This is a genomic window from Flavobacterium sp. JAS, assembly GCF_020991455.1.
Taxonomy (GTDB): Bacteria; Bacteroidota; Bacteroidia; order Flavobacteriales; family Flavobacteriaceae; genus Flavobacterium.
Genome location: NZ_JAJMOX010000010.1, coordinates 1 through 57,671 on the forward strand (window position 1 = coordinate 1; position 57,671 = coordinate 57,671).

Sequence of the window (57,671 nt, forward strand, 5' to 3'; positions counted from 1 at the left end):
GCGACCCGAAGAGAAATGCCATAAGTATCATTTGTATGATTAATTAAATCCCGTTTCTGTTAAATAAAAGTCAATTTTGTGTTTTAAATTATCTTGTGTTAGCCTTTTAAAATGTGAATCTGTATTTTTGTTTTAAATATTATAATCTAAGTATGAAAAAAAGTATTGTATTGTTGACATTGTTTGTTATCTCAAATTTAAATGCTCAACAGCGCCCTAAGTTGGTTGTAGGTATTGTAGTTGATCAGATGAAAATGGAATATTTATATCGGTTTTCGGATGATTTTTCTCCAAACGGATTTAAGAGATTGATGAATAATGGGTATACTTTTCAAAATATGCATTATAATTATATGCCAACTTATACGGCACCAGGACATGCTTCTATTTATACAGGTACAACTCCATCTACTCACGGAATTGTTGGTAATGAATGGTTTAGCAGAACTCTTGGTAAAGAAATGTATTGTACTGATGATGCATCTGTAAAAACAATTGGTGATGGAACAGTCGAAGAAGGTGCAATGTCTCCAAAAAATCTTCAAAGTACTACTATTACTGACGAAGTAAGAATGGCTACAAATTTTCAAGGAAAAGTTATTGGTATGAGCCTTAAAGACCGTGGGGCTATTTTGCCAGCAGGTCATTTTGCAAATTGGGCTTTTTGGTATAGTAAAACAGGTTCTTTTATTTCGAGTACTTTTTATGGTGAAAAATTACCAGAATGGGTTACTGAGTTTAATAATGAGAAACATTACATGTCTTATATTAATAAAGGGTGGGATTTATTTAAACCAGCTTCAACTTATAACGAAAGTTTACCGGATAATAATCCGTATGAAGGAAAGTTATACGGAAGTGCTGCTCCAGTCTTTCCATACGATTTAAAAACGATGTATGAGAAGAATGATGCCGGAGTTTTGAGAGCTACTCCTTATGGGAATGATTTATTGGCTGAATTTGCTAAAAAAGCGATTGAAAAGGAAGAATTAGGAAAAGATAATATTACTGATTTCTTGACGGTTAGTTTTTCGTCTACAGATTATGTTGGACATTTACTTGGTCCACGTTCTATGGAGCTTCAGGACACATATTTAAGATTGGATCAAACTATTGCTGATTTCTTGGCTTATCTTGACAAAACAGTTGGTAAAGGAAATTATCTTTTATTTTTGACTGCTGATCACGCTGGTGCTGAAAATGTTATTTATCTGAAAGATCGAAAATATAATGTTGACAATTATCCATCGAAAGATGTTAAAAAGAGTTTGCAAGATTTCTCTACTAAGACATTTGGTGTTGATTTAATTTTGAATTATTCGAACTTTAATGTTTTCTTTAATAAGCAAATTATTAAAGATAAAAAGTTAGATTTAGTAAAAGTTAAACAAGCTTTTAAAGAATTTTTAATTACACAACCACAGGTTAAAAAAGTATATACTGAAGAAGAAATTTTGGCTAACTCAGGAAATGATTATTATTTAAATTTTGTTGCAAAAGGATATGATGTAACTCAAGATGGAGATATGATTATTATTGATAAGCCTGGAGATATTGAATACTCAACTACAGGAACTTCACACGGAACGCCTTATAGTTATGATACACACGTACCAGCTATTTTTTACGGGTGGCATATTAAAAAGGGAGAATCATACGATAAAAAAGCTATTACCGAGATTGCTCCGACAATTGCTCAAAAAATCAAAGTTACTTTCCCTAATGGAACTGAAGCAAAAGTGCTACAAGAAGTTTTAGATGATAAAAAATAGTTTATCTATTATATAAAGTAAAAACCTATCATAATTTATGACAGGTTTTTTTATGCATAAAAAAAAGGCTTTTCAATTAAGAAAAGCCTTTTTAAGTAGTGTTTTAGTAAGCACTTATTTTAATGTTAGCACTATGCGTTTGCTAACACTAATTCTTCGTTAAAAGGAAGATTCCAAGCTTCAGCAACTCCCTTGTAAAGAATTTTTCCGTTTGCAATATTTAATCCTTTTTTCAATTCTTCATTTTCGTTACAAGCTTTTTCCCATCCTTTATTAGCTAATTGTACTGCATAAGGCAAAGTAGCATTTGTTAAAGCTAATGTAGATGTATAAGGAACAGCCCCTGGCATGTTAGCCACACAGTAGTGAACGATATCGTCAATGATAAAAGTTGGGTTTTCGTGAGTTGTAGGAGTACAAGTTTCAATACAACCACCTTGATCAACAGCTACGTCAACAACAACAGTTCCTGGGCGCATTAATTTAAGCATATCACGAGTGATTAAGTGAGGTGCTTTTGCTCCTGGAATCAAAACTGCTCCAACGATTAAATCAGCATCTTTAATTGCTCTTGTGATATTATAATGGTTGGACATCTCTGTGTTTACGTTTGCAGGCATGATATCATCTAAATGACGTAAACGTGGCAAACTCAAATCCATAATAGTAACTTGAGCACCTAAACCAGCAGCCATTTTTGCAGCTTGAGTTCCTACGATTCCTCCACCAAGTACTAATACTTTTGCTGGTGGAACACCTGGTACACCTCCTAAAAGGATTCCTCTTCCTTTTAATGGTTTTTCAAGATATTTTGCTCCTTGTTGAATAGCCATACGACCAGCAACTTCAGACATTGGAACCAATAAAGGTAAACTACGATCTGATTTTTCAACAGTTTCATAAGCCAAACATACAGCACCTTTTTCAAGCATAGCATGAGTTAATGGTTCAGATGAAGCAAAGTGAAAATAAGTAAACAATAATTGATCTTTTTTGATTAATGGGTATTCAGAAGCGATTGGCTCTTTTACTTTAATAATCATTTCAGCGATCGCATAAACTTCCTCAATAGTTGCTAAAACTGTTGCACCAGCAGTTGCATATTCGTCATCACTAAAACCACTTCCTAAACCAGCAGTAGCTTGTACATAAACTGTATGTCCGTGTTTTTTCATTTCTGAAACACCAGCTGGTGTTAATGCTACACGATTCTCGTTATTCTTAATTTCTTTTGGAACACCTATTATCATTTTGTTATATTTTTTTGTTGTTTTTTGAAATTGTTTTACAAATCTACTGATAGAGAATATATTATTGATAATTGAGTATTAAATAAGAAAATATTATTTTATTTTATATTTTTACAGAAAAATATTCTTTTTGAGGGTAATATTATTTCCTTAAAAAGAAAAAATGACTAAATCTTAGTACTCACTGAAAACGTTTTCGTTATGGCTTTAGATGAAATAGACAAAAAAATCTTACGACTTTTACAAGAAAATGCGCACTACACTTTAAAAGACATCGCAAACAAGATTAATTTATCGTTAACACCGGTTCATGACCGTGTTAAACGCCTTGAAAAAGAGGGTGTTATAGAAAAGTACGTTTCGATTCTCAATAAGAAAAAACTGGGTAATAATCTAACTGTTTATTGTCAGGTTACCTTAACCAAGCAAACTTATGATACTTCTGAAGGATTCAATCAATCGATATTGAATTTACCTGAGGTGGTGGAGTGTAATTATGTTTCAGGGAATTTTGATTACATGCTTAAAATTATCATTCCGGACATGGAAAGTTACCATCACTTTCATCAAAAGAAATTATCGATTTTGCCTGAAGTCTCTCTTATCAATACAGTTTTTGTTATTTCGGAAGTAAAAAGCACAACTGTTCTGCCTATTTAGATAAAACAAAAAACCACCAAGAAAACTTGATGGTTTTAAGAATAGTGGTTTTGGTCTTATATTAATAGTAAGTATAACGTCTTACTTTTGCAATATACTTCGCTAAACGAATTACTTGATGGCTGTAGCCAAATTCGTTGTCATACCAGATATAAAGTACAATGTTTTTTCCGTCTTTAGAAACAATTGTAGCATTACTATCATAAATTGAAGGCGCTGAAGTTCCAACGATATCAGAAGAAACTAATTCATTATTCAAAGAATATTTAATTTGTTCTACTAGTTCACCTTCAAGTGCATATTTTTTCATGATTTTATTGATAGCAGGAATTGAAGTTGCTTTTTTAACTTCTAAATTCAAAACTACTAAAGATCCGTTTGGAACTGGAACGCGAATAGCATTTGAAGTTAATTTTCCTTCTAAAGTAGGTAATGCTTTTGCAACCGCACTTCCGGCACCAGTTTCGGTAATTACCATATTTAAAGCTGCAGCTCTGCCACGACGGTATTTTTTATGCATATTATCAACCAAATTTTGGTCATTTGTATAAGCATGAATAGTTTCTAAATGCCCTTTTACAACACCTAAAGTATCTTCAATTGCTTTTAGAACTGGTGTAATGGCGTTTGTAGTGCATGAAGCCGCAGAGAAAATATCAATTTCGTCCGGGTTATATTCGTTATGATTTACACCATGTACAATATTTGGAATTCCTTTTCCAGGTGCAGTCAATAAAACTTTACTAGCACCTTTTGAAGTTAAATGTCTTTTTAAAGCTTCTTCGGTAGTAAAAGCTCCCGTATTATCAATTACTAGAGCGTCATTGATTCCGTATTGTGTATAGTCAATTTCTTCTGGAGTGTTTGCATTGATAATATGAACTGTAGTTCCGTTAATAATCAAAGCATTATTTTTAGGATCGGCAGTTACAGATCCTTGAAAATCACCGTGAATTGAGTCGTATCTTAATAGAGAAGCTCGTTTCTCTAAACTGGATGCATCATTTTTATCACGTAAAACAATTGCTCTCAAACGCAATTGATTTCCTTTTCCGGTTTTAGACATTAGCTCTCTTGCTAATATGCGTCCAATTCGGCCAAAGCCATATAAAACAACATCTTTTGGTTGAATTTCTTCAGATGATTTTGCCTTTTTCAGTTTATCCAGAACAAAATATCTTGCGTCCGGATATTTTTCGTCTTCTAAACGATATTCATAAGTAAGTTTTCCAAGGTCTAATTTTGCTGGCGGAAGATCTAATGAAAGAACAACTCTTGCAATTTCTACCGAGTCAAAAATAGTAATTGGTTTACCTACAAATTCGCCTGCGTATTGATGTAAATTAATAATATCGCTGACATTTTTATCCAATAATTGATTTTTGAATAAAACCATTTCTATGGATTTATCATACCATAAATCGCTTATGATTTTAATTAATTCGACACCAGCTCTTCTTCGGTCGACTTGTAATGATACCTCTTTTTGGTACAACGTTTTTTTGCTCATAATTGATTAAATTGAAAAAAGAAAAACACAAATATTTTTAAATTTTGCGCAAAAGTACCTATTTCAATCGATTTCGTAAACAGTTTTATGATTTATTTTTGAAAGTGACTCAAAAAATATTTTCTTCCAGCAATATAAAAAGTCAATTTATAATAGCGAAAAAATAAAATCTTTTTGGGGAGAAAATAAAAAAGCCACCTTATTTCTAAGATGGCTTTTAAAGTCATGTTTACTTGGAAAAATTTTTAGTTTTTAATCGAAGTAATTATAAACTGCGAATGAAAACATATAATTGTTATTAAATAATGATTCGAAGAACTTCTCCATTTTTATTTATCATTTCAAGACGTACACTTTGTCCTTCGTCTTTTTTACTTAAAAGTTTAGAAACGCTTTCGATATTTGTTGCTTTAACATTATCGATACTCAAAATAATATTGCCTTGCAGTTCATTTTGATATTGCATCAGGTTTTCATTATTGATGTTTTTGATTTTTACACCATAATCAATTCTGAATTTCTTTTTGTCAGTAGCATCAATATTTTCTAATTCGATTCCTTTAAATTCAGTACTATAAAACTCGTTTTTGCTTAAAGTTACCGGAACTGTTTTAGTTTTTCCGTCTTTAACATAAGTAACTTTAATAACATCATTTGGACGTTTTGTATTGATATATCCAGAAAGATCAGCATAAGTTGCGATATTTTGTTCATCAAGTTTTACAATAATATCTCCTTTGGCAAGACCTGCTTTTTCGGCTCCTGAATTTTTAGAAACTTTACTGATATAAAAACCTTGTGTCTCAGTAATTCCTAATTCTTTTGAAGCAGTACTATTTAATTCACCACCTTCAACACCCAGAATTCCTCTCTGAACATTACCAAATTCCATAATATCTTCGATTATTTTTCGAGCAATATTAGAAGGAACAGCAAATGAATATCCAACATAAGAACCTGTCATTGACGAAATCATAGTATTAATACCAATCAATTCACCTCTTGCATTTACCAGAGCTCCGCCACTGTTTCCTGGATTTACCGCAGCATCAGTTTGAATAAAAGACTGAATTCCCTTTGTGTCTAAATTTCTGGCTTTCGCCGAAACAATTCCCGCAGTTACAGTCGAAGTCAAATTGTACGGATTACCAACAGCCAAAACCCATTCGCCCACTTTTACGTTATCAGAATTTGCAAAAGCAGTGTAAGGAAGTTTTTCGTCGGCATTAATTTTTAGTAATGCGATATCCATTTTAGAATCTGTACCAATAAGTTTTGCGGGATATGATTTTTTATTGTTTAATGTAATTTCAATTTCGGTCGCATCCTTAATTACGTGATTATTGGTTACGATATATCCATCTTCAGAAATGATGACTCCAGATCCGGTACCAACCTGCTCTTGTTGTTGTGCACCTCCATAACCATAGAAAAATTCCATCATAGGATTACTAACTGTTCTTCGCGAAACATTTTTTACGTGAACAACCGTATGAATTGTTTTGTCTGCGGCAGCTGTAAAATCAACAGTTTCGGTAGCTAAACCAACATTTTTACCGAATGAATTGGGGGCAAGAGTAACAACAGAATTTCCTCTTCCAAAAAAAGAATTGTTGCTGTCAAATAATAACTTGTAAGCACCAAGGGTAGTCGCACCACTAAGGAGTGAAACTAAAAATAAGGTTGAAAATCTTTTCATGATTATAATTTATGTTTAAGTTATTTAACGTAAAAATAATTCAAAAATTTAACAGGTAAAATGGTTTAACTCTCTTTAACATTGATTAACATTTCATTAATTATTTGTTCGTACTTTTGTGTTTCTTAATGTAAAAAAAATGCAAATAGAATTTTATAAATATCAAGGTACCGGAAACGATTTTGTAATGATTGATAACCGTTCAAATTTCTTTCCAAAAGAAGACATTAAATTAATTGAACGTCTATGTGACAGACGTTTCGGCATTGGAGCAGACGGACTTATTTTGCTGGAAAATGATACTGAAACAGACTTCAAAATGGTCTATTATAATTCAGATGGAAATCAGAGTTCGATGTGCGGAAATGGCGGTCGTTGTCTGGTTGCTTTTGCCAATCAATTAGGAGTAATTGAGAACAAAACTACTTTTATTGCAACAGATGGTTTGCATCATGCCTCAGTAGGAGATGATGCTATTATTTCGTTGCAGATGATCGATGTTGATGAAGTGCAAAAGAAAGATTCGTATACATTTTTAAATACCGGTTCACCACATCATGTTCAGATTGTTGAAGATTTAGAACATTATAATGTAAAAGATAATGGCGCTGCAATTCGTTATGGCGAATTATATGGTGAAAAAGGAAGCAACATTAACTTTGTAAAAAAAGTTGATGATAGTACTTTTTCGCTTCGTACTTATGAAAGAGGTGTTGAAGATGAAACTCTGGCTTGCGGAACTGGCGCAACGGCGGTTGCAATCGCCATGAATGCAATTGGTGAAACGGATAAAACTTCGATTAATCTAAATGTTGAAGGCGGAAAACTTGTAGTTTCTTTTGATAAAATGGGAGATCATTTTACTAATGTTTTCCTGACTGGTCCTGCTAAATTTGTTTTTAAAGGAACAATAGAAATTTAATTAATAATGTCAGTCTGAGCGGAGTCGAAGACAAATTCCAAAATCTAAAATTAAAAATGATAACACTCAAAGGTGATTCTGTTTATTTGCGTGCTTTAGAGCCCAATGATTTAGAGTTTGTCTATGCGATGGAAAATGACGAAAGTATTTGGGAGGTTAGTAACACTCAAACACCTTATAGTCGTTTTCTGGTTCGTCAATATCTCGAAAATGCGCAGCAGGATATTTATGAGGCCAAGCAATTACGTTTAGCGATTTGTCAGGATCAGGATTTTCCTGCCATTGGATTGATTGATTTATTCGAATTTGATCCTAAAAATAATAGGGCAGGTATTGGAATTGTTATTCAAAAAGAAGAGAATAAAAGACAAAATGTAGGTTCTGAGGCATTAGAACTCTTAATTAAGTATTCTTTTCATAATTTAAATTTACATCAATTATATGCAAATATTGCTGTAGGAAACGTAGCAAGTATAGCTCTTTTTACTAAATTTGGCTTTGAGAAAATAGGAATTAAAAAAGATTGGATTTTGCTAAATAACCACTATCAAGACGAAGCAATATTTCAATTAATTAACAAACAAATTTAAACTTTATACTTTGAGCCTAAAAAAAATAATTACAATAACAGCTGTTGCCATAATTTCAGCTTTAATGGTTTACGGATTTGTTTTAATTAGCAAAATCTTCAGCGCCAATACTAAATTCGAAGAAAAAGAATTGTACGTATATGTTCCAACCGGAGCCGATTATACCGATGTTAAAAAGATATTAGAACCTTACATCAAGAATTTCGACAATTTTGAGATGGTTGCCAACAAAAGAAGCTATCCTGAAAATGTAAAATCTGGTCGTTTCTTGCTTAAAAAAGATATGAATAATATCGATTTGGTACGTGCAATGCGTTCAAATGTTCCAGTAAAATTAGCTTTTAACAATCAGGAGCGTTTAGAGAACTTTGCCGGAAGAGTTGGTTCAGAGATCGAAGCAGATAGTTTATCATTGATGAAAGCCATTAAAGATTCAACTTTCTTAAAAGAAAATGGTTTCAATGAAGACAATGTTTTTGCGATGTTTATCCCAAATACTTATGAGATTTATTGGAATACTTCTGCAGAGAAATTCCGTGATAAAATGATCAAAGAATATCATAATTTCTGGACTCCGGAAAGAATTGAAAAAGCTAAAAAGCAAGGTTTAACACCAGTTCAGGTTACAATTTTGGCTTCTATTGTTCATAAAGAATCTGTAAAGAAAGACGAAAGACCTCGTATCGCAGGAGTTTATTTAAATCGTTTACGTTTAGAAATGCCATTACAAGCAGATCCAACGGTTATCTATGCTTTAAAATTAAAAGACAACAATTTTGATCAGGTTATTAAAAGAGTTTTTTATAACGATTTGATTATGAAATCTCCATATAACACTTACGTGAATGTTGGACTTCCTCCGGGACCAATTGCAATGCCGGATATTACAGCTCTGGAAGCAGTTTTAAATCCTGAAAAAAACGATTATATTTATTTCTGTGCTAGCGTTGAGCGTTTCGGTTATCATGAATTCGCTTCTACTTTAGCAGAACATAATGTAAATGCAAAGAAATATTCGGACTGGATTGCTAGTCAAGGTGTAACGAGATAGTTTTAATTGTCTTAAATATATATAAACCGAAGTTTAAAAGCTTCGGTTTTTTTATGGATTTTAATTAGTAATCTTCATTTGAAAATATAATGTCTCAGAAGATTAAAATGTGATAATGAATTTGTAAACTTTTTATCTTTAGGACTGTTTTTTGGAATTATATTTAAAAACATGATGAAGCTATATTCTCTTTTTAATTTATTCGTAAAAGCTTAAAATTTGAATGACGTAAATTTTACTTTTCTATAAATCGTTAAAATTTTGCATTAAAATAATATTTGTTATTCCTAAAAAAACACCAAAAACGTGTAGGTTTTATCTTTCTATTTTAACAAATTTGATAAAAAAATGATAAAAATGACATTTTTAGAACTTATTTTTTGGCTCTTTTGAAGCAAAATACAAGTCTGGTCTGAACGCTTGAAAACTGCATCAATAAAGGGATTGGAGCATATATTTGTAATTGCTAAATTATGTAAGTAGTTGATTATTAGTATTGTTTTGTATTTCTTATCTTTGCACCGTAGAAATTTCAAGAGGGTGACAGCGTTTTGAAGAAAAACAATTTATGATAAAGAAATGGTATTTTTATGCGAGTTTGATCGTTATTATTACATTTTTAAGTTTGGGTTTTAAACCCTTTAATCTAGAAACCAAACCTTGGTTTTTAATAGAAAAAACAGATGGATCTGAATACTTATTTCCATCGCTCGAAGAGGATGATTATCCTACTTTACACAAGTTAAATGCCCCATTTACAGGAAAACGTCTTATAGGTTTTAAAGAAGCAGTTGCCTTTAAAGAATCACAAGGAAAATACCGATTGGTAAATTCACTTGGTTATATGGGAAAATATCAATTTGGGACTCAAGCCCTAAGATCGATTGGAGTTCAAAATAAGAAAGCCTTTTTAAAAGATCCTGCCTTACAAGAAAAAGCATTTATTGCGTTGTTATCCAAAAACAAATGGATTTTGCGTAATGAAATTGAAAGGTATGAAGGAAAAGTTATCAGTGGTATCGCAATTACCGAATCAGGAATTTTAGCCGCCGCACATCTTGGAGGCGCTGGTTCAGTTAAGAACTTTTTCAAAAACAAAGGAAACAGACATTTTAGAGATGCTTACGGAACTTCATTGAAGAGTTACCTAAGAGCCTTTGGAGGTTATGATCTTTCTTATATTGTAGCAGATAGTAATGCTACGATACACGATTAAGTTTCGAAAGAAAACAAAAAATCCCGATAATTCGGGATTTTTTTATGCTCTTTTTTAATCGATTAGAATTTCAAGGATTTTAATAGCTGCTTCGCTAATTTTAGTTCCGGGACCAAAAACGGCTACTGCTCCGGCATCAAATAGAAATTGATAGTCTTGCGCCGGAATAACACCCCCCACAATAACCATAATATCTTCGCGACCGTGTTTTTTAAGTTCTTCAATAACTTGAGGGACCAATGTTTTATGTCCTGCGGCCAATGATGAAACACCTAATATATGTACATCATTTTCAACAGCTTGTTTGGCTGCTTCTGCCGGAGTTTGAAAAAGTGGGCCTATATCTACATCAAAACCTACATCAGCATAACCGGTTGCAACTACTTTTGCGCCACGATCGTGTCCGTCTTGTCCCATTTTTGCAATCATGATTCTAGGACGTCTTCCTTCTTGTTTTGCAAAGGCATCTGCTAATTGTTTTGCCTTCTCAAAGTTCTCGTCATTTTTTATTGCTGCACTATACACACCGCTAAAGGATTTAATTTGCGCTTTAAATCGGCCAAAAATACTTTCCAGAGCATCGCTAATTTCACCTAATGTTGCTCTGTTTCGAGCAGCTTCAACTGCAATTTCAAGTAAGTTTCCTTGTCCGGTTTTTGCGCAAAGTATTAATTTTTCCAGTGATTGATTTACTTTTTCAGTATCTCTTTTTGCTTTTATCTGTTCAAGTTGCTCTAATTGTTGCTTACGAACCATTTGATTGTCAACATCCAAAATATGCAACGGATCTTCTTTTTCTAATCTAAATTGGTTTACACCCACAATAATGTCCTGTCCGCTATCAATTCGGGCTTGTTTTCTTGCGGCAGCTTCTTCAATTCTTAATTTAGGAATTCCGGCTTCAATAGCTTTGGTCATTCCGCCTAGCTCTTCTACTTCTTCGATCAGTTTCCAGGTACTTTTTAGAATTTCATTCGTCAGACTTTCAACATAATAACTTCCTCCCCAAGGATCAACGGTTTTGGTGATTTTAGTTTCTTCTTGTAGAAAGATTTGTGTATTACGTGCAATTCTTGCCGAAAAATCTGTTGGTAGCGCAATAGCTTCGTCAAGTGCGTTGGTATGTAAAGATTGAGTTCCTCCAAAAGCTGCGGCAGTTGCTTCAATACAAGTTCTTGCCACATTATTGAACGGATCCTGTTCTGTTAAACTCCAGCCACTAGTTTGGCAATGTGTTCTTAAAGCTAACGATTTGTCACTTTTAGGATTGAATTGTTGTACTAATTTTGCCCAAATCATTCGACCGGCACGCATTTTAGCGATTTCCATAAAATGATTCATTCCAATTGCCCAAAAGAAAGAGAGGCGAGGAGCAAACTCATCAATTGTCATTCCCGTAGAAAGTCCGGTTCTGATATATTCTAAACCATCTGCCAAAGTATAAGCTAATTCAATATCGGCGGTTGCTCCGGCTTCCTGCATGTGATATCCTGAAATCGAGATAGAATTGAATTTTGGCATTTTCTTGCTCGTAAATTCAAAAATATCTGCAATGATTTTCATCGAAGGAGTTGGCGGATAGATATACGTATTACGAACCATAAACTCTTTTAGAATGTCATTTTGGATTGTTCCTGAGAGTTTTCCAATCGCAACACCTTGTTCTTCGGCTGCAACAATATAAAACGCCATAATAGGTAAAACTGCACCGTTCATGGTCATTGAAACTGACATTTCATCCAAAGGAATCTGATCAAACAATACTTTCATGTCTTCAACAGAATCTATTGCTACTCCGGCTTTACCAACATCTCCAACAACTCTTTCATGATCCGAGTCGTAACCGCGATGCGTTGGCAAATCAAAAGCAATGGAAAGTCCTTTTTGTCCGGCAGCTAAATTTCTTCTGTAAAATGCATTACTTTCTTCTGCGGTCGAAAATCCTGCATATTGGCGAATTGTCCACGGACGCCTTACGTACATTGTGGCATAAGGTCCGCGTAAGTTTGGTGCAAATCCGGCTCCAAACTCAAGAAACTCCAAATCCTCAATATCTTTTTCAGAATAAGTTTCTTTTAATTCAATTCCTTCTGCTGTGAAAAAGTTTTGAGTCGAACGTTCAGAGTTATTCATCAGCTCTTCTGACGTTTCACTTTTTACTTCTAACTTTATATGTTTAAGGTCTTTTCTTATCATGGAAATACTCTTTTTGAGTAGGTTTATTAATTACTTTAAAAAAGGGCTATTCAAGTTCTAAACGCTCTTGTTCCAGTTTTTCGGCTAATCTTTTCTCGATTATTGGTGTAATTAATGTTTTTCTTGGTTTGATTTTTACAAAAGGAAACAATTCTAAATCGTGTTTCATTTTGTCATCTTTGTTCGGATATTTATTCGTTCCCAATAAAACTTCTTTTTTGGAATCGAATAGTTCCTGTTCTTTTGTGGCACTTTCCTGAATTTTCTTTTTGATGGTTCCATCATTCAAAAGTTTCAGAAATCCGCCATTGGCTTCAATATCTTTAAAAAGAGTTAAACTTTTTTCGGCCAATTGCATGGTCAGACTTTCAATATAATAACTTCCGTCAGCCGGATTGTTTACTTTATCAAAATAGCTTTCGTGTTTTAAAACCAATAATTGATTTCGCGCAATTCGATCACCAAATTCATTGTCTTTATGGTATAAAGCATCATAAGGTAAATTGGCAACTGCATCTGCACCACCTAAAATAGCCGACATACATTCGGTTGTGGTACGAAGCATATTTACATTGTAATCGTAAATTGTTTTATTGCGTTTAGTTGGCGTTACCAAAAAGTGACATTCTAAATCGGGATTATATTCCGAAGCTATTAATTTAAAAAGCATTCGTAACGCACGAAGTTTTGCAATTTCAAAGAAATAATTAGTTCCAACTGAAATTTGAAAAACAATTGGTTTTGTAATAATTGGTAAACGATTCAAATATTCGTTTGCATGCGCTAAACTATAGGCAATTTGTTGTGTAATATTGGCACCTGAATTTTGGTACAAACCTAAATCTATACTTAAAAGAGAAAGATTTGTAGTTGCTTTTGAAATGTTTTCAATCGTTTCAAAATTATTTTTGTCTGATGTTGGAAACCAATTTCCTTCTCTGGCAAAATGGCCAATTGGATCAATATTACAATAAAAAACAGCCTTTTTCTGAATCGAAATGGTGTCTAATATTTTTACGAAATCGATTGAAATAAAATTCAAATTAAAGTAAACGATTCTGTTTTCTAAAGGAAGAGTTTCTAATAATTTTTGAATATCTATTTTTTCGTTTTCAATAGTAAAACGTAAACTTTCTGCACCTCTTTCAATAGTGTTTATAGCTCTTTGAACCGACTTTTCGATATCGTATACAAAGATGTTTTGACAAATTTTGAAATTTGAAGCGTTGGTTTTTACTGGTGCCGATTTTGAAAATTCGTCTGTATGATAAAAAGGTTTTACCTGAATATCTTCTGGAGAGTTCCAGATTACGGTTTCGTTATAATCAGCGCCATCTAATTCAAACTGAATTTTTTGTTTCCATTGTTTGGATGAAATCGGATTAAAATCGTCGAATAGGGTAGTGGCCATTGGGTGCTTTTTTCTGATTATTCTTTAGTATCTTGAATGGTGTCTCCTTCAAATTGGATAATGTAAATATCTTCGCTATCTTTTTTCATAAAGTACTTTTCGCGAGCATATTTTTCTATTTGTTCAGGATTTTTAAGTTGTTTGATCTGTTCCTGATCTTTTTTTATTTCGTCCTGATAATATTTTTTATTGTCTTGTAATTCCTCGATTTGATTGTCTAAAAAACGATGATCAAAATACGAGTAATTGTCTAAAAATAACATCCATACTACGAAAAAGAGCAGTACCCAAACATATTTGTTGCTTAGGAGTTTAAACCATCTTTTGTCTTTATATGGATTTTTCATTTTCATTTTTTATTTAACCGATTACTTCTTATAATTTCGATTGGTGTTCTAGCCCCGATGGAGCCGTTATCCTTTTTATGGCTTTTTTCGGCCATAAAAAGATAAAGGCGAGAGCGGGAAATAGCTCCTAATTTCTATGCAATAAATTTACAATAAAAATTATGAAATTCGTTGATTAATTACGGCGCGAACTACATCAATTGCTACGGTATTATATTTGTCGTTAGGGATGATAATGTCTGCAAAAGCTTTTGATGGCTCGATAAATTGCTCGTGCATAGGTTTTAAAGTGTTTTGATAACGTGTTAAAACCTCGTCGATATCACGTCCGCGTTCTGAAATATCTCTTTTTAAACGGCGAATTAATCTTTCGTCAGAATCTGCGTGAACGTAAATTTTGATGTCACAAAGATCACGTAGCTCTGGATTTGTCAAAATTAAGATTCCTTCAACAATCATAACTTTCCTTGGGTGTGTTGCCACTGTATCGTCTGTTCTGTTGTGTTTTATGAAAGAATATACGGGCTGATCGATGGTTTCGCCCTCTTTTAATGCTTTTAGGTGTTTTACCAATAGTTCAAAATCGATTGCACGCGGGTGATCAAAATTGATTAATGCTCTTTCGTCAAATGACAAATTGGTCGTTTCTTTATAGTACGAATCCTGAGAAATTACACCCACTTCAGTGTCTGGTAATTCGTTCATGATTTGGTGTACTACTGTCGTTTTTCCACTTCCTGTTCCTCCTGCAAGTCCAATAATGAGCATAAAATTTGATGTTATATATTTGTTTGGCAAAAATAATAATTTAAGTGAATTGTCTAGACATATTATTTATTTAAACCATATAAGTGATATAAGTAAATTTAAGCAAACAGATATTCAAACAATTTATTACTTCATTGAACTTATATTACTTATATGGTGAAAAATACAAAAAAATCCCGACAGCGAACTATCGGGATTTGGTGCAATCAGTATAGTTTTAATAAAATATTCTGAATTTAGTAAGCACTTGTAATTATTTATTCTTTTTTGCTTTTATCATCATTTCAAGCTGATCCCAAAGTTCTTCCGGAATTGCTTCAAGTAAATTAAATTGTCCGGCACCTTTCAACCATTCACCACCATCAATAGTGATAACATCTCCATTTACATAAGCTGAAAAATCAGAAACCAAATAAGCCGCTAAATTGGCTAATTCCTGGTGATCACCGACACGTTTTAAAGGCACTTTTTTGGCCATATCAAATTTTTCGGCAAGATCTCCCGGTAACAATCTGTCCCAAGCTCCTTTTGTTGGGAATGGTCCCGGCGCAATTGCGTTAGAACGAATTCCGTATTTTGCCCATTCTACAGCTAAGCTGCGTGTCATTGCCAGAACTCCGGCTTTTGCAGTTGCACTAGGCACTACATACGCAGATCCTGTCCAGGCATAAGTTGTCACGATATTTAAGATCGTTGCTGATGTTTGTTTGGTATCGATCCAGTGTTTTCCAAAAGCAAGCGTACAGTTTTTAGAACCTTTTAATACGATATCTATAACAGTATCAAATGCATTTGCAGATAAACGTTCTGTTGGAGAAATGAAATTTCCTGCAGCATTGTTCAAAAGAACATCAACTTTTCCGAAAGTTTTTAAAACTTCCTGAAGCATATTTTCTACTTCTTCATAATGACGAACGTCACATTGAAGGGGTAAACATTTTCCGCCAGTTTCAGCTTCAAGCTCTGTAGCGGTATTTTTAAGTTTTTCTAAATCTCTTGAAGTAATTGCTACCTGAGCTCCTAATTCTAAGAAATATTTGGTCATAGCTTTTCCTAAACCACTTCCGCCACCTGTAACAACAATGACCTTACCTTTTAAAGCGTCATCTCTTAACATTTTATCTGTATAGCTCATATTTTTTTCTTTTTATTACAATATTAAATAAATAAATAGGATGCACGCATAATAATGTTATAAAATTTTAATAAACTTTATACTTCGCATAATTTTTTTGCTGCTGATTCTAGGGTAAAATTGTCTTTAGCAAAACAAAAGCGGATTGATTTTTCGTCTTTATTATCCGAATAAAAGGAAGAAATAGGTATGGCTGCCACACCATGATTAGTAATTAATTTTTTGCAAAAATCAACATCATTGTCATCTGAAATATTGGCATAAGAAGCAACCTGAAAATAAGTGCCTTCACAAGGTTTTAATTCAAATCGGCTGTTTTGAAGAAGTTTTCGAAAATAATCTCGTTTTTCTTGATAGAATTTTCCAAGGAGATTGGTATCAACAATATCTAAATATTCACTTAGAGCTATTTGTGAGATACTATTTACGCTGAAGACCAAAAACTGATGTACTTTTTTGATTTCTATCATTAGATGTTCTGGAGCGACTGTATATCCAATTTTCCATCCTGTTATGTGAAATGATTTTCCAAAAGAAGAAACCATAATGCATCGATCTAAAAGAAAACTTTTTGTATGTGCCGAAATATGTTTTTCTTCAAATGTGATGTATTCGTAAACTTCATCAGATAAAACTAATAAATCAGGATATTTTGAAAGTATTTTTTCTAGCTGAATAAAATCTGAATCCGATAATATTTTTCCTGTTGGATTATGAGGGTTATTGATGATGATCATTCTGGTTTTTGCAGAACAAGATTTTTCAATCATTTCCCAATTTGGGGTGTAATCATCATTTAAAGCAATTCTTACAGGTTTAGCTTTGCATAGCAAGATTGGAGATTCATAAGAATCAAAACTCGGATCAAGCATAATTACTTCATCATTCTCTTTTATTAATGCCAGAATAGAAGTGAAAATTCCCTGTGTAGCGCCAGCTGTAACTAAAAGTTCTAAATCAGGATTTATAGTCCTTTTGTATGAATTAAAAAGCAGTTTAGTAATTTGATTCATCAAAGGCGGATAGCCTGTTACAGGTGTGTATTGATGGACATTTTCCTTGGCTAATCTAGCAACAATATCAGTTAGCCTTTCATCGACAGGGAAATTTGGAAATCCTTGTGAAAGATTTATTGCATTATATTCGGCTGCCATTTTTGACATAATTGTAAATATACTGGTGCCAACGTTTGGAAGTTTACTCATAAAAAAATTGGTTAGGAAAGTTTTTTGAGTACAATATAAGGCAAATTTTATTTTATTGAATAATTACTTTACGAAATTATTTACAGAAATTGGCAGTGAAAAAAGAACTCGAACTAATTTGTTGTCTTTTTGTCCTGGTTTCCATTTAGGAGAAGTCTTTAAAACACGAATAGCTTCAGCTCCTTTTCATTAATGGAGGAAAACCTGCCATTGGTGTATATTGGTGTACATTCTCTTTGGCTAATCTTGCTATAATATCAGTTAACCTTTCATCAACAGGGAAATTCGGAAATCCCTGCGAAAGGTTGATTGCATTATATTCGGTTGCCATTTTTGACATTACCGTGAAAATACTAGTAGTTACGTTTGGAAGTTTACTCATAATTATACTTACAGAAATTGTATTTATAAAAGTAATTGTTTTTTAAAGTTAAAATGTATTTTTATTTTTTATAGCATAAAAAAAAGACATTAAAAGAAAACTGTCTTTTAATGTCTTTTTCTTTTGGAATTATTTTATTTTATAATTTCGCCATTTGGTTTAACTACAATTTTTTGTACACTATTCTCCTTTGTGATTTTTAGGTTATATTCCTTCTTTTTGATATCACCTTCTTTTTGGGTGTACAGAAATTTGTCTTTTACTATGGTCCAACCTGGGTATTCTTTGTAGATCGAGTAAATTACTTTAGCGGGAAGCTTTACATTTTCATAATTTTCAACTACGCTGGTTAATTTTCCATTTTGATTATAGGTTGCGGATAAGGAGCCTTGTGGAGATTCTAAGACTACTAAATAAGAGTCAAAGCCTTGATAGTCTTTTCCTAAATCATAAGAAATAAACTTTTGCTGAAGCGCTATGACATTTACATCGGGATTTCTGTCAGGTAAGTAAACAGAAAAATCTTTCCCTGCACTTTTAATTACAACCGCAGGTAAATCCTCCATTTTAATTTCGCCCTCTTTTAAACTAGAGTTTTCGCCCTGAGAAAAAGAGTTTGCCGTTAAACTAAAAAAAGATAAAAAAAAAAGAAATGTTTTCATGATATTTTATTTTTTAAATATTAATAGTTTAGGTTAATCTTAATGATTTAAAATATATGAAGGTTTCTTTTTTTTCTTCCCCTTTTTGATGATGTTTTTTGTTATTAAATCATTAAAGTTCAAGGCTTTGAGTAATATTTTTTAATCAGATAAAAGTAATTCTTTTACTAATATAGAACAGTTAAAGTTATCTTTATTGATTGTTAATTAAACGAAGTTTTAGGGGTATTTTTTAGGAGGAAAATATAGTAGGTTTATGTGTGTTTTAGTACGAAAAAAAATTGTAAACGATGCAATAAAAAAACATAACCTAAATATTGAATATATAGATTGTAAAAGAAAAACAATTATTACAATTACATTTTATGAATAATGAAAATTGTAGGTCGATTATGTAAATCAACTTTCAATTTTTTCCAATCTGAAATACGCATTGTTTTAATGAATTCTGTTGGTAGTGTAATATCTGTTGCAATACAAAGATGCGTTGAGGGATTTACAATTTGCAAAATATCTTCAACTAATTTATTGTTTCTGTAAGGAGTTTCAATAAAAATCTGAGATTGATTTTTATCCTGAGATAATTTTTCAAAATGTTTCAATGCCGATTTTTTCTCGTCTTTATCAATTGGTAAATAACCATTGAAAGTAAAACTCTGACCGTTCATTCCGGAAGCCATCATGGCTAGTAAAATAGAAGATGGTCCAACTAAAGGTACAACCTGGATTCCTTTTTCATGCGCCAATTTTACAATTACTGCACCGGGATCAGCAACCCCCGGACATCCGGCTTCGCTCATTAATCCAACATTTTTCCCTTCTAATAATGGTTTTATGAAATCTAAATGCTCACTTGGTTCTGTACGCTTATTGAGCGTAAAAAGTATAAGTTCAGATTGTTTTTTTTCTGGAGAAACTGCTTTTATTGATTTTCTGGCAGTTTTTTCGTTTTCAACAATGTAATGATCTATAAAATCAATGCTTCTTTTTACAGTTTGTGGCAAAACATCCATCGGATCGCTTTCGCCCATTGTAGTTGGAATTAAATATAATTTTCCTAGAAGTTTCATGTGCGTTTTTTTATAGTTTGTAAAACGAATTATTATTCAATCATAATTTATTAAAATAATTGAATAATGAGGTAATTATGAATGCTTTTCGATGAGTTTTTTTGCGATTATATCGGTTACTTCATCTAACATTTGGTATACATGGTCAAAACCATTAGCTGCGCCAAAATACGGATCTGGTACATCTACGTTTTCGTCCGGAAATAATTCGTTTAAAATAAGGTGAACTTTGTTTTTATGTTCGGTGGTTTTTGCCAGATGAATTACATCACGATAATTAGAACTATCCATTACATAAATGTAATCAAAATCTTCTAAATCTGAAGTTTGAAATTGTCTTCCTCTTTGATTTTGGATGTTTACACCATTTTTTGAAGCAACAGCTATAGAGCGTTTGTCTGGTGAATGACCTACATGCCAGGATCCGGTTCCTGCAGAATCAACTACAAAAGTATTGTTGGGTAATTTTGATGCTAAAATTCCTTCTGCTAAAGGTGATCTACAAATATTTCCCAAACAAACCATTAAAATTTTTACTGGCATGATGCGCGTTTATAGCGTTAGTTTTTTGTTGATATCTTCGACAAACTTCTTAAATTGTTTGTCTGTAGAAACTAAATTGTCGACAGTTTTACAAGCATGTAATACGGTTGCGTGATCACGATCTCCAATTTGTGAACCAATGTTTGCCAAAGATGCTTTAGTGAATTTCTTTGCAAAAAACATGGCCAATTGTCTCGCCTGAACCACGTGCCTTTTTCTGGTTTTAGATTGAAGTGTTTCAATATCCAACTGAAAATAATCAGACACAATTTTTTGAATATAATCGATAGAGATTTCTCTCTTCACATTTTTAACAAATTTCTCTACAACACTTTTAGCCAATTCAATTGTAACTTCTTTTTTATTGAAAGAAGATTGTGCAATTAACGAAATAATAGCGCCTTCAAGTTCTCTAACGTTAGATTTGATATTGCGGGCAACATATTCAATAATGTCTTCCGGCATATCAACACCATCACGATATAGAATGTTTTTTAGGATCGAAATTCTGGTTTCGTAATCTGGTTGATGTAATTCAGCAGATAATCCCCATTTAAAACGAGATAATAAACGTTGTTCAATATCCTGCATATCAACTGGTGCTTTGTCCGAAGTCAGAATTACCTGTTTTCCGTTTTGGTGCAAATAGTTGAAAATATGGAAAAATACGTCTTGAGTTCCTGATTTTCCAGATAAAAACTGAACGTCATCAATAATCAAAACGTCGATCAATTGATAAAAGTGAATGAAATCATTACGATTATTCTTTTTTACCGAGTCGATATATTGTTGTGTGAAAATTTCGGCAGAAATATATAAAACCGTTCTTTCAGGATATTTATCTTTTACTTCTACACCTATAGCGTGTGCTAGGTGTGTTTTTCCTAAACCAACTCCACCAAAAATCAATAACGGATTAAATGACGTTCCTCCAGGTTTATTAGCAACAGCCATACCTGCAGAACGAGCCAAACGGTTTGAATCTCCTTCTAAGAAATTGTCAAAACTGTAATTTGCATTTAATTGCGATTCAATTTTTAGATTTCTAATTCCAGGAATTACAAAAGGATTTTTTAGTTCAGGATTTAAGTTTTTAAACGGAGCATCAACCTCTTGCGGTTTCATTGGCACTCTGTTGGCACTTGGCAACTGTTCGGTAAACGGTTGTTTATTGCCATAAGTGTTCTCCATTTTAATTTTATAGAGTAACTTTGCGTTTTTTCCCAGTTCTTTGGTAAGCGCAACTTTCAATAATTTTACGTAATGCTCTTCGAGCCATTCGTAGAAAAATTTACTTGGTACCTGAATATATAATGCGTTGTCGGTTAGCTCAACTGATTTGATTGGTTCAAACCAAGTTTTGTATGCTTGATCTTGAATATTGTCCTTTATAAAAGACAAACAGTTTTCCCATACCGATTGAGCAGTTTTAGTCATAGATTCAGATAAATTTTATATTATTGATAAAGATTCTCCTAATAAAAAAGGAGCAATTTTATTCCGTATTTCGGGATAACAAATATGTGAACAAATTTCTGTAAAAAAAAATATTTTGGACTCTAATTTTATAAAAAAAAGTTGTAAGTAAACTTTTGAAAGTTAATTTTTTTTAATCAATAAATAATGAAAAATCATCAAACGCAAGTGCGTGTTCGTTACTCAGAAACTGACCAAATGGGAGTTGTTTATCACGGAAATTATATTCCATATTTTGAGATAGGACGCGTGGAATGGCTTAGAAACAAAGGGATTTCCTATAAAAATATGGAAGAAAGCGGAATTGGACTGCCAATTGTTTCGATGCAAATAAATTATAAAAAATCGGCGCGTTACGATGAGTTGTTAACGATTCATACAACTTTCAAAAGTCAATCATCGGTTAAGATTGAATTCGACTGTGAAATCTATAACGAGGCAAATGAGTTATTAACAACGGCAGTGTTTATTTTAGTATTTATTTCGTTAAAATCGGGTCGACCAACAGCACCTCCAAATTACATTTTAGAATTGTTTAAAACACTTGTATAATTGTTAAAACGAGATACGTTTTAATGTTAATTTATATAATTTTAATATCGATTTCAAACATTAAATCAAAAATGTCGAATATTGATTCGGCATTTTTTTTGCGTGTTTTTGTCGATATTTTGCCAATTGGAAGACCGGAATCTTCATTGATTTCCATTTCCTGAGACGTAATTTCCAGTTTTTTTTCTTTAATAACACGCATAACTTTATTCATGTTTTTATAATCAAAAGAGATTAAAAACTGAACATCAATTGTTTTTTCGACAATTTCGCAAACTTCAAGTGTCATTTGTGCTGTCGTTTTGTAAGCAGCAATCAAACCGCCAACGCCAAGTTTTACACCTCCAAAAATCCGAACCACAACAACTAAGACATTTGTTAGGCCAAAAGACTGGATTTGTCCATAAATTGGTGCGCCTGCCGTATTGCTGGGTTCGCCGTCATCATTTGCTCGATAAGAGATTTTTGGGGCCGTGCCTAATTGATAAGCATAGCAAAAATGTACCGCATGCGGATGTTGCTTTTTTAGATTTTCGATGATGGGTTTTACTTCCTCTTCATTTTCTATAGGAAAGGCATAGCCAAAGAACTTGCTTCCTTTTTCCTTAAAAAGCACTTCTTCTGATTCAAAAGCAATGGTTTGATACGTATCGTTATATTCCAAAAGTAAATTTCTAAATTATGTTTGATGTTTTTTTAGCCACTCCCTATAGCTATTGGGATTCACAGATTAAAAGGATTTTTCTTTTGTCTTTTTTAATTTGGGGTTAAACTTTTTCTCTCGCAGATTTTGCAGATAAAGCAGATTTGTTTCATAACACATTATAATATCTGCTTTATCTGCAAAATCTGCGAGAAACAAAAAACATACGTTAGCTACAATATTTTTTTATCAAATAAATCAACAACATCTTCCTTGCCAACTTGCAAATGCCAAACATGGAGACCTAAAGCAGCGGCAACATCTGTGTTTTCTTTTTTATCATCTACAAATAAAGTTCGTTTTGGTGACAATTCATGTTTGTTGATTACATATTGAAAAACATCAGCATTTGGTTTTCTCATTCCAATTTCAAATGAAAAATAAACTTTTTCAAAACATTGATAAAAATCACTGTAAAACGAAATTCCGCTTTTATTCTCGAAAGTTTCAATATGAATAGAATCGGTATTACTTAGTAAAAACAAACGGTATTTTTGAGAAAGCAATTGTAAAAACTCTAATCGATACAACGGAAAATCTGCTAAAATAGCATTCCAGGCTTCAAGGATTTCTTCAATAGAGGCATTTGGAAGCTCTTTCTGGAAACCTGTCAAAAAATCATCATGCGAAATATCTCCGGTTTCAAACAAAAGATTCAAACGATCAAATTCTGAATTCCATTCTGTCATTCCTAATTTCTGCAATCCAGACATAGTTGCTTGTTTGTCTAAATTGATAAAAATATCTCCAAAGTCAAAAATTATAGTATCAATCATGATTTCTAACATTTATTAATTCATCATTTTGAATGTAGGTTTTTGTTACATTTTTCATTTGAAGAATTGGTGCTTTTGTTCCGTTTCCGAAAATTGTTTTTCCAACAAAAATCCGGGCTTCGTCCCAAATATTTTGATCTATAAAAGATTGTAAAGTTTGTAAGCCGCCTTCTATAATAATAGACTGAATCTGATTTTGATATAAAACTGCCAAAATCTGTGGTATTATATTTTTATTAAAATCAATTACTTCAAAGGTAGTGTTTTCTGCTGAAAGGCTAATTTCAGATTTCGTAAATATGATGGTTTTTACACTGTTATCAAAAATGAAACTGTCTTTTGAAATTCTGTTGTTTTGGTCTAAAACAACTCTAACAGGATTATTTCCGGACCAATCCCTAATATTTAATTTTGGGTTGTCGTCAATAACTGTTTTTGTTCCAACTAAAATTGCCTGTTCTTCACTGCGCCATTTGTGAACCAATTGTCTTGAATATTGATTGGTAATCCAAACAGGTTTGCGATCCTGATTAATTTCTTTTTCAGGTGACAAAAAGCCGTCCTGACTTTGAGCCCATTTTAATATAATGTAAGGTCTTTTTTGTTGATGAAAAGTAAAGAAACGTTTGTTGAGTTCGTTGCATTCTTTTTCTAAAATGCCAACAATCACATTTGCTCCGGAGGCAATTAATTTTTTGATTCCGTTTCCGGCTACCTTTTCATTAGGATCAACGGTTCCAACAACTACATTCGGAATTTTGTGTTCTATAATTAAATCGCAGCAAGGAGGTGTTTTTCCAAAATGACTGCAAGGTTCTAAGCTCACATAAATTGTTGCTTTTTTTAAAAGCGATTTATCTTTTACAGATCGAATCGCATTTACTTCGGCATGAGGTTCACCGGCTTTTTTGTGCCAGCCTTCGCCAATGATTTTGTCTTCATAAACAATTACGCTTCCAACCATCGGATTTGGATATGTGGTTCCAAAGCCATTTTGTGCCAGTTCGATGCAGCGTTTTATATATTTTTCATGTATATTCACGGTACAAAAGTAGTTATTTTTGTTTAGTTCATAATAGTTATTGAAGTAGTTAAGGAACTATCAAAAAAGTATTTTTACTTTTGTAAGTAAGTCATACGAATAGAGAAATATGGAAAATTGGATTATCAGAGCAATTAAAAAAGAAGACAATCAAGCAGTTGCAAAATTAATACGGTCGGTTTTTGATGAATTGGAAATTCCGAAAGTAGGTACAGCATACGAAGATCCGTGTTTAGATTTAATGTTTGAAGAATATAGCAAGCCAAAATCAACTTATTTTGTAGTTGAAAATGAAGGTAAAATTGTGGGTTGTGCCGGAATTGCATCTTTAGAGAATGGAGATCCGGAAATTAGCGAGTTGCAAAAAATGTATTTTTTGCCGGAAACCCGCGGTTTAGGAATTGGAAGTAAAATGATGGAGAAATGTTTAGACGAGGCAAGAAATTTTGGTTTCGAAAAATGTTATATCGAAACAATGCCTTTTATGCACGCCGCTCAAAAATTATATAAAAAATCTGGTTTTGAATATTTAGAAGCTCCATTAGGAAATACCGGACACTGTTCTTGCCCGGTTTGGATGTTGAAATTGTTATAAAATAAATTGTAACAAATTTGATTTTATAATACTTATTTGAAAGAAAAATAGCTTTTGACGAAAAGTAATACTCAAGCACCCGGAATGAAAATTAAACAATACCGCACTCAATTTATAAAAGAATTATCGCCTTTTTACGACGCATACGAAGCAGAAAGTTTTTTCTATTTAATTTTAGAAGACAAACATCAATTACGACAAATTGATTTGGCTCTAAATCATGAACTGACTTTTTCTGAAGATGATTTTGTGGTTTGGGATTCATTATTAGCACAATTAAAACAAGAAGTTCCGATTCAGTATTTACTTGGGAAAACTAATTTTTATGGATTGGATTTCGAAGTAAATGAGAATGTTTTGATTCCTCGTCCGGAAACAGAAGAATTGGTAGAGTGGATCATTAAGGAGAATGCTACAAATGATAAGGTAAAAAAAATAAGAATTCTGGACATTGGAACCGGCAGCGGATGTATAGCAATTTCATTGGCTAAAAACCTTCCAAATGCTGAAGTTTATGGTTTTGATGTTTCTAAAAAAGCGATCGAAACAGCCAAAAAAAATGCAATAAACAATAAAGTAGATGTTACCTTTATGTTTCAGGATATTTTAGAGTTAGAACAATTGAAATATAATTTTGATATTATTGTTTCGAATCCGCCTTATGTTCGCAATTTAGAGAAAGAAGAAATCAAAAAGAATGTTCTGGAATATGAGCCACATTTAGCGCTTTTTGTAGATGATAATGATGCTTTGATTTTCTATCGAAAAATTGCTGAATTGGCTAAAAATAATTTTGTAGAAAGCGGACAATTGTATTTTGAAATCAATCAATATTTAGGTCAGGAAATGAGAGATTTGTTAGAAAATATGGATTTCAAAAATATTGAATTACGAAAAGATATCTACGATAACGACAGAATGATAAAGGGGAGTGTTTAGTTTTTAGTTGCAGTATTCAGTCTCAGTGAGAAAACTGTAAACTCCGACTGAAAATTAAAAATAAAACTATTCGTAGCGCAAAGCCTCAATAGGATCTAGTTTTGAAGCTTTGATTGCAGGATATAATCCGGAAACAATCGCAACCATAAAACTGGTAGCAAAAGCAGCAAAAATTGCCATCCACGGAATCACAAAAGCAAAGCTCATTGCGGCCGCAAAGCCAAAGCCTACCAAAATTCCCAATACAATTCCGACCAAACCGCCAATTTGTCCAATTATTAAAGTTTCGATAAAAAACTGAACAGAAATCGTAATTTTCGTTGCGCCTAAAGCTTTGCGAACACCAATTTCTCTGGTACGTTCCGTCACCGAAACAATCATAATATTCATTAAAGCAATTGATGATCCTAAAATGGTAATAACACTAATGATCCAGGCAGCCCAGCCCAGATATTGTGTGATTCCGAGGATTCTATTGATTAAATCGTCACTACGGCCAATGCCAAAATTATTGTCACGAACCGGACTCAATTTACGAACTCTTCGCATGGTACTTGTTGCATTGTCAATAGCCTGGTCTAAAAGTTCTTTTTTAGAAACCATGACACTTACGGTGTAGTTGATACTTGGAGCAGTAAATAAAGATCTTGCAACCTGAATTGGTATCAAAACACGCAAATCCTGACTATGTCCAAATGTTGATCCTTTCTCTTTTAGAACGCCGATAACCTTAAAACGGGCACCACGAATAGATATAATTTTATCAATTGGATTCACGTCTTTCAATAAACCTTTTTCGAAATCAGAACCAACAACGCAAGAATAGGTATTGTTTTCAATATCAAACTGATTAAAAGAACGTCCTGAGGTAGTTTCTAAACCGGAATTTGAAATAAAATGCTCGTCGACACCGGTAATTGTAATTTCCGGATCCGTTTTTTGGTCTAAATATTTTACTTCTGCAGTTGATGTTGCAGTAAACGAAAGAGAAGTTTCAGTAAAAGGATATCTGTATTTATTTTTAAAAGCTACAGCTTCGGGATAAGAAATAATTGGGTTTATGACTTCGCGTTTATTTCCTCCACGATTTTTAACTGTGTTTTCGTATTGATTGATGTTAAAAGTATTTGCTCCCATTGAAGCAAAATTGGTCGAAACAGTATTTTCGAGCGCCGTTACAACCGTAAGAATTCCTACCAAAGCAGTAATCCCGATTGCGATAATTAATACGGTAAGAATGGTTCGTAATAATTGTGTTTTGATAGAACCAAAAGCAATTCGAATATTTTCTCTTAATAATTTTAGCATCATGACCAATTTGTCACGAAAATACGTTTTTTGTTACAAGTTTGTTTTCGAACTGGCATTATTTATTTTAAAAAATAAGATATTTGCAGTCCATTAGAAATAGAGAAATCTAAAAATAAAATAATCCAAAAAGATTTTAAATTAAGATTTCCAACAATCTAAAATCTAAAATCAAATATCTAAAATAAAAAAGATGGCTTCAAAACCAAGCATTCCACAAGGAACAAGAGATTTTTCGCCTGCAGAGGTGTCAAAACGTCAATATATTATTCAGACCATAAAAGCTAATTTTGAGAAGTTTGGTTTTCAGCCAATTGAAACACCATCTTTTGAAAATTCAGATACTTTAATGGGGAAATATGGAGAAGAAGGTGATCGTTTGATTTTTAAAATATTGAACTCGGGTAATTTTTTCTTTAACAAAAATAAAATTGAATTACCGGAATCTATAGAGTCTCTGCAAGTTAATTCGGCCGAAACAATTGATATTAATCAAAGAATTGAGCTGAATAAGTTTACAGGAAAAATTTCTGAAAAAGCTTTACGTTACGACTTAACGGTTCCGTTTGCAAGATACGTGGTACAGCACCAAAATGAAATTGAATTTCCTTTTAAGAGATATCAAATTCAACCGGTTTGGAGAGCTGACAGACCACAAAGAGGACGTTACAGAGAGTTTTATCAATGTGATGCCGATGTTGTGGGTTCTAAATCATTGTGGCAGGAAGTAGAATTGGTTCAATTGTACGATACTGTTTTTACGTCTTTAGGACTTGAAGGTGTTACGATTAAAATCAATAATAGAAAGATATTATCAGGAATTGCAGAAGTAATTGGTGCATCTGATAAATTGATCGATTTTACGGTGGCTCTTGATAAACTGGATAAAATTGGTGAAGACGGAGTTAAAAAAGAAATGATCGAAAAAGGTATTGCCGAAGAAGCTTTGGTTAAAGTTCAGCCGCTTTTTAATTTTACCGGAACTTTTGCAGACAAAATAAATCAGCTTTCAGAATTATTGTCTTCTTCTGAAGAAGGAATGAAAGGAGTTGAAGAACTGAAATTTATTTGTGACAATGTGGCAACTTTAGGTTTGGCAACTGCGACATTAGATCTTGATGTGACTCTCGCACGGGGATTGAATTATTATACCGGAGCTATTTTTGAAGTAGCTGCGCCAAAAACGGTTTCAATGGGTTCTATTGGAGGCGGTGGAAGATATGATGATTTGACAGGTATTTTTGGTTTAAAAAATATGAGTGGTGTTGGAATTTCTTTTGGTTTAGACCGAATTTATTTGGTTTTGGAAGAATTACAATTATTCCCGGAAACTGTCGCTGCAACATCAAAAGCATTGTTTATTAATTATGGAGATGCTGAAGCTTTATACGCTTCGCAAGCGATTCAGAAATTAAGAAAAGAAAATATAAAAGTAGAATTGTATCCGGATAATGTAAAAGTGGGGAAACAATTTCAGTATGCAGATAAGCGTTTGATTCCGTTTGCGGTCATTGCAGGCGATCAGGAGATTGCTTCAAATTCGTATTCTCTTAAGAATTTAGTTTCAGGAGAACAAATTTCAGTTGATTTTGAAGGATTGAAAAATGCTTTATTGGCATAATTTGACTGTAAAGTGTTTTGCCACAGATTAAAAGGATTATTGAGTTTTTTGTTTCACGCAGATTTTGCAGATTGAAGCAGATTTAATTTGATTTTTATATAAAGTAAATCTGCTTTAATCTGCCTAAATCTTTTTTAAAATCTGCGTGAAATAGTTGCCGGGGAAGAAAAAAAGCTTTTAATTTGCGGCCTTGATACGGGCGTAGTTCAAGGGTAGAATAGCGGTCTCCAAAACCGTTGATGGGGGTTCGAATCCCTCCGCCCGTGCGATAAAAACATAATTATTTTTCGGAAGCTTTCAAGGAGTTAAAGGCAAAATAAGGACATAAAAAAAAGCTTCATCTAAAATAGGTGAAGCTTTTTTTAATATAAGGTAAACTTGAATTAATAATTATTTATAAAGCCGAGGCTAACCCTTAAATTCAATTTTGATAGGTAATAATTTAGATTCCAATTAGGATCTCAAATATAGTATAAACTATAACGTAATAGTCTTAAAATTATACTAAATTTTGAACCGCTTATTTTGGTTTTTAAAAGGCTCATTGTTAATAAAGTGACAATTTGACATTTTAGAAGATTTGGCAGTACTTTTGCAATCCAAAAGAAAGAATAAAAAATGAAGTTTAAGAATATTTTTAAAAATAAAAGTAATATGACTACGGAAAATACAGAATTCGATCAGGAATTAGATGAAGTAACGTTAGAGAACAATGCCAACGGAGAGCAATTGATTGTTGAAGAATTAAGTGTTGAAGAGCAATTGGCTCAAGACTTGGCAAAAGAAAAAGATAAGTTTTTGAGATTGTTTGCTGAATTTGAAAATTACAAAAAAAGAACTTCAAAAGAGCGCATGGATTTGTTTAAAACAGCAAACCAAGAAGTTTTGTTAGCAATGCTTCCTGTTTTGGATGATTTTGACAGAGCAACTGTAGAAATCAACAAGTCTGACGACGAAAATCTGAAAAAAGGAGTAGAGTTGATTCACGAAAAATTAAAAAGCACTTTGGTTTCTAAAGGTTTAGAGCAAGTTGAAGTAAGAGCAGGTGATGCTTTTAATGCTGATTTTGCTGAGGCAATTACCCAAATTCCAGCTCCGTCTGATAAATTAAAAGGGAAAATTGTTGATGTTATTGAAAAAGGATACAAATTAGGAGACAAAATTATCCGTTTCCCAAAAGTTGTTATCGGAAACTAAAAAATGCAAATAAATATTCTGAAAGTCAATTTTTTAAGTATTGGAATTTGGAATTTTAGATTTGGAATTTAACCTAAATTATGAAAAAAGATTTTTACGAAATACTAGGCATTTCAAAAAATGCTGACGCTGCCGAAATTAAAAAAGCTTATCGAAAAAGTGCTTTAAAATACCACCCGGACAAAAATCCAGGCGACAAAGAGGCAGAAGAAAACTTTAAATTAGCGGCAGAAGCTTACGAAGTACTAAGCGATCCTAACAAAAAAGTGAAATACGACCAATACGGACATCAGGCTTTTGATGGTTCTGGCGGATTTGGTGGTGGCCATGGCGGTATGAATATGGATGACATTTTCAGCCAATTTGGTGATATTTTTGGTGGGGGATTTGGTGGTTTCGGTGGAGGCGGAGGCGGTGGCCCTCGTCGTGCTAAAGGAAGCAATCTTCGTATCAAAGTAAAATTGACATTAGAAGAAATTGCAAATGGTGTTGAGAAAAAAGTAAAAGTAAAACGTAAAGTTCAGGCTAAAGGTGTGACATACAAAACGTGTTCGACTTGTAACGGTCAAGGACAGGTAATGCGTGTAACTAATACTATTTTAGGAAGAATGCAGTCTGCGTCAACTTGTCCTACTTGTGGTGGTTCAGGTCAGATTTTAGATAAAAAACCGGCTGAAGCAGATTCACAAGGAATGGTTCAGGAAGATGAAACAGTATCAATCAAAATTCCTGCTGGAGTTGTTGATGGTATGCAATTGAAAGTTTCTAACAAAGGAAACGACGCTCCTGGAAATAGTATTCCTGGTGATTTAATTGTGGCTATCGAAGAGTTAGAGCATGAATTCTTAAAACGTGAAGGCGAAAATATTCACTTTGATTTGTATATCAGTTTCCCGGAAGCAGTCTTAGGAGTTTCTAAAGATATTGAAGCAATCAACGGAAAAGTTCGTATTAAGCTGGAAGAAGGTATTCAATCCGGAAAAATCTTGAGATTAAAGGGAAAAGGAATTCCAAGTATCAACGGTTACGGAAGTGGTGATTTACTAGTTCACGTAAATGTTTGGACGCCAAAAACGTTAAATAAAGAGCAAAAACAATTCTTTGAAAATGCTTTAACAGACGAACATTTTATACCAAGTCCTGAAAAATCAGAAAAATCATTTTTTGAGAAAGTAAAAGATATGTTTTCATAAACGGAACTTTTTCTAAAATGTTGAAATAATAAATATAAAAACCCATTCTAGTGTAAATTAGAATGGGTTTTTTGCATTAATAATGTAAAGTTTCGCTACGAATTATTTACTTTTACAGGCGCAATACCACAAAGGTCAAACTGACGCAGAAAATCTTAAAAATAGCATGAGCAACTTACTCGAAGTACATAAAGTCGTAAAACAATACGGTGATTATGTAGCGCTTAACGAAGTTTCATTAAATGTGCCAAAAGGTAGTATTTATGGACTATTAGGTCCGAATGGAGCTGGAAAAACTTCACTAATCCGAATTATAAATCAAATTACGTTGCCAGATAGTGGCGAAGTAATTCTTGATGGAGAAAGATTACAACCAAAACACGTACAGACTATTGGTTATCTTCCTGAAGAAAGAGGTTTGTACAGTTCGATGAAAGTTGGCGAGCAATGTTTGTATTTGGCACAAATGAAAGGACTTTCTAGAGCCGAAGCAAAAGTGCAACTAGAATATTGGTTTGATCGTTTAGGAATTCAGGGTTGGTGGAACAAGAAAATCCAGGAACTGTCAAAAGGAATGGCGCAAAAAATTCAGTTTGTAGTTTGCGTATTGCATAAACCTAAATTGCTGATTTTTGATGAACCTTTCTCAGGATTTGATCCGGTGAATGCAAATGTCATAAAAGATGAAATTTTGGCATTAAAAGAACAAGGAGCGACAATAATCTTTTCGACACACCGAATGGAAAGTGTTGAAGAACTTTGTGATAATATCGCTTTAATTCATAAATCGAATAAATTAATTGAAGGAAAACTAAGCGATGTAAAGCGCCAATTTAGAACTAATAGTTTTGAAGTAGGAATTTTGACAAGTAACGTAGAAGGCTTGATGTATGATATTACTCAGAAGTTTACTGTTTCTCCGGCTAGTTTTAAATCGCTAAATGATGACTTAAAATTAGATATTCAAATTGGAGATGCAACCCCAAACGAGTTATTGAATATACTGACACAAAGAGGGCAAGTAACACATTTTGTAGAGAAAATCCCAAGTGTAAACGATATATTTATTCAAACAGTTACTGGATAGATTTTTAGATCGTTAGACTTCTTAGATTCGTAGACTGAATCTGGAAATCTAAAAAAAATCTAATAATCTAAGAAGTCTAAAAATCTAATTAATCTAAAAAATGAGTATTATTTCGTTGATTATAAAAAGAGAGTTTATTGCAAAAGTTCGCAATAAATCTTTTGTTGTCATGACTTTTTTGAGTCCGTTGTTGTTTGTGGCGATCGCTGGATTCATTGGGTATTTGAGTTCGATGAAGGCTGAAACCAAACAAATTGCAATTTATGACGAAACAGGTTTGTTTGTAAATGATTTTGTAAAAGAAAATAAAAATGAAGCAGAGTTTAAATATCTGAATTTATCTGAAATAGATCCTAAATCACTAAAAGACAGTATTACCAACGAAAGTTTTGACGGTTTAATTATTATTCCAAAAACGGCTACTTTAAAAGATTTAGAAAGTAAAATTGAGTTTATTTCGAACAACAGTCCGAGTATTTCTTTTATCGAAAAAACACAAGATGTAATCGCAGAAAAAATTACCAAGATAAATCTCGAAACAGCAAAACTGGATACTTTGGCAATTAAAAAAGCACAATCTGCGGTTAATATTCACTTGGTAAAAGCTTCGGGAGAAGAAAGTTTAAAAGGATTGAATGAGATAAAAATCGGGATTGGTGGTGCTTTTGGATATTTGATTATGATGTTTATAATCATTTACGGAAACATGGTAATGCGAAGCGTTATCGAAGAAAAAACGAACCGTATTATAGAAATCATTATCTCGTCAGTTAAACCATTTCAATTGATGATTGGTAAAATTGTCGGAACTTCGCTTGCTGGATTATTACAATTTATGATTTGGGCGATAATTGGTTTGGGATTAATGTTTGCAGCTTCGGCATTTTTTGGGGTAAATGTTGGTCCAACAGCCAGAATTTCACCAGAATTAATGCAATCAGCACAACATGAAATGTCAGGAACGGCACAAATGTATATTAGTGAATTATGGAATTTGCCTATTGCAAGTATCTTAATTGGTTTTGTGATTTATTTCATTGGAGGATACTTTTTGTACAGTTCATTTTATGCCGCAATTGGAGCTGCAGTTGACAATCAAACCGATTCGCAACAGTTTCTTTTACCTATTATTATGCCGCTTATTTTAAGTGTTTACATAGGATTTTTTACAGTTGTAAATGATCCACACGGAACAATTGCCGTGGTATTTTCGATGATTCCGTTAACCTCGCCAATTGTTATGTTAATGCGACTTCCGTTTGGAGTGCCGTGGTGGCAAATCGCGATTTCGGTATCATTATTGTTTGCTACCTTTTTCCTTGTAGTCTGGTTCGCAGCAAAAATTTACCGAATTGGTATTTTAATGTATGGCAAAAAACCAACGTGGAAAGAATTGTATAAATGGCTGAAGTATTAGTTACAAAGGTTCAGAAGTGCAAAGGCGCAAAGGTTTTTTGAACGTTTGAACTTTGATGCTTAGAACAAAACTATCTATAAGAATTACACAAAAGGCATAAAAAAAATATAATAACAAAGGTTCAAAGGTAAGGAGCGACAAAGATTTTAAACTTTGTACCTTTGAACCTTTGCAACTCTGAACCTTAAAAAAATGAGTAAAATACTAATTATAGAAGACGAAGCATCGATCAGAAGAGTTTTGGTAAAAATTTTATCAGAAGAAAATGATACGTATCAGGTAGATGAAGCAGAAGATGGTGTTGCAGGTCTGGAGAAAATAAAAAACAACGATTACGATTTGGTTTTGTGTGATATCAAAATGCCAAAAATGGACGGTGTTGAGGTTTTAGAAGAAGTAAAAAAAATAAAGCCCGAAATTCCAATGGTTATGATCTCTGGTCATGGCGATATGGAAACGGCAATTCATACCATGCGTCTGGGAGCTTTTGATTATATTTCAAAACCACCAGATTTAAATCGTTTATTAAACACGGTTCGTAATGCTTTAGATAAAAAACAACTTGTAGTTGAGAATAAGATCCTAAAGAAAAAAGTGAGCAAAAACTACGAAATGGTAGGCGAGAGCGAGGCTATTAATCATATTAAAGTGATGATTGATAAAGTTGCTCAAACAGAAGCGAGAGTTTTGATTACCGGACCAAACGGAACCGGAAAAGAATTAGTAGCGCATCAATTGCATGAAAAAAGTGAGCGTTCAAACTTTCCTTTAATTGAAGTAAACTGTGCTGCGATTCCGAGTGAATTGATCGAAAGCGAATTGTTTGGTCACGTAAAAGGAGCTTTTACATCGGCAGTAAAAGATCGCGCAGGAAAATTTGAAGCGGCTGATAAAGGAACTATTTTTCTGGATGAAATTGGTGATATGAGTCTTTCGGCGCAAGCCAAAGTTTTACGTGCTTTACAAGAAAGTATGATTACCAGAGTTGGAGCCGAGAAAGATATCAAAGTTGATGTGCGTGTTGTGGCTGCAACCAATAAAGATTTAAAAACAGAAATTGCCGAAGGTCGTTTCCGTGAAGATTTATACCATCGTTTGGCTGTGATTTTGATTAAAGTTCCGCCATTGAACGAAAGACGTGATGATATTCCGGCTTTGATAAGACACTTTGCAGAGAAAATTGCTTCGGAGCAAGGAAATGTAGTCAAAGTTTTTTCGGCGCAAGCCATACAATTATTACAGGAATACGATTGGACGGGAAATATCCGTGAACTTCGAAATGTAGTTGAAAGGTTAATCATTTTGGGAGGAAGCGAAATCTCTGAAACCGACGTGAAAATGTTTGCAAGCAAGTAGTTGCTTCGCGCAATAGGCTATAAGCTATAAGCTTTAGGCTAATAAAAATTACAAATAATTTTTGCTTATGGCTTATTGCCTAAAGCTTAAAGCATAATAAAGATGAAACTAAAAAAAATAAACGAGAAGTTACAAGAGGCTTTAATTGAAAATGGTTTAACAGAAGCAAATATTTTGCAGCAGGAAACTTTTTCGACAATAAAAAGTGGTGCAGATTGTATGATTATCTCTCCAAAAGGAACCGGAAAATCGACAACAATTGTATTAAATGTGATTCAGCAATTGGTGGGACATACAGAAGAATCGCCACGTGCTTTGATTATTGTGGAAGACAAGGAAAAAGTGCTGGCTATGGAAGCTCTTTTTGAGAAATACGGAAAATATACCAATCTTGAAGTTTATGGTGTTCATGACAAAGGCGATATGGACTACGATAAAAACTATATTTCAACCGGAGTTGATGTTTTAATTGGTACACCAAACAAATTGAGTGATATGTTTACCACTGCAGGTTACAATGTAAATCGCTTAAAAATGTTGATTTTGGATGATGCAGATCCTATTTTAAGATTACGTAATGAAACTAAAATCATGCGTATTTCGAATAGTATTGCAAAAACACAACGTATTATTTTTGCCGAAATATTGACAGAACGTATTGAAATATTGGCTGATAAATTTCTATTAGAACCTTATTTCTTTGATATGGATGAAGAAGGGGAAGAGGAGCTTGACGAAGAAGAGGATGGAATCGAAGAGGAAGAATAATTGATTTAAAAAGCATTTATGGAAATATTGAAAACCTTTAAATTTTTAACGATTGTTCTTTTAGCATTTTTCGTTGTAATTTATGTGGTTATTGTTTCCTATGTTTATTTCAATCAGGTTGGAATGGTTTTTCAGGGTGCAGCTCTTTCGAAAGATTACCAATTTGAGTATCAGGAAAAGTTTGAAGAATTAAATATAAAGTCTTTTGATGGAGTAAATCTGAATGGACTTTTATTTAGATCAGAAAAATCTAAAGGTCTTGTTTTTTATCTTCATGGAAATGCCGGAACATTAGAAACCTGGGGTAAAATAGCAAAAACATATACCAGTTTTGGATATGATATTTTTATTTTAGATTATCGAAGTTTCGGAAAAAGCGAAGGTATAATTGAAAATGAAGACCAGTTAAATAAGGATATTTCTATTGTTTATAAAACATTAGTAAAACAATATCCAGAGAATAAAATTATTATTACCGGGTATTCAATTGGTTCCGGACTTGCAGCTGTTTTAGCTTCGGAGAGTAAACCTAAAGCTTTAATTCTGCAATCTCCTTATTATAGTTTTACAGAATTATCAAGTACAAAAGTTCCGTTTTTTCCTGATTTCATGAAAAAGTTCCATTTAGAAACGTATAAATATTTGTCCAAAATTAAAGTGCCAATTTATATTTTTCATGGAATAGAAGATCAATTGATTCCTTATAAAAATTCAGTTCGATTGAGTAAGGAATTAAAATCAAATGGTCATTTTTATCCTTTAAAAGATCAGGGACATATAGGAATTAATGAAAATAATGATTTCCAAAATCAATTAAAAATAATTTTAGAATAAGAATTAATAATCATAAAATATAAAATGTCATGGGATTAATGAAGGTGTATTCAGGAAGCGAAATTTTAGCACTTGCATTGCAAGAAAGATTAGAAGAAGCTGGAGTAGAAACAGTGAAAAAAGATAATGTACAATCTGCTCGTTTAGGCGGTTACGGCGGATCAGATTTAGCGGTTGAAGTATTTATTCAGGAAACAGATTTTGCAAAAGCAAATCCGGTTATTGAGGATTTCAGAATGAGTATTTAAGCACTGTTTTTAATTAGAAAAAAATATAATGCAATATAAAATGCTGGTGCTCGACATGGATGATACCTTGTTGACAGACGATCATAAAATTTCGGACCTTAATAAAAAAGTGATTCTTGAAGCTCAGGCAAAAGGGGTTTATGTGGTTTTGGCTTCAGGCCGACCAACTTCGGCAATGACTGCTTACGCTAAAGAATTAGAATTGGATTTGAACAATTCTTATATAATTTCGTTTAACGGCGCTATAATTAGTAGTGCTAAAGACGACACTGTTTTGTTTGAACAGAAATTAACGCTAGAGCAAATTCGTGATTTATACGATTATAGTGTAAAAAAGAAAACGCATATTATCACGTATTTAGATGGCGAAATCATAAGTGAAACAGATTCGGAGTATATCGAAATCGAAAAAGAAATTACGGGATTACCACACAATAAAGTGTCAAGCTTTAGAGATGCAGTAACAGAACCTACAGTGAAATGTATTTTATTAGCTGAGCCTTCTTATCTAAAAGAATTAGAGAGCGATTTAAAACAAGCAATGCCACATTTGAGTATTGCAATGTCAAAACCTTTTTTCTTAGAAGCGGCACAAAACGGAATCGATAAAGCAGCAAGTATAAAAATCTTAGCAGAGAAATTAAACATTCATCAAAGTGAAATTATTGCCGTAGGAAACGCAGGAAATGATTTAACAATGATAGAATATGCCGGACTTGGAGTTTGGGTTGATAATGTGACACCTGAATTGCGTGACCGAGCCGATATAATTGTAGCTTCAAACAATGATGATGGAGTTGCTGAGGTTGTACAACGCTATATTTTAAATTAATTTTTATGAAAGGACCAATAGAAACAGAACGTTTATTATTAAGAGAATTTCTCCTGACAGACGACATAGCGCTATTTGAATTAGAATCTAATCCGAATGTGCATCATTTTGTAGGGAAGAAACCAATCACGCATATTGATCAAAGTCGCGCTTATATTGGCTTTCTTCATAAACAATATGCAGATTTTGGTACTGGTCGTTGGGCTGTTATTCTAAAAGAAACTGGTGAGTTTATTGGCTGGTCCGGAATAAAATTCATTACAAATGAAATCAATAATCATAAAGATTTTTATGAAATAGGATATCGTTTCATCGAAAGACATTGGGGGAAAGGTTATGCAACTGAAGCAGGAAAAGCCTTTATAGATCATGCTTTCAATGTAATGAAAGTAGATGCTGTTTACGCTTACGCGGATCCAGGAAACGAAAACTCAAGAAAAATTTTAGAAAAGCTAGGTTTACAGTATGTAAACGCTTTTGAATATGAAGAAGAATTAGAGGTTTGGTATGAAATGAAAAATCCAAACTTATAAAATCCTAAGAAATGCGTTCCAAATCTTTGTAAACTTATCTTGTTAAGATCTACAAAGGTTTGGAAAACAGCTCGTAGTTTTTAATACTTAAATAATAATTTAGGTATTAGATATTATTTTTTAGCTACAGAAACAAAATATTTATTTCCGTCACCCATTGTCAATTTTACACGCTCGTCGCAAAGGTCGATTGCAAAATTCGCACTTTCGTAACAAGTACAAGTAGTGTTTTTGTCTTTAGACATCTCAGTTTTACAATTGTTGTTTTTAAAAGTTGACAATTGTGGAGTGTACAAACTAACTAAATCAGTAGAAGCAGTCACCAACGAAATAATACTTGCCGAATTATTATTAGTAATTCTGTAAACGATTCTATCAGTATAATTTACTTCGTTTACCGTTACTTTACGAATATAAGTGTAAGCAGTTGAGCCTTCACCTGGTTCTTTTACTTCAAATTTAAATCCAACCGCACGAATTGCAATATCAAATTGAGATTGAGAGTTTAAGCTCGCCCAATTTGTCAATGTGCTAATAGATGGAAATGGATTAGCAGCCGGAGCAGCAGTTTGCGCCTGAGAGCTAAAAATGGTTAAGAACATCAAGCAGATTGTGGGTAAAAATGCTTTCATATGGAGTTTTAATTTATAATTTTTGCCTACTCTTTCTGGTTTTCGGCTTGCCCATTTTTTATAATAACAAAACAACAACATAACGAGGGAAAATCAAAATTGTTATGAGCGAATTATTATTTAAATAATATAATTTTAGTTACCTGTTTTTTGGAGAAGTGAAATTACTTCGAAAAACTAACTTAGCAAAGTTAAATGTAAGAAAATTTGAATTTAAAACTCAAAAAAATGCATTTTATCGATATTATTTGCGGTTTATCGATTATTTTGTCGTTTTATTCTTATTGAAACAATGTTTCATTTTCTTATGAATTAAATTTATCGATATCCTGTTTGCTTTAATTTATGGTTTTTTATGATGGCTTGAAATACTGGTTTAGTGCAAAATGTTGATATATAGTGTATTATTGATTTTATTTTAAAGAATATTGTACGTAAATTTGCAAACTCTTCAAAAGAGATGTAAATATAATATCTTACTACTTAAAATGTAGTTTATTCCCATGGAAAATAGAAAAAAAGTTGCCTTTTATACGCTTGGATGCAAATTGAATTTCTCAGAGACTTCTACAATTGCCAGAAACTTCAATGAGGAAGGTTTTGATCGTGTTGATTTTGAAGAAGTAGCTGATATTTATGTTATCAATACCTGTTCAGTTACAGAGAATGCTGATAAGCAATTTAAGCAGGTGGTAAAAAAAGCAATGAAACTTAATGATAAAGCTTTTGTCGCTGCGGTGGGATGTTATGCGCAATTGAAACCAGAGGAATTAGCAGCGGTTGACGGTGTTGATTTGGTTCTTGGAGCGACTGAAAAGTTTAAAATTACCGACTATATTAATGATTTAAGCAAAAACGATATGGGTGAAGTTCACTCCTGCGAAATTGCCGAAGCTGATTTTTATGTTGGTAGTTATTCTATTGGTGATCGTACACGTGCTTTTCTAAAAGTTCAGGACGGTTGTGATTATAAATGTACGTATTGTACAATTCCGTTAGCGAGAGGAATTTCGAGAAGTGATGCTCTAGAAAATGTATTGCAAAATGCCAAAGAAATTTCAGCTCAAAACATCAAAGAAATTGTTTTGACAGGAGTAAATATTGGTGATTACGGAAAAGGAGAATTCGGAAATAAAAAACACGAACATACATTTCTTGATTTAGTTCAGGCTTTGGATAAGGTGGAAGGAATTGAGCGTTTGAGAATTTCATCAATTGAACCTAATTTATTGAAGAATGAAACTATAGAGTTTGTTTCTAAAAGCAGAACTTTTGTACCTCATTTTCATATTCCGCTACAATCAGGAAGTAATGATATTTTAAAATTAATGAAACGTCGTTACTTGCGTGAAGTTTACACCGAAAGAGTAAACAAGATTCGCGAAGTAATGCCACACGCTTGTATTGGTGTTGATGTTATTGTTGGTTTCCCGGGTGAAACAGACGAGCATTTCTTAGAAACGTATCATTTCCTAAACGAAATGAATATTTCTTATTTGCACGTTTTTACCTATTCTGAAAGAGATAATACAGAAGCTGCAGATATGCCGGGTATTGTTCCTGCAAATGTAAGAGCTAAACGCAGTAAAATGTTACGTGGATTATCAGTTAAAAAACGTCGTGCTTTCTACGAAAGTCAATTAGGATCTAATAGAACGGTTTTGTTCGAAAGTGAAAATAAAGAAGGATACATTCACGGTTTTACAGAGAATTATGTAAAAGTAAAAACTCCTTGGAATCCGGAATTGGTAAATACATTGCAAGAAATCAATTTAACAAAAATCGACGAAGACGGAAGCGTTCGTTTAGAGTTTTTAAATAAATTGACAGAAGCATAGATTTAGATCTTGTCAAAGTTTTAAACTTTGACAAAGATTGACAGTAAAGACAAAAAATAGAAAAGCCCTCTGTAAAAAGGGCTTTTCTGTTTTTTAAATAATTATTTCTGATCCTCAGGAATCACCAATTTCAAAGAGTTGATATAATCTGTATCAAATTCAATAACTCTAATTTTCTGCGGATTAAAGCTTAATTCTCCACCAAATTGACCTCTTATATCCAGGAAATCAATCGTAAGTTCTTCATCGTTTAATTCAATCAATTTTCCTAAATAAGCTGATTTTGCTGATTTTTTTGAAATTTGAAAAATACCGTATTTGCTATTTACATAATTCAGGATCGAGTTTAAATCTCGAATTGGGATAATGTCTTCGGCATTTGTTTTTAAACCTTTTAGGCGAATTACTTTTTCGGTAAATTCCAAATCGTGATCTCTGTGAACCGCTTCGATGTTTTTGTTTTTCAGAATCACAAAACCATCCAATATAAAATCTTCGGGATTGTTTCGTAATAAAATCCAGTCATCAGAGTAGTCAATAAGAAATCCCGTAAAGAGCTCTTTTTTATCTGTAAATTCTATTGAGATTAATTGTCTTAAATATTGTTCCATCGTGTGTTTTTTGAAATTCCAATAATTAAATTCCAAATACCAATTCAAACGACACTTGGAATTTGGGATTTAAAAGATTGAAATTTATTTGTTTTTTTTAAGGATTCGTAGACCAGATACTACTGTTTTTAATAAAAACCCTGCGGCTTAATTTTAATTGCGCAATGATTAATTCTGCAATATCTTCAGATTGCATTACTTTATCCGGATTTCCATCTGTCAGGTTAAGATCTTTTGCCATATCAGTCGCAACTGTACTTGGTGTAAGCGCTGTAACACGAATATTATATTTACGAACTTCCTGCATTAGAGAATCTGTTAATCCTAGAACCGCAAATTTAGAAGCACTGTAAGCACTTGTCAATGCGTTTCCGTTTAATCCTGCAGTAGACGAAATATTGATGATATCACCTGTTTGTCTTTCGATCATATTAGGTAAAACGGCACGGGTTGTATAATATGTTCCCATTAAATTTACCTGAATAATTTTTTCCCAGGCAGAAGGTTCTAATGCAAGGAAATTTCCAAAAGCGGCAATACCGGCATTATTGATCAAAATATCAATGTTTTTAAATTCAGACAAAGCTTTTTCTACAGCACCATTGATAGAATTAATATCAGAAACATCGGCAGCCAGAGCCAATGATTTTACTCCTAAGTTGCTAGTTTGATCTGCAAGTTGATCAACATCTGCCTGAGTTCTTGAAACTAAAATTACGTTTACACCTTCTTTGGCCAATGCAATTGCAATAGCTTTTCCAATTCCTTTTCCGGCGCCTGTGATCAGGGCATTTTTATTTTTTAAGTCTGTCATGATTTATTTTTTAGAAATGCAAAAAGCATCATTTTAGTAACACAAAAATAATGCTTTTGCTCCCTAAAACGATGCTTTTAGCTGTTTTCTTAATCTAAGTTTAACAAACTTTTTATTCTTTCAGAACCATATCAATACACATTACAGCCGCAAGAATTAATTGTCTAAGCGGACTATCCTGCGCCACATTTTCCTCAATTTGAAGAACATAATTATCAGCACTTGTAAAAAACTCTTTGCCCATTCCTGCCCATTTTTTACTAACCTGAGCAAGTTGTTTATTTTCATGACTGAATTTAAAATCCCACCCTGTCCATTTTCCTTGCAGCGTTGCAACAGGTTTTTCGTTTTTATCTAAAATCTCAAATTTACCGCCAATCGAAAAGAACTTTTGTTTGAAGGTACCAACCAGACGATCCTTTTCATCAAAAATTTCAACCGTCGAGCGGAAGATTGCAACGCCTCTTTTTACAGAAATTATTTTCTCGCCAGAAGCCGTTGTGATTTCGATATCAAAAGGTGTGGCTCTTTTATAATCTGTAAAACGGAGAATCTTGGTGAAAAATCCCAAATTATTTTCTCTGCAATTCATTATAATCTGATTACTTTCAGGATTATAAATATCATAATTGTTTGCAGCTTTAAACATTCCAACGTGTTCTTTTACAAGAAATAAATTCTGATTTAAAATAGGATTCATGAAATTTTGTTTGAAAATGATTTGTAAATATTTTTTAATTGACCTCTCTTTGAAGAGAATTTCAAAAGGAGTTCAAATGTAATAAAATATCTATTAATAAATCTATATTGCCGATTGAACAAGACGAATAAATTCAGCCTTATAACCTTCAGAATCGTTTGATAATCCTTGTTTCGCTAATTTTAAAATATCATCAGATGATTTATTCGAAATTAGTTTAGAATCTCTCAACTTCAATCCAAACCACGCAACCGCAGTACTGAATTTAAAATCATCCGAAGCTTTGTTTAAAGCAACAGTTTTGTTCTCAATTACATTTACCATTTCGATACTTTTATCGCCATCAGGTTTTTTGTAACGGAATTTTATTGTAGCAAGTTCACTACTATAATTATTTCCGGTTTCCTGCACTTTAGTATATTTTAAAGCATCTGGCTGTTGGTTCAGGTAATCACTTTCAACTCCCGCCGGAATAATTTCGTATAATGCCGTTACAGTGTGATTACTTCCTAATTCTCCCGCATCAATTGCATCGTTTTTAAAATCTTCAGGACGCAGTTTTCGGTTTTCATATCCAATCAATCGATACGCCTGAACTTGTTTTGGATTAAATTCAATCTGGATTTTTACATCTTTGGCAATTGCAAACATCGAACCTTTAAATTCTTTTCCTAAAAAACGATTTGCTTCCTGAATATTATCAATATAAGCATAGTTTCCGTTTCCTTTATCGGCTAAAGTTTCCATTTTACTGTCTTTATAATTTCCCATTCCATAGCCCAGACAAGTTAAGAAAACGCCTGTTTTTCTTTTTTGCTCAATCAATTTCTCCATATCTGAATCTGAAGAACTTCCAACATTAAAATCACCATCAGTTGTCAGAATAACTCTGTTGTTTCCGTCTTTAATAAAGTTTTCAGCAGCTATTTTGTACGCCAATTCAATTCCGGCGCCACCTGCAGTACTTCCGCCAGCTTGTAAGTTTTCTAAAGCATCATTTATAGTTTTTTTCTCAGCTCCCGAAGTTGGAGGCAAAACCAAACCAGCTGCGCCAGCATAAACCACAATTGCAACTTTATCTTTTGCTCTTAATTCGTTTACCAAAATTTTCATGGATTGTATCAATAATGGCAGTTTGTTAATTTCTCCCATAGAGCCCGAAACATCAATTAAGAAAACCATATTGGATGCCGGTAAATTCTCTGTTGCGATATTTTTTCCCTGTAAACCAATTCTAAGAATTTGATTTTTGGTATTCCACGGAGAATCACTTAATTCTGTATTGATCGAAAAAGGATGCTGGTCTTTTGGTTGCGGATAAGTGTATTTAAAGAAATTCACCATTTCTTCGACACGAACGGCATCTTTAGGAATTGCTTGTCCATTATTGATAAAACGTCTGATATTAGTATAAGAAGCATTATCAACATCGATAGAAAAAGTAGAAAGCGGTGCTGTTTTAGGGCTCTCGAACGCATTTTCTACAAAAGCATCATAATCTTCCTGATTTGGCGTAACAGGCAGAGTAGGATATAAAATGTTCAATTTAGCATCAAGTTCTTTCTCCGTAAGGTTTTTGTAGATTCCGTTTTTAGTATCGATAACGACAACTCCATTTGAAGCTTTATTGCCGTAAGTCGATGTGGCATCTTTATCTTTTAAAACTTTTACATCCTGAACATCATTCGGATTGACTTTAGCAAACTGTTCAGATTTTACCGGAATTCCGTCAATGATATATAAAGGTTCATTTTTTGCAGAAATAGATACAGCATCTCTAACTACTATATTTTGACTTGGAGCGGCATACTGAACATATCCTGACGAAACAGCAACTCCCGCAACTGTGCCTCGAACCATTTGTACGGAAGCTTGGGTTACGTTCCTTTTTTTGGATGTGCCTAAAGCTGTAACCACGACTTCTTGGAGTGATTGATTGTTTTCGTGTAGTACAACATTGATAATGTTTTTGTCACCAACAGTTTTTGTTTGATTTTGAAACCCAATATAGCTAAACAATAAAACATCGCCTTTTTGAGCCTGAATGGTATATTTTCCATCAAAACCAGTAGTGGCTACTTTTTTTGTTTTCTGAATTTGAACGTTTGCGCCAGGAAGTGCCAGACCACTTTCATCTGAAATCGTTCCAGTAATCGTTTTTTCCTGTGCTGTTGCTACGAAACATATAAGCATAGAAAGGGCTAATGAAATAAGTTTTACGTTTTTCATGATAGTAATTTTTAAGTAAATGTTAGAGATTATCTTTGTCAAAGTTTTAAACTTTGACAAAGATTCCTGAAATTAAGTTTTAGATTTTAATCTAGTTTTTAAGAGCTGGTTTTCCTGTTTTAGTAGTAATAATTACGACTCCTTTTTTACCTCTTTCGCCATATTTTGATGTAGCTTCCAGATCTTGAAGCACAGTTATGGTTTTGATTTCCTGTTTGTTCAAAGGCGCATAAGGACTTGTTGGATTTGTACCAAATAAATCATTTTCTGAATAATAAATGCCGTCGATAATATACAAAGGCTGATCTAATACAACAAGAGAATCTACATTTTCTGGTTGTAAATTAGGAAGTTCTTTCTGCATCATTTTATCTCTTTTCTGATCGTCGCTATGAGACATTGCATTTCCGTTTAGAACAATTAAAGGAGCGCTTTTTTTAGCCATTGGAGCTTGTGTTTCAGCATAAGCAACTTTGGCAGATTCTCTTTGTACGGTTGTTCCATAGCCAAAATTTTGTACATCTTTAGCTTTTGCAGTTGTGTTCTCTTCCTCCATATTAGAATAACCGGATTGTACAGATACTGGTGCAGCAATTTGATTGGCAACTGGCGCAGGACTTGCTTCATTTATTATAGCATTATTAGCAGAGATTTGAACTTCTTGTAAGGCTACTTGTTGTTGTTCTTTAATTTGTTTGTCTAAAAGTTTTACAGCTTCTGCTTTTGGAACTATTTCAGAATCTGAAGAGACTACAGCTTTGTTGTTCTCTAAAACTGGATCTGGAATTGCTTCTTTTTCTTTTTCATTTACTACAACTTTAGATGTTGGAGTGGTAGAAATTTTATCGGATTTTAAAAACTGAGCTCCTAAAGAGATTAATAATAATAGAGAAGCTGCAACAGCAATTTTTTTCCAAAGTGAAATTGCTTTTTTATCTTCTTTTTTGTCGAGTTTGTCTTCAAGACGCGACCAGACTTTTTCCATTCCAGGAAAATCTTTTGCCTCCGAGTTGTGGGCGGCTTCTTTAAATTTATCGAATATTTTATCTTGATTGTCCATGACTACTTTGCTTTTTGATAATACAATTTATTTACTAATTCCTTTAGCTTGGTTTTGGCGGCATTCAATTGTGATTTAGAGGTGCCTTCAGAAATGTTTAGCATTGCGGCTATTTCTTTATGTCCAAAACCTTCTATGACAAAAAGGTTAAAAACAGTTTTACAGCCATCTGGAATATGGTTTAGTAAATTCAGTAAATCTTCTTCTTCTAAAGCGTTAACTTCCTCCGTAAAAGGTTGTGAAAGCAATTTGACATCATCAAGGTACATGTTGAAATTGGTGTTTTTCTTGATGGTCGCCAAACAATGGTTGACCGTTATTTTCCGCGCCCAAGCCTCAAAAGCTAAAACCTCTTTAAGTTGTTCCAGTTTTGTAAAGATGGTGTAGAAAGCGTCAGCCATAGCTTCTTCTATTTCTTCTTCCTTTTTTAGGTATCGTTTGCAAACGCGATACAATTTTGGAGCCATGTGCTCATAAACCTGACGCTGAGCATCGCGGTTCATTTTTTTGCAGTTAGAAATTAGAGTTTCGTTTATCACAATTGTTGTCTTTCTTATATAGAGAGATAAAAAGATAAAAAGGTTGGGAAGGCGATGAAAAAAAGTTTATTTTTTTTAAGGTTCAAAGTTACAAAGGTTCAAAGTTACAAAGGTTCAAAGTTGCATAGGTTTTATCGTAGAGGCGCACAACAGTGTGTCTTCATCTAATATGTTTTTTATGGCGGATATTCTTTGCGGGAGACGCACTGTTGTGCGCTTCTAAGATTAACATTGTGTTTTTGAGCAATGTCTTGTTTTTATTTTATAGGTAAAATTAATTTAAAAATCTTTGTTTCTAGCAATTCAGTGTCATTATCCTCACAAAGCAAAAACTCTATTTTGTCATTTGATTTTTTGTAGAAAGTCAAACCTTCGAATTTATTGGTTGAAGTTATTTTTTGAGTGAAATCAATTTTCATGGTTTTGATATCGATTCTTCCAATGAAGCTTCCAAGGATTTCGCCATCGTCGTAAGTTGATTTTGTGTCTTCGGCTGTGGAAAGGAAATAGATCTTATCTTCGACCAAAATGGCATCGGTAAAACTAGAACGAACGCCTTTTATTTTTGGGAGTTTATAATTGGTGGCTACAAGCGCAAATTCTTCTCCCAGGTTTTTGGCGTGAATAGTAAAAATGGTGTTTTTGTTTGAGATTCCGTTTCCTCGATTGAATAAATACCAGTTTTCACCATCGAAAATCGCTCCTTCAAGATTGAAATCTTCGGGTTTTATGGCACCGAAACTTTGCATTACAGCATATAAATCTACCAGATTGTTTTTCTGTAAAATGGTTTTATTCTTCAAATCGAATTCAATCATTTTATTTCGGTTTTCGGTTGAGCCGGAACCGAAGACATATAATGTGTCGTTGTGATGTGTAAGCGATTCGAAATCGGGTTTTAATTTTTTGGGAATGTTTTGTGTTGGATTGTCAATTAAAGGATGTTGGTTTAATTGCTGATTCGTCATATTGTATTCATATAAAAATCCGCTGTTGTCGCCAATGATATAAAGTGAATCGTTATTGAAAAATAATCCTGATGCTGATCCGATTCCGATGATTTGAAATAATATTTCTAATGTGAATTTTTCCATGAATGTTGTTTTGAAAATAAATACCTAGCCCTGATAGCAATGAAAATACTTTGAAGAGAAAAATACAATTTATCGAAAAAGTATTGTCATGCATAGCAGGAATTTGCTTCGTAAAATTAGTATATTTATATTACAAAAAATGAAAATGATATGAAATCGCCATGTTAAGAGTTGTATTAAAACATCAATGTGTAAAAGGCGATAACATATATGACCAATAAAAAATAAAATCAACATATATGAAATCGATAGATCCGAAAGATTTTAAAGTTACCGATAAAATAAAATTATCAAAGATCCCTACTTTGTGTAATATTGATGCTGACAGCGACGAAAAGGAAGCAAAACTGGATAAAGTGCAGGCTAAATTGAGCGATTTGCAAGATGTGATGTATGCGCACAATAAATATGGTGTTTTGATTTGCCTGCAAGGAATGGATACTTCGGGAAAGGATAGTTTGATTAGGGAAGTTTTTAAGGAATTTAATCCGCGTGGAGTTGTGGTACACAGTTTTAAAACGCCAAATTCGACTGAACTGGAACACGATTATTTATGGAGACATTATATTGCCTTGCCGGAAAAAGGGAAGTTTGCGATTTTTAACCGTACGCATTATGAGAATGTTTTGGTAACTCGCGTGCATCCTGAATATATCTTAGGAGAGAATTTGCCGGGAATTAATACGGTTGATGATATTACACCAACTTTCTGGGAAAACAGAATTACGCAAATCAATAATTTTGAGAAGCATATTTCGCAAAACGGAACTATTGTACTTAAATTCTATCTTCATTTGAGTAAAGAGGAGCAAAGGGAACGTTTGTTACGCCGTTTGGAAGAAGGAAAACACAACTGGAAGTTTTCGCCCGGTGATTTGAAAGAACGTGAACACTGGGACGAATATCAGCAGTATTATGAAGAGGCAATAAACAAAACCTCGACAGATTATGCGCCGTGGTATATTGTGCCGGCCGATGATAAGGAAATGGCTCGTTATATTGTAGCCAAAATTATCTGGGAAGAAATGCAAAAACACACAGATATTAAGGAACCCGAGTTGGACGAAAAGATTAAAGCCAATATCGAAATGTATAAACAACAGTTGAAGAGAGAGCCTTAAAAGTAGGGCTCTTTTTTTATGGGTATGTTACTGGTACTTTATGAATGTTTTGTATTACTAATTTAATGTTAATTTTTTTTGGGTTTTAAGTAGCTTTTTGGTCAGACTCTTGTTTTTTTGTTAATATCGAAGTGATTTTAAGTTAAAGAGTAAGGGGTTACTTTGTAAAAAAATAAAATTAAACATTAAAGTGAGATGAAAAGAATTATTTTACCCCTATTTATTCTTGGATCATTGATTACATCATGTAATAATGACTCTAAAGATCAGGATGAAACAAAAACAACAAGTGTTGTATTAAAAGACCAGTCTGTAACGCCAAGTTTATTGAAGGCAAAACCAGGTTTTGAAAATTTAAAAATTTATTCTCTTTTTGGCTCAGATGATGTTCTTATAGAGACTCCTAAATTTGTTTTTGGAGGTTCTGCTGACGGTTCGGGTTTATTAAAAAATACTAACGGAACTTTTACTTTTTTAGTAAATAATGAAGATAATTTTTCGGTTGCAAGAATTACATTAGACAAAACATTCAAACCTACTAAAGGGGAGTATTTGTTAAATTCTAGTGGAGGAACATGGAGACTTTGTGGTGCTACAATGGCTACGCCAGCTGAGCACGGTTTTGGCCCTGTTTATTTAACTTGTGGGGAATCTGGAGAAGAGTCCCGTACTCATGCTTTAGATCCTTACGGAGATGTAGGTTCTGCATCTGTATCTAAAGAATTATCTGGATTTGGTCGTTTAAGTGCTGAGAATGCATTGCCATTACGCTCTTCTGCTTACAAAGGTAAAACAGTAGTTGTAATTGGTGATGATGATTCTGGAACTTACGGAGGTCAGGTTTTTATGTATGTATCTAATACAGTTGGTGATTTAACTAACGGTTCTTTGTACATGCTAAAAAGAAACGATGATAACCAAAGAGAAAAAGATATGGAAGTTAGTAAAACTTATCCTGTATCTTTTGTGAAAATTGACAATCATACTACTTTAACAGGAGCACAAATCAATGCATCTGTAAATACTTTGAAAGCGATTAAATTTGGTCGTGTAGAAGATTTAGATTACCGTAAAGGTGGTGATGCTGCAGATCGTGAATTGTATTTTAATGCAACTGGACAAGCTATAAGCGGAACAAATGCTGATGGTTCAAGAACTAAATATGGTAGAGTTTACAGATTAAATCTTGATGCTGCTGACCCATTAAAAGGAACTCTTGAAGTTGTTCTTGACGGAGATAACCGCGCTGGAATTGCTGGTAAATTTCAAAACCCGGATAACATTTGTGTGACTAAAAACTACGTTTACGTTGAGGAAGATGCTAACGGATACGGGGATGAAACTCACGATGCTTATATCTATCAATACAATATTGCTACAAAAGAATTAAAAGTTGTTGTAGAATTAGATCACCGTCGTACTGCAACAGATGCTGCAAAATATAATGTAGGTGGAACATCTAAATTTGGAGATTGGGAATACGGTGCTTTAATCGATGTTTCTGAGCAAGTTGGTATTCCTGATACTTTTATGTTGAGCGTTCAGCCACATACTTGGACTGGTGCAAAATACAAAGGTGTTGATGGAGGAACTAACCGTCCGAATGAACAACAAGCAAGTCAAATCGTAGTTATTAAAGGTTTACCTAGATAAATTTTTAAAATAGTACAAAACAGCAATCCACTACTTCAGTTTGAGGTAGTGGTTTCTGTTTTTCTAAATATTCCTCTTTATAATCGGTATTAAATCATGAAAAAAATATATTGTTTGTTGTTCTTGGTAACATTTGTTGCTTGTCAGAAAAAAAACAAACATCAGGAAATCAATAAAATGTTTCAGGACGATATTACTTTATTGATCGAAAAAGTTGCCAAACTTAAATATTCGGTACAATCAGATTCCAGTGAAGCACAAATCCAGAGGCAATTTCTGGAAGCACATAAAAGTTACAAAAAGGTCGAAATGATAAGTGAGTATTACTTGCCGACAGTTTCTAAATCAATCAACGGACCTGCAATACCTGAGTTCGAAGAAAATGATAAAGTTACGGTTGCGCCTGAAGGTTTTCAGGTTATTGAGGAATTGGTTTTTCCGAAATATAACAAAGACACTAAAAAAGAATTGATTCAGGAATTAGGCGTTTTGTCAGCAAATTTAACTCGGTTAGAAAAAGTTTCAAGTTCGAATGAATTGACCGATGCGCACGTTTTTGATGCGATGCGATTAGAAGTCTATAGAATTATAACTTTAGGAATCACCGGTTTTGACTCGCCTGTGGTTCTAAATTCGCTTCCGGAAGCATTGGTTTCTTTAGAAACAATCGAAAAATATTATCAGGTTTATACTGAAAACACTTCAGTATCGAATGCGAAACAAGTACTTGCTGTTTTAGAAAAAGGAAAGAAGTATTTAAAAGCAAACACAAATTTCAACGCTTTTGATCGCGCTTATTTTATCAAAGAAATAGCGAATCCTTTAAGTAAAGGACTTTTTAAAACCCAGTCTGAATTAGGAATTCCGCTCATGAAAGAGCAAAGAGGTCTCAAAACAACATCTGAAACTTTATTTGACAAAGATGCTTTTGATGCTGAAGCTTTTTCGGGTTTCCCCGATTATGAAACAACGCCTGAAAAAATTGCTCTGGGCAAAAAGTTATTCAATGATCCAATCTTATCCGGAAACAATACGCGTTCTTGCGCTTCTTGTCATCATGATGATAAAGCTTTTACAGACGGATTAGAAAGAGCAGTTTCATTAGACGGAAAATCAATGATTCATCGCAATACGCCAACATTAAATAATATCGCTTTTCAGCGTGTGTTTTTTGCAGATTCCCGAGTAAGTTATCTCGAAGATCAGGCGGTAGCGGTTATTAAAAACGAAAATGAAATGCACGGCTCTTTGGAGAAATCAGCTTTAGCAATTCAAAAAAAGGCTGACTATGTAAAGGAATTCAAGAAAGCTTTTCCAAAAGGAGATATAAATGAATTTGCAATCAAAAATGCTTTGGCTTCTTATATTCGTTCGCTGAGTCATTACGATTCAAAATTTGATGGCTATATGCAAAACAAAACAGCGTTTACAGCAGATGAAAAAGCAGGATTTAATCTATTTGCAGGAAAAGCCAAATGTGCCACTTGCCATTTTATTCCGCTAACAAACGGAACTGTTCCGCCAAACTTTGACAGATCTGAAAGTGAGATTCTAGGTGTTCCGAATAAAAACAAAAAACTAGATGGTGATTTGGGCAAGTTTGTAATTACAGGAGCAGCTATTCATAAATATTCGTTCAAAACTCCAACCATCAGAAACATTGAACTTACAGCGCCGTATATGCATAATGGTGTTTATAAAACCTTAGAAGAAGTGATAGATTTCTATAATGAAGGTGGAGGTTTAGGCTTGGGATTCAATCTCGATAATCAAACATTGCCAGAAGACAAATTAAAATTATCAGATAAGGAGAAACAACAGCTTATTGCGTTTATGAAGACTTTGACGGATAGTAAGTATGTAGAAAATGTGCCAATTAGAAAATGAGTTAATTAGATAATTTTTTCGCCACGAATTTTCGCAAATTTTATTCGTGCTAATTCGTGAAATTCGTGGCAAAAAAACTTCAAAAATTCCCGTTGGTCAAAAGCCAAATGCAGTTCATCAAACTAATTTTAATAGCGTTTTAGGTTTGTGCTCCTTTGCATCAAATTAATAAAAACTATTATCATGAACATGTACAAATTAGTATTACTGACTACTATTTTCTTAGTAAGTTTGATTTCTTCAAAAGTTAATGCGCAATCTCCGCTTCCAATTCATGTGGGTATTAAAGGAGGTTCCAATTATTCAGAATTGCCGGTTACAGATGGCTTTAGTTCAAAATATGCCGTTGGTTATTTTGCCGGAGCGATGGCACGATTTGATTTTAAAAGATTCTATATTCAAAATGAGTTATTGTATAGCGAGAAATCTTCAAAAATTGAAAAGAGTTCATTATCAACTTCTAAAAATGCAAAATGGAGAAGTCTCGAAATGCCTTTGCTTATTGGTTATAAAGTAATTGATCTTTCGACTCTAAACGTGAGAGTTTTTGGAGGAGGAGTTTATTCGTATGTTCTTGATGAAAATATTTCGTCATTAAATCAGCTAAAAAACTCCTATAATAAATTTGACAAATCTAATATAAGTTATCAGGTTGGAGCAGGAGTTGAAATGTGGAAATTCACAATAGATTTCACTTATCAGGGCGGATTAAATAATGTCAGTAAAGAGTTTAATTCTAAAGTAAATTCCTTCAATATTGGCGTTGGATATTTTATTTTCTAATAATAATTTTACCGTCTAACCTTATATATACAGCAAAGAATCTTTTTGGTTCTTTGCTGTTTGTTTAGAAAATATAGGGTTATTTTTGAAAACAAAGATTTACATAATTTACTTACTCTTTTTTTGATGATTATAAAAAATAAAAATCGACACTGGATATTTTTAGTTTTTTTCTGGTTCATACTAGGTATTACGATTTGGGCGCAACTGATAGCCGATTATGGAATAATTTCGGCTATACGCCAGTCAGCTTTAATATTATTAAGTTCCATTGTTTTGGCGCATTTTCTTAGTGATGTGATGCTTCCTAAGGCATTACGCAAAAACAAAATGACATTATTTGCGGTACAGGCTTTTGCAGTAGTGCTGCTTTTGTCACTTTGCCTGGCTGTGATTTATGCCGTTTTCTCCGATTCGCGCACACGTAACCGATTATATCCGGAAGAAGCTAATATGGCTACTATTGAGTTTTTGTGGGCTCGGTTTTGTGGAAGTATTCCTGCTGCACTTTTGATTTGTGGCACCGCTTGCGGACTACGTTTTTATCAGGAACATAATATTATCGAAAGAAATCATGCTCAATTGCAGCAAGTTCATTTAGAGGCACAAATAAAAATACTGCAAGATCAGATTAATCCGCATTTGATGTTTAATGTGTTGAATCATATTCATATTTTGATGCAAAGCAATGTCGAATTAGCATCGGTATTATTAGTTCAGTTTTCGGATATTTTAAGGTATCAGTTGTATGAATGTAATAAAGAATATGTTCCGTTACATCTCGAAATTAAATATCTAAAAGATTTAATCGCTGTCGAAGAAACCCGTTGGGGAAATGAATTAGAAGTGAAAAGCAAATGGAATATCGAAGACGGACAGCTTCAGATTGCTCCACTGCTTTTGGTTCCGTTAATCGAAAATGCCTTTAAACACGTGTCAAGACTTCCAAATCAAAGAGGATATGTGCATTTGTCCTGTAAGCAAGTCAATAAACAATTGATTTTCGAAATAGAAAACTCTTATACAGAACAATATAAAATTCCATCAAAAAGTCAGGGATTAGGACTCGAAAACGTCAAAAAAAGACTGGCGATTCAATATTCAGAGAAGCACGAATTAAATATCAATAAAACAGATTCAGATTTTACAGTGAAAGTTGTTCTGGATTTGAAATAGAAGTTTTTTTTTGCTGGAGATTAGAATTGTTAAGAAGAAAGAAGCAAGAAGAAAGATTGGAGAAGCAAGAGTGAAGAATAAATCTGCTTAATCTGTAAAATCTGCGAGAAACCCTTTTTTAAACAATACACAAAACCTGAAACAAAGAAAACTTGAAACAAAAAAATTATGAACATGAAATGTCTCGTTATTGACGACGAACCAATTGCAAGAAACGGAATAGTAGATTTTGTTTCAAAAATTGATTTTTTGGAAGTGGTTGGTACTTGTGCTTCGGCATTACAAGCGACATCCTATATTCAGGATAAACAAATCGATTTGTTATTTCTGGATATCAATATGCCTTATTTGTCCGGATTAGAATTTTTAGAATCTCTGGATAATCCGCCATTGGTTATTTTTACTACAGCTTATTCAGAACATGCTTTAGACGGATATCGTTTGCAAGTGGTTGATTATTTGTTGAAACCAATTACGTTTCAGCGTTTTTACCAAGCCACTTTAAAAGCAAAACAATGGTATCAAATGATTTCTCCAAAACAAAATCAATTGGATCCGTTTCTTTATGTTCGTCAGGACGAAGGATTTCAAAAGATTTCATGGGTAGATATTTTATACATCGAAGGAATGCAGAATTATGCTAAGCTTCATTTTAAGGATAAAGTTTTGGTAATTCACCAAACCATGATTTCATTAGAAGAAACGCTTCCTGCAGAGATTTTCTTTAGAATTCATAAATCATTTCTGGTAAATATTACACATATTGATTCCGTTTCCGGCGGACGATTATTTGTAAAAGGACAAGAACTACCTATTTCAAGAACCCGCCGTGAGGCATTGTTGAAAGAGGTAGTCTATAAAAATCTATTAAGCCGATAGCTCTAGAATTGCCATTTTAGAGCTAAAGCGGCATAAAATGTAGTAGTGAATCTTGGATTTGCAAGATCCTTTTCTTTAAACATATTTCTTATTTTTCGGTCATTTGTCGAGAAAGAACGAGCCAAAGTAGATCCTGCTGTAGGTTCAAATGTCCAGTGTTTGCCAAATTTTAGCTGAGGTCTTAAACCTGCAACAATTTGTTGATATCCCAATAACATAGATTTGTTTGCCGGGTTTATCTCGGCAGTCATTCCGCTGATTTCGACAACCGTTTTAAGATCTAATCTATCAGACACTCTGTAGCCTAATTCTAAACCTTCCGGAAAAGCAACTTTAAAGTGTAAAGCGCCTTTAGATTCCCAATTGAAATAAATTCCAGGAAGCACCATCGGAACACCAAAACTATTGGTTAAAACCGGTCCGAAACCAAAAGCCAAATTCGGATTAAATTGTTTGATAAAAAGTACACCACCTTGTATAAGAACATCGTCTTTATTGATTTCGACCATATCTGTATAAACGCCCACAGAAGCCATTACTAATATGGACCAGGAAGGAGAAATTGATCTTAAGTGTTTGACTCCAATTTGTGCATTTAAAAGCTCGTCGGGAAAACCATTAGGCAATTCTAGAGGAAGCGATGGCACATCATAATTCTTATTCTCCATTTTGGCATAACTTCCCTGAAGCATAATCGACCAAAGCTTTGGATGGTTGTATTTGTCCATTTTCATGGAAAGCGGAATTTCTACAGAAAGCTGAGCTCTTTTAAAATTACTTTTAGCATCAGTTTTGGAGCTGTCAATTGGTCGGACATAATTTGAAAACGGAACATAATCTGCTTTGAATTCGCCAGAGATACTAGATTGTGATCTTGCAGAAAATGTAACCAATAGAAAAAGAAATAGTTGCGATAGATAAAAAACTGTTTTGTTCATGATTTTGATTAATTTTTCTGCGAAGTACAATGTTCTTCATTAATCTAAAAAAATCATTTGACGACTGGTTCTTATCTTTTGACCAACTGCATAAAATAACGAAACCCGACAGACTATGCGATCTATCGGGTTTGTTACCAAAAACAAAAAAATAAATTAAACCTTTACTTTTATAAATCAAAACCATAGGCTAAACGTAAAGCCACTTGGTTGGTTTTGAATTTGTTATAGTCCTCGTAACGGACACTAATATCAATGTATTTGTTGGCGTATCCAATTCCTGGTGCCCATAAAAAAGTGGTGTCATTATAACCGTTTGTAACGGCAAAACCAGCACCAACTTCACCTAAAACATAGAATTGATCTTCCCAGATAAAAGCTTTAAAACCCGCTTTTGCAGGAATAAATCCAAGATCTTTTACATCAACTCCATTTTCATCTTTTCCCATAAACAAATTAGTAAAACCAGTTGTTAAGGTTAGCGAAGTTCTTTTTGATAAATCGTATTGTAAACGAACATCTCCACCCAAAGACCAGTCATAAGCATTGTCGGTTGGTAAACCACCATTAAGCCCAAATCCTAATCTGAAGCCTTGTTCGTATTGTTTGATTTCGCCTTCAGTTTTGGTTAGCGTTGTAGTAGTAGCGTCTTGAGCAAACGTGGTATTGGCGTATAAAAAAGCGAAAGTCGCTAGGCAGAACATTTTTAGATTTCTCATGACAATTTATTTTGAATTTATAATGTTGTAAAAATAATAGCTAGATCTCAGGGCGTTGTTATAGAATTTTTTGAAATTGTTATATAATACCGAGGTTCCCTAAAAATTGACTTAATATTTGCTTATGTTTTT

Annotated in this window: 55 protein-coding genes and 1 tRNA gene; 28 read left to right on the plus strand and 28 right to left on the minus strand. The window is 33.3% G+C overall.

What is annotated here, in order from left to right; translation table 11 throughout:
• Window positions 1-152: 152 nt before the first annotated feature.
• Complete coding sequence (gene pafA / locus LPB88_RS15670) at window positions 153-1,772, plus strand: alkaline phosphatase PafA (RefSeq protein ID WP_230716600.1); 1,620 nt, start codon at window positions 153-155, stop codon at window positions 1,770-1,772.
• 131 nt (window positions 1,773-1,903) lie between these two features.
• On the opposite strand, the gene ald is transcribed toward pafA, so the two are convergent.
• Window positions 1,904-3,022: an alanine dehydrogenase gene (ald, locus tag LPB88_RS15675; protein WP_230716601.1), complete on the minus strand. Its 1,119-nt coding sequence runs from the start codon at window positions 3,020-3,022 to the stop codon at window positions 1,904-1,906.
• Window positions 3,023-3,223: 201 nt separating this feature from the next.
• Between ald and LPB88_RS15680 the strand changes: the two genes are divergently transcribed.
• A complete protein-coding gene (locus tag LPB88_RS15680; protein ID WP_041516998.1) occupies window positions 3,224-3,682 on the plus strand; it encodes an Lrp/AsnC family transcriptional regulator in 459 nt (152 codons plus the stop codon).
• A 61-nt stretch (window positions 3,683-3,743) separates the two neighbouring features.
• On the opposite strand, the gene LPB88_RS15685 is transcribed toward LPB88_RS15680, so the two are convergent.
• Window positions 3,744-5,192 (minus strand): glyceraldehyde-3-phosphate dehydrogenase, encoded by a 1,449-nt coding sequence (locus LPB88_RS15685; protein WP_230716602.1) that lies wholly within the window; start codon window positions 5,190-5,192, stop codon window positions 3,744-3,746.
• A gap of 298 nt (window positions 5,193-5,490) precedes the next feature.
• Window positions 5,491-6,891 (minus strand): trypsin-like peptidase domain-containing protein, encoded by a 1,401-nt coding sequence (locus LPB88_RS15690; protein WP_230716603.1) that lies wholly within the window; start codon window positions 6,889-6,891, stop codon window positions 5,491-5,493.
• A 139-nt stretch (window positions 6,892-7,030) separates the two neighbouring features.
• On the opposite strand from LPB88_RS15690, the gene dapF reads away from it, so the two are divergent.
• The 4 genes from dapF (at window position 7,031) to LPB88_RS15710 (ending at window position 10,670) form a co-directional block, all read left to right on the plus strand.
• The gene (gene dapF, locus LPB88_RS15695) at window positions 7,031-7,813 is read left to right on the plus strand and encodes a diaminopimelate epimerase (RefSeq protein WP_230716604.1); all 783 of its coding nucleotides are present in this window, start codon (window positions 7,031-7,033) and stop codon (window positions 7,811-7,813) included.
• A 56-nt stretch (window positions 7,814-7,869) separates the two neighbouring features.
• Complete coding sequence (locus LPB88_RS15700) at window positions 7,870-8,403, plus strand: GNAT family N-acetyltransferase (protein ID WP_089350883.1); 534 nt, start codon at window positions 7,870-7,872, stop codon at window positions 8,401-8,403.
• A gap of 10 nt (window positions 8,404-8,413) precedes the next feature.
• Entirely contained in the window at window positions 8,414-9,454 is a 1,041-nt protein-coding gene (gene mltG / locus LPB88_RS15705) for an endolytic transglycosylase MltG (protein WP_230716605.1), read from the plus strand.
• A gap of 568 nt (window positions 9,455-10,022) precedes the next feature.
• Window positions 10,023-10,670 carry a peptidoglycan-binding protein LysM gene (locus tag LPB88_RS15710; RefSeq protein WP_230716606.1) on the plus strand — a complete coding sequence of 216 codons (648 nt, stop codon included), beginning with the start codon at window positions 10,023-10,025 and terminating at the stop codon, window positions 10,668-10,670.
• Between the two features lie 54 nt (window positions 10,671-10,724).
• Here the strand turns inward: LPB88_RS15710 and scpA are convergent, their stop codons facing one another.
• The 11 genes from scpA to dnaA form a co-directional block, all read right to left on the minus strand.
• Complete coding sequence (gene scpA, locus LPB88_RS15715; protein WP_230716607.1) at window positions 10,725-12,866, minus strand: methylmalonyl-CoA mutase; 2,142 nt, start codon at window positions 12,864-12,866, stop codon at window positions 10,725-10,727.
• 46 nt (window positions 12,867-12,912) lie between these two features.
• Window positions 12,913-14,277 (minus strand): methylmalonyl-CoA mutase subunit beta, encoded by a 1,365-nt coding sequence (locus LPB88_RS15720; RefSeq protein WP_230716608.1) that lies wholly within the window; start codon window positions 14,275-14,277, stop codon window positions 12,913-12,915.
• Window positions 14,278-14,294: 17 nt separating this feature from the next.
• Window positions 14,295-14,630 carry a septum formation initiator family protein gene (locus LPB88_RS15725; RefSeq protein WP_089350877.1) on the minus strand — a complete coding sequence of 112 codons (336 nt, stop codon included), beginning with the start codon at window positions 14,628-14,630 and terminating at the stop codon, window positions 14,295-14,297.
• Window positions 14,631-14,783: 153 nt separating this feature from the next.
• Window positions 14,784-15,392 (minus strand): uridine kinase, encoded by a 609-nt coding sequence (udk, locus tag LPB88_RS15730; protein WP_230716609.1) that lies wholly within the window; start codon window positions 15,390-15,392, stop codon window positions 14,784-14,786.
• A gap of 253 nt (window positions 15,393-15,645) precedes the next feature.
• A complete protein-coding gene (locus LPB88_RS15735) occupies window positions 15,646-16,527 on the minus strand; it encodes an SDR family oxidoreductase (protein ID WP_165902280.1) in 882 nt (293 codons plus the stop codon).
• A gap of 77 nt (window positions 16,528-16,604) precedes the next feature.
• Complete coding sequence (locus tag LPB88_RS15740; RefSeq protein WP_230716610.1) at window positions 16,605-17,732, minus strand: methionine aminotransferase; 1,128 nt, start codon at window positions 17,730-17,732, stop codon at window positions 16,605-16,607.
• Window positions 17,733-17,907: 175 nt separating this feature from the next.
• Complete coding sequence (locus LPB88_RS15745; protein ID WP_230716827.1) at window positions 17,908-18,114, minus strand: hypothetical protein; 207 nt, start codon at window positions 18,112-18,114, stop codon at window positions 17,908-17,910.
• A gap of 134 nt (window positions 18,115-18,248) precedes the next feature.
• Window positions 18,249-18,776 (minus strand): hypothetical protein, encoded by a 528-nt coding sequence (locus LPB88_RS15750; RefSeq protein WP_230716611.1) that lies wholly within the window; start codon window positions 18,774-18,776, stop codon window positions 18,249-18,251.
• A 356-nt stretch (window positions 18,777-19,132) separates the two neighbouring features.
• Window positions 19,133-19,846 (minus strand): SAM-dependent methyltransferase, encoded by a 714-nt coding sequence (locus LPB88_RS15755; RefSeq protein ID WP_230716612.1) that lies wholly within the window; start codon window positions 19,844-19,846, stop codon window positions 19,133-19,135.
• A 75-nt stretch (window positions 19,847-19,921) separates the two neighbouring features.
• Entirely contained in the window at window positions 19,922-20,389 is a 468-nt protein-coding gene (locus LPB88_RS15760; RefSeq protein WP_230716613.1) for a low molecular weight protein-tyrosine-phosphatase, read from the minus strand.
• Between the two features lie 9 nt (window positions 20,390-20,398).
• Window positions 20,399-21,826, minus strand: a complete 1,428-nt coding sequence (gene dnaA / locus LPB88_RS15765; RefSeq protein WP_230716614.1) for a chromosomal replication initiator protein DnaA — start codon at window positions 21,824-21,826, stop codon at window positions 20,399-20,401.
• Window positions 21,827-22,012: 186 nt separating this feature from the next.
• On the opposite strand from dnaA, the gene LPB88_RS15770 reads away from it, so the two are divergent.
• Window positions 22,013-22,417, plus strand: a complete 405-nt coding sequence (locus LPB88_RS15770; protein WP_230716615.1) for a thioesterase family protein — start codon at window positions 22,013-22,015, stop codon at window positions 22,415-22,417.
• 31 nt (window positions 22,418-22,448) lie between these two features.
• Here LPB88_RS15770 and LPB88_RS15775 read toward each other — a convergent pair whose 3' ends face one another.
• The 3 genes from LPB88_RS15775 to ribD all read right to left on the minus strand — a co-directional run bounded on the left by LPB88_RS15775 (window position 22,449) and on the right by ribD (window position 24,938).
• Entirely contained in the window at window positions 22,449-23,081 is a 633-nt protein-coding gene (locus tag LPB88_RS15775; protein ID WP_230716616.1) for a YigZ family protein, read from the minus strand.
• A gap of 212 nt (window positions 23,082-23,293) precedes the next feature.
• Window positions 23,294-23,896: an HAD family phosphatase gene (locus LPB88_RS15780; protein WP_230716617.1), complete on the minus strand. Its 603-nt coding sequence runs from the start codon at window positions 23,894-23,896 to the stop codon at window positions 23,294-23,296.
• Window positions 23,889-24,938 (minus strand): bifunctional diaminohydroxyphosphoribosylaminopyrimidine deaminase/5-amino-6-(5-phosphoribosylamino)uracil reductase RibD, encoded by a 1,050-nt coding sequence (gene ribD / locus LPB88_RS15785; RefSeq protein ID WP_230716618.1) that lies wholly within the window; start codon window positions 24,936-24,938, stop codon window positions 23,889-23,891. The genes LPB88_RS15780 and ribD overlap by 8 nt, the downstream gene beginning before the upstream one ends.
• A gap of 109 nt (window positions 24,939-25,047) precedes the next feature.
• Between ribD and LPB88_RS15790 the strand changes: the two genes are divergently transcribed.
• Together LPB88_RS15790 and prmC are read left to right on the plus strand one after the other, a co-directional pair.
• A complete protein-coding gene (locus tag LPB88_RS15790) occupies window positions 25,048-25,533 on the plus strand; it encodes a GNAT family N-acetyltransferase (protein WP_230716619.1) in 486 nt (161 codons plus the stop codon).
• An 84-nt stretch (window positions 25,534-25,617) separates the two neighbouring features.
• A complete protein-coding gene (gene prmC, locus LPB88_RS15795) occupies window positions 25,618-26,472 on the plus strand; it encodes a peptide chain release factor N(5)-glutamine methyltransferase (protein WP_230716620.1) in 855 nt (284 codons plus the stop codon).
• A 66-nt stretch (window positions 26,473-26,538) separates the two neighbouring features.
• Here prmC and LPB88_RS15800 read toward each other — a convergent pair whose 3' ends face one another.
• A complete protein-coding gene (locus LPB88_RS15800) occupies window positions 26,539-27,783 on the minus strand; it encodes an ABC transporter permease (protein WP_230716621.1) in 1,245 nt (414 codons plus the stop codon).
• A 190-nt stretch (window positions 27,784-27,973) separates the two neighbouring features.
• On the opposite strand from LPB88_RS15800, the gene hisS reads away from it, so the two are divergent.
• The 12 genes from hisS to LPB88_RS15860 all read left to right on the plus strand — a co-directional run bounded on the left by hisS (window position 27,974) and on the right by LPB88_RS15860 (window position 38,866).
• Window positions 27,974-29,401 carry a histidine--tRNA ligase gene (hisS, locus tag LPB88_RS15805; RefSeq protein ID WP_230716622.1) on the plus strand — a complete coding sequence of 476 codons (1,428 nt, stop codon included), beginning with the start codon at window positions 27,974-27,976 and terminating at the stop codon, window positions 29,399-29,401.
• 195 nt (window positions 29,402-29,596) lie between these two features.
• Window positions 29,597-29,667: transfer RNA gene (locus LPB88_RS15810), tRNA-Trp, on the plus strand.
• A gap of 352 nt (window positions 29,668-30,019) precedes the next feature.
• Window positions 30,020-30,598, plus strand: a complete 579-nt coding sequence (locus LPB88_RS15815; protein ID WP_230716623.1) for a nucleotide exchange factor GrpE — start codon at window positions 30,020-30,022, stop codon at window positions 30,596-30,598.
• An 80-nt stretch (window positions 30,599-30,678) separates the two neighbouring features.
• Window positions 30,679-31,791 (plus strand): molecular chaperone DnaJ, encoded by a 1,113-nt coding sequence (dnaJ, locus tag LPB88_RS15820; protein WP_230716624.1) that lies wholly within the window; start codon window positions 30,679-30,681, stop codon window positions 31,789-31,791.
• A 166-nt stretch (window positions 31,792-31,957) separates the two neighbouring features.
• Window positions 31,958-32,878, plus strand: coding sequence for an ABC transporter ATP-binding protein (locus LPB88_RS15825; RefSeq protein ID WP_230716625.1), 921 nt, complete (start codon window positions 31,958-31,960; stop codon window positions 32,876-32,878).
• A 100-nt stretch (window positions 32,879-32,978) separates the two neighbouring features.
• Window positions 32,979-34,295, plus strand: coding sequence for an ABC transporter permease (locus LPB88_RS15830; protein WP_230716626.1), 1,317 nt, complete (start codon window positions 32,979-32,981; stop codon window positions 34,293-34,295).
• Between the two features lie 192 nt (window positions 34,296-34,487).
• Complete coding sequence (locus LPB88_RS15835) at window positions 34,488-35,651, plus strand: sigma-54 dependent transcriptional regulator (protein ID WP_230716627.1); 1,164 nt, start codon at window positions 34,488-34,490, stop codon at window positions 35,649-35,651.
• 102 nt (window positions 35,652-35,753) lie between these two features.
• Window positions 35,754-36,419 (plus strand): DEAD/DEAH box helicase, encoded by a 666-nt coding sequence (locus LPB88_RS15840; RefSeq protein ID WP_230716628.1) that lies wholly within the window; start codon window positions 35,754-35,756, stop codon window positions 36,417-36,419.
• Between the two features lie 18 nt (window positions 36,420-36,437).
• Window positions 36,438-37,253: an alpha/beta hydrolase gene (locus tag LPB88_RS15845; RefSeq protein ID WP_230716629.1), complete on the plus strand. Its 816-nt coding sequence runs from the start codon at window positions 36,438-36,440 to the stop codon at window positions 37,251-37,253.
• Window positions 37,254-37,282: 29 nt separating this feature from the next.
• On the plus strand, window positions 37,283-37,501 hold the full coding sequence (locus LPB88_RS15850) for a putative signal transducing protein (RefSeq protein WP_230716630.1): 219 nt from the start codon (window positions 37,283-37,285) through the stop codon (window positions 37,499-37,501).
• Between the two features lie 28 nt (window positions 37,502-37,529).
• Entirely contained in the window at window positions 37,530-38,333 is an 804-nt protein-coding gene (locus tag LPB88_RS15855) for a Cof-type HAD-IIB family hydrolase (protein WP_230716631.1), read from the plus strand.
• A 5-nt stretch (window positions 38,334-38,338) separates the two neighbouring features.
• Entirely contained in the window at window positions 38,339-38,866 is a 528-nt protein-coding gene (locus tag LPB88_RS15860) for a GNAT family N-acetyltransferase (protein ID WP_230716632.1), read from the plus strand.
• 113 nt (window positions 38,867-38,979) lie between these two features.
• Here LPB88_RS15860 and LPB88_RS15865 read toward each other — a convergent pair whose 3' ends face one another.
• On the minus strand, window positions 38,980-39,498 hold the full coding sequence (locus LPB88_RS15865) for a hypothetical protein (RefSeq protein WP_230716633.1): 519 nt from the start codon (window positions 39,496-39,498) through the stop codon (window positions 38,980-38,982).
• A gap of 503 nt (window positions 39,499-40,001) precedes the next feature.
• Between LPB88_RS15865 and mtaB the strand changes: the two genes are divergently transcribed.
• Window positions 40,002-41,336 carry a tRNA (N(6)-L-threonylcarbamoyladenosine(37)-C(2))-methylthiotransferase MtaB gene (gene mtaB, locus LPB88_RS15870; RefSeq protein WP_230716634.1) on the plus strand — a complete coding sequence of 445 codons (1,335 nt, stop codon included), beginning with the start codon at window positions 40,002-40,004 and terminating at the stop codon, window positions 41,334-41,336.
• 101 nt (window positions 41,337-41,437) lie between these two features.
• On the opposite strand, the gene LPB88_RS15875 is transcribed toward mtaB, so the two are convergent.
• The 7 genes from LPB88_RS15875 to LPB88_RS15905 form a co-directional block, all read right to left on the minus strand.
• Window positions 41,438-41,947 carry a hypothetical protein gene (locus tag LPB88_RS15875; RefSeq protein ID WP_089350853.1) on the minus strand — a complete coding sequence of 170 codons (510 nt, stop codon included), beginning with the start codon at window positions 41,945-41,947 and terminating at the stop codon, window positions 41,438-41,440.
• A 97-nt stretch (window positions 41,948-42,044) separates the two neighbouring features.
• Complete coding sequence (locus LPB88_RS15880; protein ID WP_230716635.1) at window positions 42,045-42,761, minus strand: 3-ketoacyl-ACP reductase; 717 nt, start codon at window positions 42,759-42,761, stop codon at window positions 42,045-42,047.
• A gap of 112 nt (window positions 42,762-42,873) precedes the next feature.
• On the minus strand, window positions 42,874-43,461 hold the full coding sequence (locus tag LPB88_RS15885) for an LURP-one-related/scramblase family protein (protein WP_230716636.1): 588 nt from the start codon (window positions 43,459-43,461) through the stop codon (window positions 42,874-42,876).
• Window positions 43,462-43,563: 102 nt separating this feature from the next.
• Window positions 43,564-45,690: a VWA domain-containing protein gene (locus LPB88_RS15890; protein WP_230716637.1), complete on the minus strand. Its 2,127-nt coding sequence runs from the start codon at window positions 45,688-45,690 to the stop codon at window positions 43,564-43,566.
• Window positions 45,691-45,781: 91 nt separating this feature from the next.
• Window positions 45,782-46,750 carry a hypothetical protein gene (locus tag LPB88_RS15895; RefSeq protein WP_230716638.1) on the minus strand — a complete coding sequence of 323 codons (969 nt, stop codon included), beginning with the start codon at window positions 46,748-46,750 and terminating at the stop codon, window positions 45,782-45,784.
• Between the two features lie 2 nt (window positions 46,751-46,752).
• On the minus strand, window positions 46,753-47,253 hold the full coding sequence (locus LPB88_RS15900) for an RNA polymerase sigma factor (protein WP_140505632.1): 501 nt from the start codon (window positions 47,251-47,253) through the stop codon (window positions 46,753-46,755).
• Between the two features lie 293 nt (window positions 47,254-47,546).
• Window positions 47,547-48,383, minus strand: coding sequence for a hypothetical protein (locus LPB88_RS15905; protein WP_230716639.1), 837 nt, complete (start codon window positions 48,381-48,383; stop codon window positions 47,547-47,549).
• 239 nt (window positions 48,384-48,622) lie between these two features.
• Between LPB88_RS15905 and LPB88_RS15910 the strand changes: the two genes are divergently transcribed.
• The 6 genes from LPB88_RS15910 (at window position 48,623) to LPB88_RS15935 (ending at window position 55,882) form a co-directional block, all read left to right on the plus strand.
• The gene (locus LPB88_RS15910; protein WP_230716640.1) at window positions 48,623-49,504 is read left to right on the plus strand and encodes a PPK2 family polyphosphate kinase; all 882 of its coding nucleotides are present in this window, start codon (window positions 48,623-48,625) and stop codon (window positions 49,502-49,504) included.
• Between the two features lie 195 nt (window positions 49,505-49,699).
• Complete coding sequence (locus LPB88_RS15915) at window positions 49,700-51,157, plus strand: hypothetical protein (protein ID WP_230716641.1); 1,458 nt, start codon at window positions 49,700-49,702, stop codon at window positions 51,155-51,157.
• A 96-nt stretch (window positions 51,158-51,253) separates the two neighbouring features.
• Entirely contained in the window at window positions 51,254-53,044 is a 1,791-nt protein-coding gene (locus tag LPB88_RS15920; protein ID WP_230716642.1) for a cytochrome-c peroxidase, read from the plus strand.
• Between the two features lie 183 nt (window positions 53,045-53,227).
• On the plus strand, window positions 53,228-53,827 hold the full coding sequence (locus LPB88_RS15925) for a porin family protein (RefSeq protein ID WP_230716643.1): 600 nt from the start codon (window positions 53,228-53,230) through the stop codon (window positions 53,825-53,827).
• Between the two features lie 126 nt (window positions 53,828-53,953).
• Window positions 53,954-55,003 (plus strand): sensor histidine kinase, encoded by a 1,050-nt coding sequence (locus LPB88_RS15930; RefSeq protein WP_230716644.1) that lies wholly within the window; start codon window positions 53,954-53,956, stop codon window positions 55,001-55,003.
• Window positions 55,004-55,171: 168 nt separating this feature from the next.
• Window positions 55,172-55,882, plus strand: a complete 711-nt coding sequence (locus LPB88_RS15935) for a LytR/AlgR family response regulator transcription factor (RefSeq protein ID WP_370635852.1) — start codon at window positions 55,172-55,174, stop codon at window positions 55,880-55,882.
• Between the two features lie 2 nt (window positions 55,883-55,884).
• Here LPB88_RS15935 and LPB88_RS15940 read toward each other — a convergent pair whose 3' ends face one another.
• A complete protein-coding gene (locus LPB88_RS15940) occupies window positions 55,885-56,820 on the minus strand; it encodes a DUF6268 family outer membrane beta-barrel protein (protein WP_230716646.1) in 936 nt (311 codons plus the stop codon).
• A 170-nt stretch (window positions 56,821-56,990) separates the two neighbouring features.
• Window positions 56,991-57,539: a hypothetical protein gene (locus LPB88_RS15945; RefSeq protein ID WP_230716647.1), complete on the minus strand. Its 549-nt coding sequence runs from the start codon at window positions 57,537-57,539 to the stop codon at window positions 56,991-56,993.
• Window positions 57,540-57,671: the final 132 nt, after the last annotated feature.

Bases quoted from the DNA above. Each gene is read 5' to 3' on its own strand.
- pafA (WP_230716600.1), top strand. From the start codon at position 153: ATGAAAAAAAGTATTGTATTGTTGACATTGTTTGTTATCTCAAATTTA.
- ald (WP_230716601.1), bottom strand. From the start codon at position 3,022: ATGATAATAGGTGTTCCAAAAGAAATTAAGAATAACGAGAATCGTGTA.
- LPB88_RS15680 (WP_041516998.1), top strand. From the start codon at position 3,224: ATGGCTTTAGATGAAATAGACAAAAAAATCTTACGACTTTTACAAGAA.
- LPB88_RS15685 (WP_230716602.1), bottom strand. From the start codon at position 5,192: ATGAGCAAAAAAACGTTGTACCAAAAAGAGGTATCATTACAAGTCGAC.
- LPB88_RS15690 (WP_230716603.1), bottom strand. From the start codon at position 6,891: ATGAAAAGATTTTCAACCTTATTTTTAGTTTCACTCCTTAGTGGTGCG.
- dapF (WP_230716604.1), top strand. From the start codon at position 7,031: ATGCAAATAGAATTTTATAAATATCAAGGTACCGGAAACGATTTTGTA.
- LPB88_RS15700 (WP_089350883.1), top strand. From the start codon at position 7,870: ATGATAACACTCAAAGGTGATTCTGTTTATTTGCGTGCTTTAGAGCCC.
- LPB88_RS15710 (WP_230716606.1), top strand. From the start codon at position 10,023: ATGATAAAGAAATGGTATTTTTATGCGAGTTTGATCGTTATTATTACA.
- scpA (WP_230716607.1), bottom strand. From the start codon at position 12,866: ATGATAAGAAAAGACCTTAAACATATAAAGTTAGAAGTAAAAAGTGAA.
- LPB88_RS15720 (WP_230716608.1), bottom strand. From the start codon at position 14,277: ATGGCCACTACCCTATTCGACGATTTTAATCCGATTTCATCCAAACAA.
- LPB88_RS15725 (WP_089350877.1), bottom strand. From the start codon at position 14,630: ATGAAAATGAAAAATCCATATAAAGACAAAAGATGGTTTAAACTCCTA.
- udk (WP_230716609.1), bottom strand. From the start codon at position 15,392: ATGCTCATTATTGGACTTGCAGGAGGAACAGGAAGTGGAAAAACGACA.
- LPB88_RS15735 (WP_165902280.1), bottom strand. From the start codon at position 16,527: ATGAGCTATACAGATAAAATGTTAAGAGATGACGCTTTAAAAGGTAAG.
- LPB88_RS15740 (WP_230716610.1), bottom strand. From the start codon at position 17,732: ATGAGTAAACTTCCAAACGTTGGCACCAGTATATTTACAATTATGTCA.
- LPB88_RS15745 (WP_230716827.1), bottom strand. From the start codon at position 18,114: ATGAGTAAACTTCCAAACGTAACTACTAGTATTTTCACGGTAATGTCA.
- LPB88_RS15750 (WP_230716611.1), bottom strand. From the start codon at position 18,776: ATGAAAACATTTCTTTTTTTTTTATCTTTTTTTAGTTTAACGGCAAAC.
- LPB88_RS15755 (WP_230716612.1), bottom strand. From the start codon at position 19,846: ATGAAACTTCTAGGAAAATTATATTTAATTCCAACTACAATGGGCGAA.
- LPB88_RS15760 (WP_230716613.1), bottom strand. From the start codon at position 20,389: ATGCCAGTAAAAATTTTAATGGTTTGTTTGGGAAATATTTGTAGATCA.
- dnaA (WP_230716614.1), bottom strand. From the start codon at position 21,826: ATGACTAAAACTGCTCAATCGGTATGGGAAAACTGTTTGTCTTTTATA.
- LPB88_RS15770 (WP_230716615.1), top strand. From the start codon at position 22,013: ATGAAAAATCATCAAACGCAAGTGCGTGTTCGTTACTCAGAAACTGAC.
- LPB88_RS15780 (WP_230716617.1), bottom strand. From the start codon at position 23,896: ATGATTGATACTATAATTTTTGACTTTGGAGATATTTTTATCAATTTA.
- LPB88_RS15790 (WP_230716619.1), top strand. From the start codon at position 25,048: ATGGAAAATTGGATTATCAGAGCAATTAAAAAAGAAGACAATCAAGCA.
- prmC (WP_230716620.1), top strand. From the start codon at position 25,618: ATGAAAATTAAACAATACCGCACTCAATTTATAAAAGAATTATCGCCT.
- LPB88_RS15800 (WP_230716621.1), bottom strand. From the start codon at position 27,783: ATGATGCTAAAATTATTAAGAGAAAATATTCGAATTGCTTTTGGTTCT.
- hisS (WP_230716622.1), top strand. From the start codon at position 27,974: ATGGCTTCAAAACCAAGCATTCCACAAGGAACAAGAGATTTTTCGCCT.
- LPB88_RS15815 (WP_230716623.1), top strand. From the start codon at position 30,020: ATGAAGTTTAAGAATATTTTTAAAAATAAAAGTAATATGACTACGGAA.
- dnaJ (WP_230716624.1), top strand. From the start codon at position 30,679: ATGAAAAAAGATTTTTACGAAATACTAGGCATTTCAAAAAATGCTGAC.
- LPB88_RS15825 (WP_230716625.1), top strand. From the start codon at position 31,958: ATGAGCAACTTACTCGAAGTACATAAAGTCGTAAAACAATACGGTGAT.
- LPB88_RS15830 (WP_230716626.1), top strand. From the start codon at position 32,979: ATGAGTATTATTTCGTTGATTATAAAAAGAGAGTTTATTGCAAAAGTT.
- LPB88_RS15835 (WP_230716627.1), top strand. From the start codon at position 34,488: ATGAGTAAAATACTAATTATAGAAGACGAAGCATCGATCAGAAGAGTT.
- LPB88_RS15840 (WP_230716628.1), top strand. From the start codon at position 35,754: ATGAAACTAAAAAAAATAAACGAGAAGTTACAAGAGGCTTTAATTGAA.
- LPB88_RS15845 (WP_230716629.1), top strand. From the start codon at position 36,438: ATGGAAATATTGAAAACCTTTAAATTTTTAACGATTGTTCTTTTAGCA.
- LPB88_RS15850 (WP_230716630.1), top strand. From the start codon at position 37,283: ATGGGATTAATGAAGGTGTATTCAGGAAGCGAAATTTTAGCACTTGCA.
- LPB88_RS15855 (WP_230716631.1), top strand. From the start codon at position 37,530: ATGCAATATAAAATGCTGGTGCTCGACATGGATGATACCTTGTTGACA.
- LPB88_RS15860 (WP_230716632.1), top strand. From the start codon at position 38,339: ATGAAAGGACCAATAGAAACAGAACGTTTATTATTAAGAGAATTTCTC.
- LPB88_RS15865 (WP_230716633.1), bottom strand. From the start codon at position 39,498: ATGAAAGCATTTTTACCCACAATCTGCTTGATGTTCTTAACCATTTTT.
- mtaB (WP_230716634.1), top strand. From the start codon at position 40,002: ATGGAAAATAGAAAAAAAGTTGCCTTTTATACGCTTGGATGCAAATTG.
- LPB88_RS15875 (WP_089350853.1), bottom strand. From the start codon at position 41,947: ATGGAACAATATTTAAGACAATTAATCTCAATAGAATTTACAGATAAA.
- LPB88_RS15880 (WP_230716635.1), bottom strand. From the start codon at position 42,761: ATGACAGACTTAAAAAATAAAAATGCCCTGATCACAGGCGCCGGAAAA.
- LPB88_RS15885 (WP_230716636.1), bottom strand. From the start codon at position 43,461: ATGAATCCTATTTTAAATCAGAATTTATTTCTTGTAAAAGAACACGTT.
- LPB88_RS15890 (WP_230716637.1), bottom strand. From the start codon at position 45,690: ATGAAAAACGTAAAACTTATTTCATTAGCCCTTTCTATGCTTATATGT.
- LPB88_RS15895 (WP_230716638.1), bottom strand. From the start codon at position 46,750: ATGGACAATCAAGATAAAATATTCGATAAATTTAAAGAAGCCGCCCAC.
- LPB88_RS15900 (WP_140505632.1), bottom strand. From the start codon at position 47,253: ATGAACCGCGATGCTCAGCGTCAGGTTTATGAGCACATGGCTCCAAAA.
- LPB88_RS15905 (WP_230716639.1), bottom strand. From the start codon at position 48,383: ATGGAAAAATTCACATTAGAAATATTATTTCAAATCATCGGAATCGGA.
- LPB88_RS15910 (WP_230716640.1), top strand. From the start codon at position 48,623: ATGAAATCGATAGATCCGAAAGATTTTAAAGTTACCGATAAAATAAAA.
- LPB88_RS15915 (WP_230716641.1), top strand. From the start codon at position 49,700: ATGAAAAGAATTATTTTACCCCTATTTATTCTTGGATCATTGATTACA.
- LPB88_RS15920 (WP_230716642.1), top strand. From the start codon at position 51,254: ATGAAAAAAATATATTGTTTGTTGTTCTTGGTAACATTTGTTGCTTGT.
- LPB88_RS15925 (WP_230716643.1), top strand. From the start codon at position 53,228: ATGAACATGTACAAATTAGTATTACTGACTACTATTTTCTTAGTAAGT.
- LPB88_RS15930 (WP_230716644.1), top strand. From the start codon at position 53,954: ATGATTATAAAAAATAAAAATCGACACTGGATATTTTTAGTTTTTTTC.
- LPB88_RS15935 (WP_370635852.1), top strand. From the start codon at position 55,172: ATGAACATGAAATGTCTCGTTATTGACGACGAACCAATTGCAAGAAAC.
- LPB88_RS15940 (WP_230716646.1), bottom strand. From the start codon at position 56,820: ATGAACAAAACAGTTTTTTATCTATCGCAACTATTTCTTTTTCTATTG.
- LPB88_RS15945 (WP_230716647.1), bottom strand. From the start codon at position 57,539: ATGAGAAATCTAAAAATGTTCTGCCTAGCGACTTTCGCTTTTTTATAC.